Source organism: Mesorhizobium sp. P2_E7 (assembly GCF_056403855.1).
This window is the reverse complement of the sequence record NZ_JBFUER010000007.1, coordinates 1-55,000: the sequence shown is the minus strand read 5'-3', so window position 1 is coordinate 55,000 and position 55,000 is coordinate 1. Positions and strand designations below refer to the sequence as shown.

Annotated in this window: 58 protein-coding genes, 1 other RNA gene and 1 pseudogene (1 of these 60 cut by a window edge); 44 read left to right on the top strand and 16 right to left on the bottom strand. The window is 63.4% G+C overall.

The genetic code is table 11. The annotated features are described in order from the left end of the window. Positions 1 to 931, top strand: partial view of a GTPase ObgE gene (gene obgE, locus AC1DYC_RS26945; RefSeq protein ID WP_477410754.1) — the 3' portion only. 101 nt of this gene lie to the left of the window's left edge; 931 of the gene's 1,032 nt are visible here — the last part of the coding sequence; the start codon falls outside the window, past its left edge; it ends in the stop codon at positions 929 to 931. Positions 932 to 933: 2 nt separating this feature from the next. After that, the gene (proB, locus tag AC1DYC_RS26940) at positions 934 to 2,061 is read left to right on the top strand and encodes a glutamate 5-kinase (protein ID WP_477410753.1); all 1,128 of its coding nucleotides are present in this window, start codon (positions 934 to 936) and stop codon (positions 2,059 to 2,061) included. A gap of 12 nt (positions 2,062 to 2,073) precedes the next feature. On the opposite strand, the gene AC1DYC_RS26935 is transcribed toward proB, so the two are convergent. Continuing rightward, positions 2,074 to 2,562 (bottom strand): hypothetical protein, encoded by a 489-nt coding sequence (locus AC1DYC_RS26935; RefSeq protein WP_477410752.1) that lies wholly within the window; start codon positions 2,560 to 2,562, stop codon positions 2,074 to 2,076. A 76-nt stretch (positions 2,563 to 2,638) separates the two neighbouring features. Between AC1DYC_RS26935 and AC1DYC_RS26930 the strand changes: the two genes are divergently transcribed. The 3 genes from AC1DYC_RS26930 to AC1DYC_RS26920 all read left to right on the top strand — a co-directional run bounded on the left by AC1DYC_RS26930 (position 2,639) and on the right by AC1DYC_RS26920 (position 6,112). After that, on the top strand, positions 2,639 to 3,919 hold the full coding sequence (locus tag AC1DYC_RS26930) for a glutamate-5-semialdehyde dehydrogenase (protein WP_477410751.1): 1,281 nt from the start codon (positions 2,639 to 2,641) through the stop codon (positions 3,917 to 3,919). Positions 3,920 to 4,169: 250 nt separating this feature from the next. Next, positions 4,170 to 4,757 carry a nicotinate-nucleotide adenylyltransferase gene (locus AC1DYC_RS26925; protein WP_023684122.1) on the top strand — a complete coding sequence of 196 codons (588 nt, stop codon included), beginning with the start codon at positions 4,170 to 4,172 and terminating at the stop codon, positions 4,755 to 4,757. 74 nt (positions 4,758 to 4,831) lie between these two features. Beyond that, a complete protein-coding gene (locus tag AC1DYC_RS26920) occupies positions 4,832 to 6,112 on the top strand; it encodes an MFS transporter (RefSeq protein WP_477410750.1) in 1,281 nt (426 codons plus the stop codon). 12 nt (positions 6,113 to 6,124) lie between these two features. Here AC1DYC_RS26920 and AC1DYC_RS26915 read toward each other — a convergent pair whose 3' ends face one another. Continuing rightward, entirely contained in the window at positions 6,125 to 6,979 is an 855-nt protein-coding gene (locus AC1DYC_RS26915; protein WP_477410749.1) for a mechanosensitive ion channel family protein, read from the bottom strand. A 253-nt stretch (positions 6,980 to 7,232) separates the two neighbouring features. On the opposite strand from AC1DYC_RS26915, the gene rsfS reads away from it, so the two are divergent. From rsfS to AC1DYC_RS26875, 8 genes are all read left to right on the top strand, one after another. Then, positions 7,233 to 7,610 carry a ribosome silencing factor gene (gene rsfS, locus AC1DYC_RS26910; RefSeq protein ID WP_112559829.1) on the top strand — a complete coding sequence of 126 codons (378 nt, stop codon included), beginning with the start codon at positions 7,233 to 7,235 and terminating at the stop codon, positions 7,608 to 7,610. 62 nt (positions 7,611 to 7,672) lie between these two features. Continuing rightward, entirely contained in the window at positions 7,673 to 8,155 is a 483-nt protein-coding gene (rlmH, locus tag AC1DYC_RS26905; protein ID WP_477410748.1) for a 23S rRNA (pseudouridine(1915)-N(3))-methyltransferase RlmH, read from the top strand. Positions 8,156 to 8,277: 122 nt separating this feature from the next. After that, positions 8,278 to 9,621: a murein hydrolase activator EnvC family protein gene (locus AC1DYC_RS26900; RefSeq protein WP_477410747.1), complete on the top strand. Its 1,344-nt coding sequence runs from the start codon at positions 8,278 to 8,280 to the stop codon at positions 9,619 to 9,621. Position 9,622: 1 nt separating this feature from the next. Then, positions 9,623 to 10,948, top strand: a complete 1,326-nt coding sequence (locus AC1DYC_RS26895; protein WP_192252503.1) for a S41 family peptidase — start codon at positions 9,623 to 9,625, stop codon at positions 10,946 to 10,948. Between the two features lie 237 nt (positions 10,949 to 11,185). Continuing rightward, positions 11,186 to 12,364, top strand: coding sequence for a divergent polysaccharide deacetylase family protein (locus AC1DYC_RS26890; protein WP_477410746.1), 1,179 nt, complete (start codon positions 11,186 to 11,188; stop codon positions 12,362 to 12,364). Positions 12,365 to 12,414: 50 nt separating this feature from the next. Next, positions 12,415 to 12,927, top strand: a complete 513-nt coding sequence (locus AC1DYC_RS26885) for an RNA pyrophosphohydrolase (protein ID WP_477410745.1) — start codon at positions 12,415 to 12,417, stop codon at positions 12,925 to 12,927. An 83-nt stretch (positions 12,928 to 13,010) separates the two neighbouring features. Next, positions 13,011 to 14,156 carry an alanine racemase gene (gene alr / locus AC1DYC_RS26880; RefSeq protein ID WP_477410744.1) on the top strand — a complete coding sequence of 382 codons (1,146 nt, stop codon included), beginning with the start codon at positions 13,011 to 13,013 and terminating at the stop codon, positions 14,154 to 14,156. Positions 14,157 to 14,236: 80 nt separating this feature from the next. Continuing rightward, entirely contained in the window at positions 14,237 to 15,493 is a 1,257-nt protein-coding gene (locus AC1DYC_RS26875; RefSeq protein ID WP_477410743.1) for a D-amino acid dehydrogenase, read from the top strand. A 237-nt stretch (positions 15,494 to 15,730) separates the two neighbouring features. Here the strand turns inward: AC1DYC_RS26875 and AC1DYC_RS26870 are convergent, their stop codons facing one another. From AC1DYC_RS26870 to AC1DYC_RS26860, 3 genes are all read right to left on the bottom strand, one after another. Next, positions 15,731 to 17,890 carry a phospholipase D-like domain-containing protein gene (locus AC1DYC_RS26870; protein ID WP_477410742.1) on the bottom strand — a complete coding sequence of 720 codons (2,160 nt, stop codon included), beginning with the start codon at positions 17,888 to 17,890 and terminating at the stop codon, positions 15,731 to 15,733. Continuing rightward, a complete protein-coding gene (locus AC1DYC_RS26865; protein WP_477410741.1) occupies positions 17,887 to 18,327 on the bottom strand; it encodes a hypothetical protein in 441 nt (146 codons plus the stop codon). Before AC1DYC_RS26865 ends, AC1DYC_RS26870 begins: the two co-directional genes overlap by 4 nt. A gap of 137 nt (positions 18,328 to 18,464) precedes the next feature. After that, a complete protein-coding gene (locus AC1DYC_RS26860) occupies positions 18,465 to 19,346 on the bottom strand; it encodes a LysR family transcriptional regulator (RefSeq protein WP_477410740.1) in 882 nt (293 codons plus the stop codon). A gap of 374 nt (positions 19,347 to 19,720) precedes the next feature. On the opposite strand from AC1DYC_RS26860, the gene AC1DYC_RS26855 reads away from it, so the two are divergent. Continuing rightward, entirely contained in the window at positions 19,721 to 21,217 is a 1,497-nt protein-coding gene (locus AC1DYC_RS26855) for a CoA-acylating methylmalonate-semialdehyde dehydrogenase (RefSeq protein WP_477410739.1), read from the top strand. Positions 21,218 to 21,316: 99 nt separating this feature from the next. Here AC1DYC_RS26855 and AC1DYC_RS26850 read toward each other — a convergent pair whose 3' ends face one another. Continuing rightward, positions 21,317 to 21,646 carry a nuclear transport factor 2 family protein gene (locus AC1DYC_RS26850; RefSeq protein WP_477410738.1) on the bottom strand — a complete coding sequence of 110 codons (330 nt, stop codon included), beginning with the start codon at positions 21,644 to 21,646 and terminating at the stop codon, positions 21,317 to 21,319. Between the two features lie 157 nt (positions 21,647 to 21,803). Here AC1DYC_RS26850 and AC1DYC_RS26845 point away from each other — a divergent pair, with 157 nt between their 5' ends. Continuing rightward, positions 21,804 to 22,127 carry a winged helix-turn-helix transcriptional regulator gene (locus AC1DYC_RS26845; protein WP_477410865.1) on the top strand — a complete coding sequence of 108 codons (324 nt, stop codon included), beginning with the start codon at positions 21,804 to 21,806 and terminating at the stop codon, positions 22,125 to 22,127. A gap of 268 nt (positions 22,128 to 22,395) precedes the next feature. Continuing rightward, positions 22,396 to 22,668: a hypothetical protein gene (locus AC1DYC_RS26840; protein WP_477410737.1), complete on the top strand. Its 273-nt coding sequence runs from the start codon at positions 22,396 to 22,398 to the stop codon at positions 22,666 to 22,668. A gap of 8 nt (positions 22,669 to 22,676) precedes the next feature. On the opposite strand, the gene AC1DYC_RS26835 is transcribed toward AC1DYC_RS26840, so the two are convergent. Then, complete coding sequence (locus AC1DYC_RS26835; RefSeq protein WP_477410736.1) at positions 22,677 to 23,366, bottom strand: GntR family transcriptional regulator; 690 nt, start codon at positions 23,364 to 23,366, stop codon at positions 22,677 to 22,679. A gap of 69 nt (positions 23,367 to 23,435) precedes the next feature. Between AC1DYC_RS26835 and AC1DYC_RS26830 the strand changes: the two genes are divergently transcribed. The 4 genes from AC1DYC_RS26830 (at position 23,436) to AC1DYC_RS26815 (ending at position 27,054) form a co-directional block, all read left to right on the top strand. Beyond that, entirely contained in the window at positions 23,436 to 24,329 is an 894-nt protein-coding gene (locus tag AC1DYC_RS26830) for a dihydrodipicolinate synthase family protein (RefSeq protein ID WP_477410735.1), read from the top strand. Positions 24,330 to 24,339: 10 nt separating this feature from the next. Continuing rightward, the gene (locus AC1DYC_RS26825) at positions 24,340 to 24,789 is read left to right on the top strand and encodes a GNAT family N-acetyltransferase (RefSeq protein WP_477410734.1); all 450 of its coding nucleotides are present in this window, start codon (positions 24,340 to 24,342) and stop codon (positions 24,787 to 24,789) included. A gap of 68 nt (positions 24,790 to 24,857) precedes the next feature. Next, complete coding sequence (locus AC1DYC_RS26820; RefSeq protein WP_477410864.1) at positions 24,858 to 26,039, top strand: NAD(P)/FAD-dependent oxidoreductase; 1,182 nt, start codon at positions 24,858 to 24,860, stop codon at positions 26,037 to 26,039. A gap of 13 nt (positions 26,040 to 26,052) precedes the next feature. After that, positions 26,053 to 27,054: a 4-hydroxyproline epimerase gene (locus tag AC1DYC_RS26815; protein WP_477410733.1), complete on the top strand. Its 1,002-nt coding sequence runs from the start codon at positions 26,053 to 26,055 to the stop codon at positions 27,052 to 27,054. On the opposite strand, the gene AC1DYC_RS26810 is transcribed toward AC1DYC_RS26815, so the two are convergent. Next, positions 27,047 to 27,946 (bottom strand): LysR substrate-binding domain-containing protein, encoded by a 900-nt coding sequence (locus tag AC1DYC_RS26810; protein ID WP_477410732.1) that lies wholly within the window; start codon positions 27,944 to 27,946, stop codon positions 27,047 to 27,049. The genes AC1DYC_RS26815 and AC1DYC_RS26810 overlap by 8 nt on opposite strands. A 114-nt stretch (positions 27,947 to 28,060) precedes the next feature. Here AC1DYC_RS26810 and AC1DYC_RS26805 point away from each other — a divergent pair, with 114 nt between their 5' ends. The 10 genes and pseudogenes from AC1DYC_RS26805 to AC1DYC_RS26760 all read left to right on the top strand — a co-directional run bounded on the left by AC1DYC_RS26805 (position 28,061) and on the right by AC1DYC_RS26760 (position 39,582). Then, a complete protein-coding gene (locus AC1DYC_RS26805; protein WP_477286527.1) occupies positions 28,061 to 28,447 on the top strand; it encodes an ectoine synthase in 387 nt (128 codons plus the stop codon). Positions 28,448 to 28,893: 446 nt separating this feature from the next. Beyond that, complete coding sequence (locus tag AC1DYC_RS26800; RefSeq protein ID WP_477410731.1) at positions 28,894 to 29,796, top strand: branched-chain amino acid ABC transporter permease; 903 nt, start codon at positions 28,894 to 28,896, stop codon at positions 29,794 to 29,796. A 4-nt stretch (positions 29,797 to 29,800) separates the two neighbouring features. After that, positions 29,801 to 31,396 carry a high-affinity branched-chain amino acid ABC transporter permease LivM gene (gene livM / locus AC1DYC_RS26795; protein WP_477410730.1) on the top strand — a complete coding sequence of 532 codons (1,596 nt, stop codon included), beginning with the start codon at positions 29,801 to 29,803 and terminating at the stop codon, positions 31,394 to 31,396. Next, positions 31,396 to 32,502: pseudogene (locus AC1DYC_RS26790) on the top strand (ABC transporter ATP-binding protein); the annotation flags it as partial. The gene livM and the pseudogene AC1DYC_RS26790, both read left to right, overlap by 1 nt. 11 nt (positions 32,503 to 32,513) lie before the next feature. Further along, positions 32,514 to 33,242 carry an ABC transporter ATP-binding protein gene (locus tag AC1DYC_RS26785; protein ID WP_142869801.1) on the top strand — a complete coding sequence of 243 codons (729 nt, stop codon included), beginning with the start codon at positions 32,514 to 32,516 and terminating at the stop codon, positions 33,240 to 33,242. A gap of 17 nt (positions 33,243 to 33,259) precedes the next feature. Further along, positions 33,260 to 33,607 carry a DUF6867 family protein gene (locus tag AC1DYC_RS26780; RefSeq protein ID WP_023668719.1) on the top strand — a complete coding sequence of 116 codons (348 nt, stop codon included), beginning with the start codon at positions 33,260 to 33,262 and terminating at the stop codon, positions 33,605 to 33,607. A gap of 137 nt (positions 33,608 to 33,744) precedes the next feature. Beyond that, positions 33,745 to 34,866 carry a branched-chain amino acid ABC transporter substrate-binding protein gene (locus AC1DYC_RS26775; RefSeq protein WP_477410729.1) on the top strand — a complete coding sequence of 374 codons (1,122 nt, stop codon included), beginning with the start codon at positions 33,745 to 33,747 and terminating at the stop codon, positions 34,864 to 34,866. A gap of 297 nt (positions 34,867 to 35,163) precedes the next feature. Then, on the top strand, positions 35,164 to 38,622 hold the full coding sequence (gene pyc, locus AC1DYC_RS26770) for a pyruvate carboxylase (RefSeq protein WP_477410728.1): 3,459 nt from the start codon (positions 35,164 to 35,166) through the stop codon (positions 38,620 to 38,622). A 149-nt stretch (positions 38,623 to 38,771) separates the two neighbouring features. Continuing rightward, positions 38,772 to 39,032, top strand: a complete 261-nt coding sequence (locus tag AC1DYC_RS26765; protein ID WP_112393546.1) for a DUF2312 domain-containing protein — start codon at positions 38,772 to 38,774, stop codon at positions 39,030 to 39,032. A 94-nt stretch (positions 39,033 to 39,126) separates the two neighbouring features. After that, on the top strand, positions 39,127 to 39,582 hold the full coding sequence (locus AC1DYC_RS26760; RefSeq protein ID WP_477410727.1) for a hypothetical protein: 456 nt from the start codon (positions 39,127 to 39,129) through the stop codon (positions 39,580 to 39,582). Here the strand turns inward: AC1DYC_RS26760 and AC1DYC_RS26755 are convergent. Beyond that, a complete protein-coding gene (locus AC1DYC_RS26755) occupies positions 39,579 to 40,064 on the bottom strand; it encodes an arsenate reductase ArsC (RefSeq protein ID WP_477410726.1) in 486 nt (161 codons plus the stop codon). The genes AC1DYC_RS26760 and AC1DYC_RS26755 overlap by 4 nt on opposite strands. A gap of 219 nt (positions 40,065 to 40,283) precedes the next feature. Between AC1DYC_RS26755 and AC1DYC_RS26750 the strand changes: the two genes are divergently transcribed. Further along, positions 40,284 to 40,622, top strand: a complete 339-nt coding sequence (locus AC1DYC_RS26750; protein WP_477410725.1) for a hypothetical protein — start codon at positions 40,284 to 40,286, stop codon at positions 40,620 to 40,622. Between the two features lie 68 nt (positions 40,623 to 40,690). Here the strand turns inward: AC1DYC_RS26750 and msrB are convergent, their stop codons facing one another. The 4 genes from msrB to AC1DYC_RS26730 form a co-directional block, all read right to left on the bottom strand. Then, positions 40,691 to 41,095 carry a peptide-methionine (R)-S-oxide reductase MsrB gene (gene msrB / locus AC1DYC_RS26745; protein WP_477410724.1) on the bottom strand — a complete coding sequence of 135 codons (405 nt, stop codon included), beginning with the start codon at positions 41,093 to 41,095 and terminating at the stop codon, positions 40,691 to 40,693. A gap of 104 nt (positions 41,096 to 41,199) precedes the next feature. After that, positions 41,200 to 42,390, bottom strand: a complete 1,191-nt coding sequence (locus tag AC1DYC_RS26740; RefSeq protein ID WP_477410723.1) for a vWA domain-containing protein — start codon at positions 42,388 to 42,390, stop codon at positions 41,200 to 41,202. 7 nt (positions 42,391 to 42,397) lie between these two features. After that, positions 42,398 to 42,844, bottom strand: coding sequence for an N-acetyltransferase family protein (locus AC1DYC_RS26735; RefSeq protein ID WP_477410722.1), 447 nt, complete (start codon positions 42,842 to 42,844; stop codon positions 42,398 to 42,400). Positions 42,845 to 42,901: 57 nt separating this feature from the next. Next, positions 42,902 to 43,765, bottom strand: coding sequence for a LysR family transcriptional regulator (locus AC1DYC_RS26730; RefSeq protein WP_142869736.1), 864 nt, complete (start codon positions 43,763 to 43,765; stop codon positions 42,902 to 42,904). Between the two features lie 147 nt (positions 43,766 to 43,912). Between AC1DYC_RS26730 and AC1DYC_RS26725 the strand changes: the two genes are divergently transcribed. After that, positions 43,913 to 45,457: an MFS transporter gene (locus AC1DYC_RS26725; RefSeq protein WP_477410721.1), complete on the top strand. Its 1,545-nt coding sequence runs from the start codon at positions 43,913 to 43,915 to the stop codon at positions 45,455 to 45,457. Between the two features lie 39 nt (positions 45,458 to 45,496). On the opposite strand, the gene AC1DYC_RS26720 is transcribed toward AC1DYC_RS26725, so the two are convergent. Continuing rightward, positions 45,497 to 46,336: an AAA family ATPase gene (locus AC1DYC_RS26720; protein WP_477410720.1), complete on the bottom strand. Its 840-nt coding sequence runs from the start codon at positions 46,334 to 46,336 to the stop codon at positions 45,497 to 45,499. A gap of 147 nt (positions 46,337 to 46,483) precedes the next feature. Between AC1DYC_RS26720 and AC1DYC_RS26715 the strand changes: the two genes are divergently transcribed. The 10 genes from AC1DYC_RS26715 to AC1DYC_RS26670 all read left to right on the top strand — a co-directional run bounded on the left by AC1DYC_RS26715 (position 46,484) and on the right by AC1DYC_RS26670 (position 52,284). Then, positions 46,484 to 46,705: a hypothetical protein gene (locus tag AC1DYC_RS26715; RefSeq protein ID WP_477410719.1), complete on the top strand. Its 222-nt coding sequence runs from the start codon at positions 46,484 to 46,486 to the stop codon at positions 46,703 to 46,705. Further along, a complete protein-coding gene (locus tag AC1DYC_RS26710; RefSeq protein WP_477410863.1) occupies positions 46,642 to 46,908 on the top strand; it encodes a DUF4345 domain-containing protein in 267 nt (88 codons plus the stop codon). Before AC1DYC_RS26715 ends, AC1DYC_RS26710 begins: the two co-directional genes overlap by 64 nt. 25 nt (positions 46,909 to 46,933) lie before the next feature. After that, a non-coding RNA gene (ssrS, locus tag AC1DYC_RS26705) (6S RNA) lies at positions 46,934 to 47,089 on the top strand. Positions 47,090 to 47,184: 95 nt separating this feature from the next. Beyond that, complete coding sequence (locus tag AC1DYC_RS26700; RefSeq protein WP_477410718.1) at positions 47,185 to 47,763, top strand: 5-formyltetrahydrofolate cyclo-ligase; 579 nt, start codon at positions 47,185 to 47,187, stop codon at positions 47,761 to 47,763. A gap of 120 nt (positions 47,764 to 47,883) precedes the next feature. Continuing rightward, on the top strand, positions 47,884 to 48,423 hold the full coding sequence (locus tag AC1DYC_RS26695; protein ID WP_477410717.1) for a hypothetical protein: 540 nt from the start codon (positions 47,884 to 47,886) through the stop codon (positions 48,421 to 48,423). A 55-nt stretch (positions 48,424 to 48,478) separates the two neighbouring features. Further along, a complete protein-coding gene (locus AC1DYC_RS26690) occupies positions 48,479 to 49,303 on the top strand; it encodes a TIGR00282 family metallophosphoesterase (protein ID WP_477410716.1) in 825 nt (274 codons plus the stop codon). 70 nt (positions 49,304 to 49,373) lie between these two features. Next, a complete protein-coding gene (locus AC1DYC_RS26685; RefSeq protein WP_477410715.1) occupies positions 49,374 to 50,135 on the top strand; it encodes a TerC family protein in 762 nt (253 codons plus the stop codon). Between the two features lie 201 nt (positions 50,136 to 50,336). Beyond that, complete coding sequence (locus tag AC1DYC_RS26680; RefSeq protein ID WP_023668740.1) at positions 50,337 to 51,086, top strand: YebC/PmpR family DNA-binding transcriptional regulator; 750 nt, start codon at positions 50,337 to 50,339, stop codon at positions 51,084 to 51,086. A 464-nt stretch (positions 51,087 to 51,550) separates the two neighbouring features. Beyond that, entirely contained in the window at positions 51,551 to 51,961 is a 411-nt protein-coding gene (locus tag AC1DYC_RS26675; RefSeq protein WP_477410714.1) for a hypothetical protein, read from the top strand. Continuing rightward, positions 51,958 to 52,284 (top strand): Rdx family protein, encoded by a 327-nt coding sequence (locus tag AC1DYC_RS26670; protein WP_477410713.1) that lies wholly within the window; start codon positions 51,958 to 51,960, stop codon positions 52,282 to 52,284. Before AC1DYC_RS26675 ends, AC1DYC_RS26670 begins: the two co-directional genes overlap by 4 nt. A 32-nt stretch (positions 52,285 to 52,316) precedes the next feature. On the opposite strand, the gene AC1DYC_RS26665 is transcribed toward AC1DYC_RS26670, so the two are convergent. Both AC1DYC_RS26665 and AC1DYC_RS26660 read right to left on the bottom strand, forming a co-directional pair. After that, on the bottom strand, positions 52,317 to 52,793 hold the full coding sequence (locus AC1DYC_RS26665; protein WP_477410712.1) for an anthrone oxygenase family protein: 477 nt from the start codon (positions 52,791 to 52,793) through the stop codon (positions 52,317 to 52,319). A 1-nt stretch (position 52,794) separates the two neighbouring features. Next, positions 52,795 to 53,622, bottom strand: a complete 828-nt coding sequence (locus tag AC1DYC_RS26660) for an NAD(P)H-binding protein (RefSeq protein ID WP_477410711.1) — start codon at positions 53,620 to 53,622, stop codon at positions 52,795 to 52,797. Positions 53,623 to 53,740: 118 nt separating this feature from the next. On the opposite strand from AC1DYC_RS26660, the gene AC1DYC_RS26655 reads away from it, so the two are divergent. Both AC1DYC_RS26655 and AC1DYC_RS26650 read left to right on the top strand, forming a co-directional pair. Continuing rightward, complete coding sequence (locus AC1DYC_RS26655; protein WP_477410710.1) at positions 53,741 to 54,382, top strand: TetR/AcrR family transcriptional regulator; 642 nt, start codon at positions 53,741 to 53,743, stop codon at positions 54,380 to 54,382. Positions 54,383 to 54,679: 297 nt separating this feature from the next. After that, on the top strand, positions 54,680 to 55,000 hold a 321-nt coding region (locus tag AC1DYC_RS26650; protein ID WP_477410709.1), incomplete at its 3' end, for a helix-turn-helix domain-containing protein.

The window sequence follows — 55,000 nt, the reverse complement described above, 5'->3', positions numbered from 1 at the left end:
GGATGGCGGTGACGGCGGCCGCGGTGGCGATGTCTGGCTGGAGGCCGTCAACGGGCTGAACACGCTGATCGACTATCGCTACCAGCAGCATTTCAAGGCCAAGACCGGCGTCCACGGCATGGGCCGCAACATGACGGGCGCCAAGGGCGCCGACGTGACGCTGAAAGTGCCGGCCGGAACGCAGGTGTTTGCCGAGGACAATGAGACGCTGATCTGCGACCTGACCGTGGTTGGCCAGCGCTATCTCCTGGCCAAGGGCGGCAATGGCGGTTTCGGCAACCAGCATTTCAAGACCTCGACCAACCAGGCGCCGCGCCGCGCCAATCCCGGCCTGCCCGGCGAAGAGATGAATGTCTGGCTGCGGCTCAAGCTGATCGCCGACGCCGGACTGGTCGGCCTGCCCAATGCCGGCAAGTCGACTTTCCTCGCGGCGGTGACCGCCGCCAAGCCGAAGATCGCCGACTACCCCTTCACCACGCTGCATCCGGGCCTGGGCGTCGCCCGCATCGACGCGCGCGAATTCGTCATTGCCGACATTCCGGGGCTGATCGAAGGCGCGCATGAAGGCGTCGGCATCGGCGACCGGTTCCTCGGCCATGTCGAGCGCACGCGGGTGCTTTTGCATCTGGTGTCGGCGCAGGAGGAAAACCCGGGCAAGGCCTACAAGACCGTGCGCGCCGAGCTCGAGGCCTACGGCAATGGCCTGACCGACAAGGTCGAGATCGTTGCGCTCAGCCAGGTCGACATTCTCGATGCCGATGCACGCAAGAAGAAGGCGGCGTCGCTGAAGCGTGCCGCCGGCCGCGCGCCAATGCTGTTGTCCGCCGTCACCGGCGAAGGCGTCGAAGCAGTGCTGCGCGCGCTGATGGCGGTGGTGGGCGAAGCGCGCGACAGAGCCGCCGCTCCCGTCGAGACCCGCTGGAATTCATAACCATGACGGCGCATTCGCTTAAGAAATACCGGCGCATCACGGTCAAGATTGGTTCGGCCTTGCTGGTCGACCGCAGCAGCGGGCTGAAGCGCGACTGGCTGGCCTCGCTGGCCGACGACATTGCGGTGCTGGCCAATGGCGGCGCCGAGATCCTCGTCGTGTCGTCGGGCGCCATTGCCCTTGGCCGCACCATTCTCGGTCTCGGCAAGCGGGCATTGAAGCTTGAGGAGAGCCAGGCGGCGGCCGCCGTCGGGCAGATCGCGCTGGCCGGCGCATGGTCGGATGCGCTGGGCAAGGGCGCGCTGAAATCGGGCCAGATCCTGCTGACGCTGGGCGACACCGAAGAGCGCCGCCGCTACCTCAATGCCCGTGCGACGATCTCGACGCTGCTCAAGATGAAGGCGGTGCCGGTCATCAACGAGAACGACACGGTGGCGACCTCCGAAATCCGCTATGGCGACAATGACCGGCTGGCGGCGCGCGTCGCCACGATGATGGGCGCCGACCTTCTGGTGCTGCTCTCCGACATTGACGGGCTCTACACCGCACCGCCGGCGCGCGATCCCGACGCAAAATTCATTCCTGTGGTCGACCGCATCACGCCGGATATCGAGGCGATGGCGGGTGCTGCGGCGTCCGAGCTATCGCGCGGCGGCATGCGCACAAAGCTCGACGCCGGCAAGATCGCCACTGCCGCCGGCACCGCCATGATCATCACCTCCGGCACCAGGCTGTCGCCGCTGATGGCGATCGAGCGCGGCGAGCGCGCCACCTTCTTCAAGCCGAGCACCAATCCGGTGAAAGGCTACAAGACCTGGATCGCTGGCCAGCTCGAACCGGCCGGGCGGCTCACCGTCGACGCCGGCGCCATCGGCGCGCTGTTGTCGGGCAAGTCGTTGCTGCCGGCCGGTGTCCGGCTGGTCAGCGGCAATTTTTCGCGGGGTGACACGGTGGCGATCCTGTCGCCCGAGGGCCGGGAGATCGCGCGCGGGCTGGTTGCCTACGATGCCGCCGATGCCGTCAGAATCGCAGGCCTGAAGACCGCCGAGATCGAAACCGTGCTCGGCTACGAGGCGCGCTCGGCGATGATCCACCGGGACGACCTTGTGGTGAGCGGCGCGGCGGACTGAGGCTGAGGCGTGCTACTTGTCAGGTGCGGGCGGCCATTTGGGTGGGTTGCGGTACCTTTCCTGGACGTCGCGTTGAGTTTTCAGCAGTTCGCTGCAGCCTCCCATCTCTTCTTCGATGCCGGCTTTGGCTCGTCGATCGATCTCGATTTGAGAAATGCCCGTATCGTCTCCGGCGACGACATCGCGAATAAGTTCGTCGGTCGTCGTTATTTTCGCAGGGGTATCGTCCTTCGACCTCTTTTCCACTTCCGCTTCAAGTCGGGCGCGTGGCCCGCATCCATGAAACTCTTCGACAACCACGGCGATCCGAGAGAGCGGCGTCGCCGGCGCGCCGCAATAGCGTTCGGCAAGCGCTAGCTGCACCATCAAACTGTACATAATCATGGCCTTACCGTCCGGGCTCTCGCCGGGCTCGATCTTGTCGTCGCAGTAGTCGGCTGCGCGCAGGGCGGTAGGAGCCAGGATCGCGGCCAATGCAAAGAGGACCATGGCGCTCTTCATGCTGCCTCCAAATTCGCAGCCATTGCCGCGAAGGCCGGCCGCGTGTAAATCCACCAAGCTTCACCGGAGCGGTCAGATGTTGAACAAACACCAAGGCGAAGATGTAGCCAGTTTGATGGCACGGACAGGCCGTAAGGCCCGCGCTGCGGCCCGACCGCTGGCCATCGCCACTACTGCCGCCAAGAATGCCGCGCTTGTCGCCATGGCCGACGCGATCATCGCGCGCCAGCAGGAGATTCTCGACGCCAACGCCATCGATGTCTCGAATGGCCACGAATCGGGCTTGTCCGCCTCGTTCATGGACCGGTTGAAGCTCGATCCGGCGCGGATCCGCGCCATGGCCGACGGCATTCGTGAAATCGCCGAATTGAAGGACCCCGTCGGCGATGTCATCGCCGCCTGGGACCGGCCGAACGGCTTGCAGATCGAGCGCGTGCGCACCCCGCTCGGCGTCGTCGGCGTCATCTATGAGAGCCGGCCGAATGTGACGGCCGATGCCGGCGCGCTCTGCCTGAAGGCCGGCAATCCGGTGATCCTGCGCGGCGGCTCGGACTCGCTCAATTCGTCCGCCGCCATCCACGCCTGCCTGGTCGAGGGGCTGAAGGCGGCTGGCCTGCCGGAAGACGCCATCCAGCTGGTGCCGACCACCGACCGCGCCGCTGTCGGCGAGATGCTGAAGGGGCTTTCCGGCAATCTCGACGTCATCATTCCGCGCGGCGGCAAAAGCCTGGTCGGCCGCGTGCAGAGCGAGGCGCGGGTGCCGGTCTTTGCCCATCTCGAAGGCATCTGCCATCTCTATATCGACCGTTCGGCCGATCTCGACATGGCGGTGAAGATCGCGGTCAACGCCAAGATGCGGCGCACCGGTGTCTGTGGCGCCGCCGAGACGCTGCTGGTCGACCGCGCGGTTGCGTCCACGCATCTGGTGCCGATCCTCGACGCGCTCCGTGCGGCCGGCTGCGAGATCCATGCCGATGCTGAGGTGCTGAAAGTATTCTTCGACGCCAAGCCGGCGACCGACGCCGACTGGGTGACCGAATATCTCGACGCCATCATCGCTGTAAAACTGGTCGACGGGATTGCCGGGGCCATCGAGCATATCGAGACGTTTTCATCGCATCACACCGAGGCGATCATTGCCGAGGATCCACAAGCGGTCGAGCGCTTCTTCAACGAGATCGATTCGGCGATTCTCCTGCACAATGCCTCGACCCAATTCGCCGATGGCGGCGAATTCGGCATGGGCGCCGAAATCGGCATCGCCACCGGCAAGATGCACGCGCGCGGGCCGGTCGGCGTCGAACAGCTGACCTCGTTCAAATACCGCGTGCGCGGGTCGGGACAGGTGAGGCCTTGACGTTTTTCGGCCAAAGGGCCTGAAGCTTGCGCCCAGCCACCCCCCTCTGCCCTGCCGGGCATCTCCCCCTCAAGGGGGGAGATTGGCCGTCATTTCCGATTTCGCCAATCGCCGCCGCTGCAGAATTTCTGCCGTCATTGAAGCTGCCAATCTCCCCCCTTGAGGGGGAGATGTCCGGCAGGACAGAGGGGGGCGCTTGAGCACCATGCTGTCGCCCCTTCAGCCCGCCATCCCCTCCCACTACCTCCGTATGCCGCATGCAGAAAAAGGCCTTGCCGTCGGCCTGTTCGGCGGCTCTTTCAACCCGCCGCATGCCGGCCATGCGCTGGTGGCCGAAATCGCGCTGCGCCGCCTGGCGCTCGACCAGCTCTGGTGGATGGTCACCCCGGGCAATCCGTTGAAGAGCACGCGCGAGCTGGCGCCGCTCAGCGACCGGCTGCTGCAATCGGAACAGATCGCCAAGAACCCGAAGATCAAGGTCACCGCTTTCGAGGCGGCGCATCATATCCGCTTCACCGCCGACACGCTGGCGCTGGTCAAGGCGCGCAATCCCGGCGTCGATTTCGTCTGGATCATGGGGGCCGACTCACTTCGCGATTTCCACCGCTGGCAGCGCTGGCGCCAGATCGTCATGACCTTCCCAATCGCCGTCATCGACCGCCCGGGCGCCACGCTGTCCTTCCTGTCTTCGGTCGTCGCCAAGACCTTCGACTATGCCCGCGTCGATGAGGGTGACGCACCGAGGTTGGCGCGCATGAAGGCGCCGGCCTGGACGTTTATTCACGGCCCACGCTCGTCGCTGTCGTCGAGTGCTATCCGAAAGCAGGCCAAGGGATAACTCCGTAAGGCCAGATCGCCGATGTCGCTTTTACGGCGGTCTTTCGCCACTGGCTGGGCGATGCTGCGCCGGATATGGCCAATCCAGTGAACCAAACCGACATCGACCCGGACCACGGCGCCCCGCCGGCGCCGGTGATCGCGATTGCCAGCGTCGTCGTATCGATGGCGCTGATCGCAGTCGGCAATGGGTTGATGTTCGCCTATATCCCGGTCCGGCTCGGCGTCGAGCGCTTCGATCCGACCTGGGCCGGGCTGATCATCACCGGCCTGTCGGCCGGTGGCCTCGCCGGCTGTATCCTGACCGGGCCGCTGGTGCGGCGCGTCGGGCACGCCCGCGCCTTCATGGTGCTGTCGGCGCTGATTGCGCTCTCCAACGCCGCCATCGGCGCCGGCACCTATCCGCTGCTGTGGATCGCGGCGCGCTCGCTTTACGGCTTTGCCATATGCGGCCTGTTCATCGTCGCCCAAAGCTGGCTCAACGATGCCGTCGCCAACGCCATCAGAGGCCGGGTGATGGCGGTGTTCTACGTCGCCTATGTCGCCGGGCTCGGCGTTGGCTATGCCCTACTTGCGGCGGTCGACATCGCGTCGGCGCAGGCGCCGCTGATTGGCATTGCCTTCACCGCGGTGTCGATCCTGCCGGTCGGCATGACCCGTCTAGCTCAACCGCCACCACCTCGCGCGGCCTCGGTGGCGCTCGGGCGCGCCTGGCGGATCTCACCGGTCGGCGTGGCCGGCATGTTGGCCGTCGGCGGCCTGTCGATGGCGATCTCGGGCTTTGCGCCGATCCACGCCACGGCCAAGGGCTACAGCCAGGCCGATGTGGCGCTGCTGCTCTCGGCCATGCCGGTCGGCACGCTGATCCTGCAGATCCCGCTCGGCTGGATTTCGGACCGCACCGACCGCCGCTATGTGCTGGCCGGGGCCGCAGGGCTCGCCATCGTTGCCGGCCTGCTCGCCATCGGTTTCGACGGTGGCGCGCTGGCCATGCTGGTGGTGATCTATGTGATCTGGGACGGCGCTTCGGAATCGATCTATTCGCTGGCCAGCGCGCATGCCGCGGACCGCGCCGGCAAGGACGACATGGTGGCACTGTCGAGTTCGCTGCTGTTTGCCTGGTCGCTGGCGGGCTTCATCGTGCCGGGCATCGTGACGGCCCTGTCGGCCGTCTATGGCACGCAGGCCTTCATCTATGTGGCGATCGTCATCGCTACCGTCTTTTGCCTGTTCGTGCTGTGGCGGGTGGCGACGACGCGCGCCGTCCCCGCCACGGAGACCGGCAATTTCGCGCCGATGTCGGCGCAGGCGCCGCTGCCGGTGGAACTCGCCTACGCGCCGGAAGAGCAGCGCTAGAGCAATCGAGACCTACTGCCTCGTGGCGGCAGCCTCCTGCCGCGCTTCCGGTGGCGGCGCCGGGACCGAGATGGCCTCTGCGTCGAAGGCTTGCTTGACGCGCTTGGTGAGATCGATCTGGGTGGCGAAGAAATCCGCCGCCGACGTCCAGTAGCGCAAGGTGATGGCGACGCTGGCATCGCCGACGGTGGAGACAAAGGCAATCGGCACCGGCTCGCGCCTCACGCGACGCTCGCCACCGGCGACGCCGAGCATGGTTTTCTGGGCCAGGTCGATGTCGTTCCAGGAGCCGATGCTCAGCGTGATGTCGGTCCGGCGCACGCCGTTGCGGGTGAAATTGCGGACCGGCTGGTTCCACAGAGTCGAATTGGGCGCCAGCACATAGACGCCGTCGACCGTCCTCAGGCTGGTGGCGAACAGGCCGATTTCCTCGATCGTGCCGGAAATGGCGCCGACCTCGACATATTCGCCGATGCGGAATGGACGCAGCGCCAGAAGCATGATGCCGGCGGCAATGTTCTGCAGCGTGCCTTGCAGCGCCAGACCGATTGCCAGGCCGATGGCGCCGATGGCGGCGATGATCGAGGCCGTCTGCACGCCGAACTGGCCGAGCACCATGATGACGACCAGAATCAGGATGGCGTAGCGGACGATCTTCGAAAAGAAATGCCGCAGCGTCGCGTCGAAGCCATGGATATGGCCGAGCCCGCTAAAGATTGCGCGTTCGGCGAGGCCGGCCACGATGTAGCCGACGACCAGCAGGATGACGGCGCCGATGGCGGAAAAGGAATAGGAAACGATCAGCGTGCTGAGTTGCGCAAGCCCGGCCTGCACGGTGAGAAGCGTGTTCTGGGGGTCGATAGGCATCAGGAAAATCCGGTTTGGGGAATGGGGGGATAACGTGTCGATAACCGTGGCAGACGCCATCGGTTCCGATTTTTTTGAAGCCCGGCGGAACCGAAAGGTTGGCGCTACGTTCGCGCTCGCAGAGCCTACGTCTTGAAACTGCAACGGAACTCTGCCTATCTATGGGGTGTCACCTGATTTCATGGGTGATTTGGTTGTTCTTGCTGCGAAAGGAAATACACTGAGAACAGCACTGCGGAAGAAGGCCGACATCGTGCCTTCGCCGGCCAGGATCAGCGTAGACGACGCCGTATCCCGCGCCATCAAGACAGTCCTTGCCAGTCTGGAAGACTCCAAGGCCGAAAATATTGTCTCAATCGACATTCAGGGGAAATCGAGCCTCGGCGACTACATGGTTGTCGCATCGGGCCGATCGCACCGTCATGTCTCGGCTGTCGCCGACCATCTCCTCAAGGCGCTCAAGGATGCCGGTCTCGGCATGGCGCGCGTCGAGGGATTGTCCGGCGCCGACTGGGTCCTGATCGATTCGGGCGACATCATCGTCCATGTCTTCCGCCCCGAAGTCCGCGAATTCTACAATCTTGAAAAGATGTGGCAGGCGCCGGATCTCGAGGAAGAGACCTTGCACTGAGCTCCGTCTCATGTCGTAACCGTCGTGGGTGCGACATGGGCTGAAAGCTCGGCGAGGCACGGATGAAGATATCAGTTCATGCCGTGGGCCGGATGAAAACCGGCCCCGAGAGAGAGTTGGCCGACCGCTATTTCGATCGTTTCGGCAAAAGCGGCCCGGCGATCGGGCTCGAATTCTCCGGTATTTCTGAGATCGCCGAAGGCCGCTCCCAGAACGCCAATGAACGCCGCCGCGAGGAAGGCCAGAAGCTGCAGGCGCAGCTACAGCCGGGCACGGCGCTGTTCCTGCTCGACGAACGCGGCAAGAACCTGACCTCGGACGATCTAGCCAGCCGCATCGGCCAGCTGCGTGACAGCGGCCGCAAGGCGTTGGTGATCGCCATTGGCGGCGCCGACGGGCACGACCAATCGGTTCGCGACCAGGCCGATCTGGTGCTGTCGTTCGGCGCGGCGACCTGGCCGCACCAACTGGTGCGCGTCATGCTGGGCGAGCAGCTTTACCGGGCGGCGACGATTCTCTCGGGACATCCCTATCATCGTTCTTAAAGCAGTGGGTTGAGGTCAATCGTACGGATTTCCGCCTCAATACGCGGCTGTTTTGTGCTAGGCTTCGGTTTCGATCATGGTTGATGGTTCGTTAACGAAGCCACGCATAGAGTCGGGCTTCAATGGCTGACAGCAAGACATCAGGAACGGGCTTCGGGGGCGCGCGCTGCGGCATCGCTGCGGCAGTGATTTTGCTGTCGCTCGGGCTTGCGCGGGCCGAAAACACGCTCGACGTGGCACCCGACCCCGATCAGAGCCGGGCTGAATATGAAAAGGTTTCGGCCGAGATCACGCTGTCATCCGAACGGCTGGCCAAGCTCGCCGCAGACATTGCGGCGGTCAAGAAGGACCATGCCTCGATTACCGCGGCGCTGATCCAGTCGGCGATGACCGAGCAGAAGCTCGGCCAGGACATCGAGGATATCGGCGCCAGGCTCGAAGGGCTGAAGGGCGAGGAGGAGAAGATTCGCGTCTCGCTGGCTGCGCGGCGCGATGTGCTGGCCGAGGTGCTGGGCGCGTTGCAGCGCATGGGGCTCAATCCGCCGCCGGCGATCCTGGTCAAGCCGGAAGACGCGCTGTCGTCGGTGCGCAGCGCCATCCTGCTCGGCGCCGTGGTGCCGGAACTGCGCCAGCAGACCGACAAATTGCTGGCCGACCTCAAGGAACAGACGCGGGTGACCGCCTCGATCGAAGCCGAGCGGACGCGGCTGACGGCGGCGGTCGGCGAACAGACGGCGGAGAAGAAACGCCTCTCGATGCTGCTCGAGGCCAAGCAGAAGCTTGAGGCGGACACCTGGACCGCGATGGTGGCGGAAAAGCAGCGATCCCAGGCGCTTGCGGCCAAGGCCGGCAGCCTGAAGGAGCTGATCGCTTCGCTCGAGGCCGACAAAAGCCGCAAAGCGGCGGATGCGGCCAAGGCAGGCGAGCAGAAGGCGGCCGACGGCGACAAGCCGGACGCGGACACAACCGCGTCGACCGAGCTTGCCTCTTTGCCGGTGCCGGAAGGCAACCGCCTCACCGCCTCGGCGCCGTTTTCGGCGCTTCAGGGTCAGGTTTCGCTGCCGGTCACCGGCAAGATCAAGCGCCGTTTCGGGGCCGATGACGGTAACGGCGCGGTGATGCTTGGCGACATGGTTGCGACACAATCGGGAGCCATCGTCACGGCACCGGCGGATGGAAATGTGCTTTATGCGGGGCCTTTTCGCTCCTATGGTCAACTCTTGATCCTCAATGCGGGAGACGGCTATCATGTCGTCCTGGCGGGGATGAGCAGAATCAGCGTCGCGTCTGGCCAGTCGGTGCTCGCAGGAGAGCCGGTCGGCGCGATGGGAGAGGCCCGGGTGGCAAGCACCTCGGCCTCGAAGAATGAAAATGCCACGCCGGAACTCTATGTCGAGTTCCGCAAGGATGGAAAACCCGTCGATCCGACCCCATGGTGGGCGGACCGCTTCTCTGGAAGGACGTGAAATGATGCGGAAACTGTCGCTTCTTATTGCCGGTGCGCTGATGGGCGCGTCAGCGATGAGCCTGGTCTATGGCGCGCCCGGCTCAACGGCGAACGCTGCAGGCTCCGAAACCTACAAGCAACTGGCGATCTTCGGCGATATCTTCGAGCGCGTGCGGGCGCAGTATGTGACGCCGCCGGACGACAAGTCGCTGGTCGAAAACGCCATCAACGGCATGCTTGCCTCGCTCGATCCGCACTCCTCCTACATGAATGCCGAGCAGGCGCAGGACATGCGCGTGCAGACCAAGGGTGAGTTCGGCGGCCTCGGCATCGAGGTCACCATGGAGAACGACCTGGTCAAGGTGATCACGCCGATCGACGACACCCCGGCCGCCAAGGCAGGCGTGCTGGCCGGCGACTATATCGCCAAGATCGACGGCGAAGAGGTTCGCGGCCTGACGCTGAACGACGCGGTCGAGAAGATGCGCGGCCTGGTCAACACGCCGATCAAGCTCACCATCCTGCGCCAGGGCGCCGACAAGCCGATCGAACTGACCGTCGTGCGCGACATCATCAAGGTCAAGGCGGTCAAGTTCCGGGTCGAGAACGACATCGGCTACATGAAGATCACCTCCTTCACCGAAAAGACCTATGACGACCTTGAGAACGCCATCGACACCATCAAGAAGCAGGTGCCGAACGACAAGCTCAAAGGCTATGTGCTCGATCTGCGCCTCAACCCGGGCGGCCTGCTCGACCAGGCGGTGAGCGTGTCCGACGCCTTCCTCGACCGTGGCGAGATCGTCTCGACCCGCGGCCGCGACCCGAAGGATGTCACCCGCTTCGACGCCAAGGCGGGCGATGACATCGGCGCCAAGCCGCTGATCGTGCTGGTCAATGGCGGTTCGGCCAGTGCTTCGGAAATCGTTGCCGGCGCGCTGCAGGACCTGCGCCGCGCCACGGTGGTCGGCACGCAGTCCTTCGGCAAGGGCTCGGTGCAGACCATCATCCCGCTTGGCGAGAATGGCGCGCTGCGCCTGACGACGGCGCTCTATTACACGCCGTCCGGCAAGTCGATCCAGGGCAAGGGCATTACGCCCGATATCAAGGTCGACCAGCCGCTGCCGCCCGAACTGCAGGGCAGGGACCTGACCCGCGGCGAATCGGACCTCAAGGGCCACATCAAGGGCGCCGACGAGAGCGATACCGGTTCGGGCTCGGCAGCCTATGTGCCACCGGATCCGAAGGATGATCTGCAGCTCATCTATGCCGAACAGCTGTTGCGTGGCCAGAAGACCGATCCGGCGTTCCCGCCGAATCCGGAGAAGGCCGTGCTCAACCAGTAAAGTCGACAGGCGGGACTCTTTTGATGCATGTCGTTGTCCCAAACCGGGACCACTTTTGAGCGACATGCATCTGGCTGCCTGATCGAAGCAATGCAATGCTGCCGGGACCGCGAGGTTCCGGCAGTTTGATTCGGGGGAGCGGTTGACGTGCCGTGCCTCAACGGCGCCGGGGACGCGCCGAGAGTTTGGAATTTGCGCCTTCCGAAGCCTTTCGGAATCATGCGCCGGGGATGCGGCTTGGCTGACATCGGCAAAGACATAGAACGCCCGCTCGGACAGACCGTCCGGCCGCGCGCTGCGTCGCGCGGGTTGAGCGCCCGTGCTGTCGCGACGACACTGGTCGTGCTGGCCGCGCTCGGCATCTCCGGCGCGATCGCGCTGCGCGAAAAGCCGTTTCGCAAGCTCGAACAGGCGGTGGTCTCGACGCCGAAGGTGACGGCGGCAGCGGAGCCTGCCGCGGCGGCGCCAACTGCCGCGCCCGCGGCGCCGAAGCCGGAAACGCCGCCCAAGGCAGCCGGGCCGCAGATCATTCATGTGCAGACCCAGGAGGGCGACGGCCCACCAAATGCAGCCATCGTCATCCAGGACCCGTCGACGATCGGTCAGAATCTGAAGGTCGCGCATATTCCCGACAAGGCGCTGATCGAGGCCAGCGACACCGGCCCGCTGCCGGTCCGCGCCGCTGACGGCCGGCGGCCTTTCGATGTTTATGCCAGGCCGTGGTCAGGCTCACGCGGCGCCCGCGTGGCAATCGTCATCGGTGGGCTTGCAGTGTCGCAGACCGGCACGCAGGCGGCGATCGCCAAGCTGCCGGCGGAAGTTACCTTGGCCTTCGCCCCGCAAGGCAACAGCATCGGCCGCTGGATGCAGGCGGCAAGGCAGAGCGGGCATGAGGTTGTCATGCAGGTGCCGCTCGAACCGTTCGACTACCCCAACGTCAATCCCGGCCGCAACACGCTGACGGTGGCGGCAAGCCCTGACGAGAACCTGAAGAGCCTGCGCTGGGCGCTGTCGCGGACCACCAACTATACCGGCGTCATGAACTACATGGGAGCGCGCTTCTCCGCCGACGCCACCGCAATGGGACCGTTCATGGCTGAACTCGGCAAGCGCGGCCTTGCCTATATCGATGACGGCTCGTCGGCGCGCAGCCTGGCGCCGGACCTGGCCCTGAAGGACGGCGTGCCGTTTGTCGCCGGCGATATGGCGATCGATGCCGTGCAGGATCGCGGCGCCATCCTGAAAAAGCTCGATGCGCTGGAAGCCACCGCGCGCGCCAAAGGTTCCGCCGTCGGCATCGGCTCGGCCTTCGATCTCACCGTCGATACCCTCACCTCCTGGATCGCGGAGGCGAAGAAGCGCGGCATCGAAATCGTGCCGATCTCGGCCGTGGCCATCGACCCGCAAAAGAATTAGCGCTATCTGCCGCACCGGCGCGAACTCTGGAAAACGGCTGGACCTGACAGATGGCTAAAAAGATCGATCCCGAAACGCTGCCCTATCGCCCCTGCGTCGGACTGATGATCCTCAACGGCGACGGGCTGGTCTGGGTCGGCCATCGCATCGCCGAACCGGACAGCGAATTCGCCGGCACAAAGCAGCTCTGGCAGATGCCGCAAGGCGGCATCGACAAGGGCGAGGAGCCGCTGCAGGCGGCTGGGCGCGAGCTCTACGAAGAGACCGGCATGCGCTCGGTCACACTGCTGGCGGAAGCGCCGCACTGGATCAATTACGATCTGCCGCCCGATCTCGTCGGCATCGCCTTCAAGGGGCGTTATCGCGGTCAGACGCAGAAATGGTTCGCCTACCGCTTTCACGGCGAGACCAGCGAGATCCAGATCAATCCGCCACCTGGCGGCCATACCGCCGAATTCGATGAATGGGCCTGGCGGCCGATGCAGGACCTGCCCGACCTGATCGTGCCGTTCAAGCGAAAGGTCTATGAGGACGTGGTGGCGGCGTTCCGGCATCTGGCGTAGGCCGCCCAAGGGCTGGGCTGTTGCGGCGTCCATGATCTGTCCTTACTGATAGGGTTTGTTTGGTGCTCTGGTCAGGAGCCGGGATGAGCAGCGCCTCGGAGAAGTCACTGCATTCAGCACATGAGGCCGGCCCGCAGCCGATCAGCGAAGCCGCCGCCGGCGCCATCCTGACCATCGATCTCGGCGCTGTCAGAGAGAATTATCGGCGGCTGAAGGCGAAGCTCGGCGGCGTGCGCTGTGCCGGTGTCGTCAAAGCCGACGGTTACGGGCTCGGCGCGCGGCAGGTGGCGACGGCACTGGTTGCCGAAGGCTGCGATATCTTCTTTGTCGCACATCTCGCTGAGGGTGCAGCACTGCGCAAGGCACTCGGGCCGCGGCCGCAGATCCATGTGCTGAACGGCCTGCCGCCGGGATCGGAGCCGGAGGCGGTTGCAGCGGATCTTGTGCCCGTCATCAACAGTGCCGAACAGCTGAAGGCATGGAGCGAGGCCGGCCAAAAGGCCGGCCGCAAGTTCAAGGCGGCCGTTCAGGTCGATAGCGGCATGTCACGGCTGGGGATGGCGCCTGCGGAGGTCGAGGCGCTTGCGGCCGATGCCTTCGCCGGCGTCGACGTTGTCCTGGTCATGAGCCATCTGGCCCGGGCCGACGAACCTACCAATGCGGCCAATGATGCGCAGCTCAGGGAATTCGAACGGCTGCGCACAATGCTGCCCAGGGCGCCGGCGTCGCTCGACAATTCCTCGGGCATCTTTCTCGGCCTTCCCTATCGTTTCGATCTCGCCCGACCGGGGGCTGCGCTCTACGGCATCAACCCGACGCCGGACGAGGCGAACCCGATGCTGCCGGTGGTGCGGCTCGAGGCAAAGGTCATCCAGACGCGCAGCCTCGAAAGCGGGGCGGGCGTCGGCTACGGTCATGCGTTTCGCACCAGCGGTCCCTTGCGCGCGGCGACAATCTCGCTCGGCTATGCCGATGGCTGGCACCGGCGCGCCGCTTCGGCTGCCTGGTTCGAAGGTGTCAGGCTGCCCTTTGTCGGCCGCGTGTCGATGGATTCGATCATTCTCGACATTTCGGCGCTGCCGGCCGGCCGGCTGCGCGAAGGCGACCTTGTCGAACTGCTGGGTCCCTCACAAAGCGTCGATGACGCCGCCGGCCATGCCGGCACCATCGGCTATGAAATCCTGACCAGCCTCGGCCCCCGCTTCCACCGCCGCTATATCGGTGGATAGAAGCGGCCCCTTGGCGGACGCGGCAAAATCCGGCAGACATGACGTGGCGGCCTCTGGCAGACGTCTTGGAGAGTGATGCGATGAAGATCTTCGTGTTGGGCGGCGGCGTTATCGGGGTCACCACCGCCTACTATCTCGCCGAGGCCGGCCACGAGGTCACGGTGTTCGACCGCCAGAAGGGGCCGGCGCTGGAAACCAGCTTCGCCAATGCCGGCGAGGTGTCGCCCGGCTATGCCTCGCCCTGGGCCGGTCCCGGCATTCCGCTGAAGGCAATCAGATGGCTGTTGATGAAGCATGGCCCGCTGGTGGTGCGGCCGGCCTTCGATCCGCATATGTGGACGTGGCTACTCAAGATGCTGCGCAATTGCACGGCCGATCGCTACGCCATCAACAAGGCGCGCATGGTGCCGCTCGCCGAATACAGCCGCGACACGCTGAAGGCGCTGCGCGAGGCGACCGGCATCGCCTATGACGAGCGCACCAAAGGCACGCTGCAGCTGTTTCGCACGCAAAAGCAGCTCGACGGCACGGGCGGCGATGTCGAGGTGCTGAAGAAATATGGCGTGCCCTACGAGTTGCTCGATCCCGACGGCTGCATTGGAGCCGAGCCGGCGCTGGCCGGCGTCAGGGAAAAGTTTGTCGGCGGGCTCAGGCTGCCCGGCGACGAAACCGGCGACTGCAAGATGTTCACCGACAGATTGGCCGAGCTGTGCGTGGCGCGCGGCGTCACGTTCGAATACGGCACGCAGATCAGGCGCTTCACCAAGAACCGCAATCGCATCGTCAGCTTCGGCACAGACCAGCGCTCGCGCGCGGCCGACGCCTATGTGCTGGCGTTGGGCAGCTACTCGGCGCGGTTCATGCGACTGCTCAGGCGTCCGATCCCGGTCTATCCGGTCAAGGGCTATTCGATCACCGTGCCGATCAAGGATGCAGCGGCTGCACCGGAATCGACGGTGATGGACGAAACCTACAAGGTGGCGATCACCCGGCTCGGCGACCGCATCCGCGTCGGCGGCACGGCGGAGATTTCGGGCTTCGATCTCAGGCTGCACGAATCGCGCCGGCGCACGCTCGAACATTCGGTCGGCGATCTGTTCCCGGATGGCGGCGATCTCAAGGCGGCGTCTTTCTGGTGCGGGCTGCGGCCGATGACGCCGGACGGGCCACCGCTGATCGGCCGCACCGAGTTCTCCAACCTCTATCTCAACACCGGCCACGGCACGCTCGGCTGGACCATGGCCTGCGGCTCGGCCAAGGTGCTGTCCGACATCATCTCCAGCAAAGTGCCTGATATCGATGTGCGGGAGCTGGGGCCGGAACGGTATTTGCGGTAGGGCGAAAGGCAGCCCAAGTCATCCAACGCTGGAGGGACAGCACCCCCCTCTGGCCTGCCGGCCATCTCCCCCTCAAGGAGGGAGATTGGCAGCTTTGGCCACCGCGCCATCTTATCGACGCTGAAAATTGGCGAAAACCAAAACGACGTCCGATCTCCCCCCTTGCGGGGGAGATGTCCGGCAGGACAGAGGGGGGTGAAGGATCGCCACGTTCTCTGTTGCGCGCTGTGGGTTCCCTCAAAACGCCTCCTTCACCCAGCCCTTCGAGAACAGCCAGCGGTAGGCCCAGGGTATGGTCCCCTTGGTCGACACCGGGTTCGAATGGGCGACATAGTCGTCATAGACCGGCTGCATCCTGGCGTAGAAGGCGGGGTCGAGCACCGTCATGCCGTTCTCCAGGTCGTGGAAGAAGCTGCGGTTGTTGAGGTTGACCGACGAGATCGTCACCAGCCTTTCGTCGATCATCATGATCTTGGAATGCAGAACGACATCGGGCGCCTTGAATTCGCGGATGTTGATGCGGTCGCCATATTTCTCGACGAACAGCTTGTTGAGCGCGGTCAGCAACTTGCCGCCAATGTCGCCCTTGAGGTCGATGCGGCCGACAATGTCGATCCTGACACCGCGCCCCAGCGCTCTTTCTATGGCCAGGCTGAGCTTCGGGGTCAGATTGAGGTAGGGATTGACGATCTCGATATGGTGCTCTGCGGTGTCGATCAGCTCGACGAAATAGGTCTCCAGCGCGTGGTTGTCCTCATAGGGCACGGATATGAAATGGCGCACCGTGCCTGACGGGCGCCGGCCGTCGGTGCGCACCGGGATGGAGAAGGGCCTGATAATGTTGGTGTCGGCATCGCGCAGCCACAAGGTCGAGAGATGCGCGGCAAGCGTCTCGACCGTGGCCGGATCGGCGAACTCGATGTCGAAATCGCTCCAGTTCGAATAGTAGTTCAGCGAGAGGCCGTCAGTCTTGCCGTATTGCTCCAGGTTCGGATAGCGCGACAGGTCGATCGGCTTGTGGAACAGGAAACCGTCATGGATGTTGCGGCCGCCGATGATGACGCGCGAGCGGGCGGGATTTTCGGCCAGCGTCGCCAGCATCTTGACGTGGTGGGTCTTGTGTAGCTGCGACAGCTGCTCGTCGATCGGTGCGCCCTGGTCGGCCCGCCAGCGATATTCCTGCAGCTCGACATTGGGGTAGTCGGCCGCCAGCCGGTGCAGCAGCGTGTCGTCCTTGTCGCGCTCCAGCACGTCGGTCACCATGATGCGCACCTTGGCGCCGAGGGCGGCGTGGTGGCGGATCAGCCGTTCGAGGATGCGGCCGGAAAAGTCGGCCTTGAACTCCAGCGACGACAGAAAGATCAGCTTGAGTTTCGGCGCGCGCGAGAAGTCGAGCGGCAGTTCGGGGTCAGCCTTGTCGAAGGCGCTGTCGGGCAGCGGTGCACCGAGCAGCGCCTCGACCTTGGCGTTGAAGCCGTCGCGGGATTCGCGCAGCAGGCGCGGTGACCCCACCGGCAGCGAGCAGGTCTGCGACAGCCAGCGGCCGGCATAAAAGGCGCGGTCGAGTTCCTCCAGCCCGGACGGATCGGGCACCGGACAGCGCTCGTAGCGGCTGTCGAGCGCGGCAATCGCCGGATATGCGACCTCTTCGCGCAGGATGGTGAGCTGTGTTCCCGCCGGGGCCAGGCTGGAGCTGAGCTTGAGATTGCAGCGGTTCAGACTGTCACCGGGAAACAGGGAGACGGTGGCTGCTTCTTCTCCCGAAAGGTGGAAGCGAAACGGTGCGCCGGCGGTAAGAGAACGCGAGCCACCGTCGGCGCGGATTGCCAGCGCGCCGTCGCAGGCGCCCGCCAGGTCGACCGGCTGCCGGCCCGACTGGCGCAGCACGATCTCGACCGAGCGTGCCTGCAGGCCGGAAAAGCTGAATGTCTTGGGTGCGGTCGGTCGAGCGGCGGCGTCGATATAGAGCGTCTGCCGCGACACGCGCCAGCGGCCGTCGAAATGGCCTTCGCCGGCTGTGCTGTTCGTCGCCGGCATCTGCTCCGCGGTGACCGGTTTCGCCAGCTGCTCCAGTGTCCGGTAGGTGGCCTGGAAATCGCGGTTGGCGATGGCATGGCGGTCATGGCCGAACGGACCGGTGCCGTTCCCCCTGTCCATGGCGCCGATCTGGTTGTGCGCGAGCAGCGCCAGAAACTGCCTTTCGTAGTTGCCGGTGCCGGCATCGCCGAAAAACTGGGTGGCGGCGGTCTGAGGCCCCGGTGTGGCGGCCGATAGCGACGGCCGCTCGCAATCCGTCGCGCCGGGGAAAAAATCGCAGCTGTGTTTGAGCGGACCGGCGCAGGCGGCGAGGGCTGCGAGCGCCGGCCCGGCGATCGCCAGGCAAATGGCGCGATTCATCCGGTCGCCCTGTTCATTGTCTTCAGCTCGGCCGGGTCGCGCGGCGGCAGGAAGCCTTGCGGAAAGACCTTGCAGACGGGAAGCGCGAAGGTGGCGATCAAAAGCTCGGCCTCGCCGCGCATCTTTTTCGGCGCCGTCCTGTCGTCGCGGATCGCCTTTGCCGAGGCGACGAGAGCGCTGTCGCAGTCGCAATGATTGCGGCGCGCGATGTAGCAGGCGTCATGGGTCTGGCAGGCGCTGTCGAGACGATTGACAGGGCGGGCCGAGAGGTCGCCGGTGCGGGTGCCCGGGCCGCAATAATTGCCGAAGACGAAAGGCGAGGGGCGGGCCATCGCGGTGCGGACCGGCTTGGGCAACTCGGCTTCCGGAACCGTGGCCCATGGGTTGGCGCAGGCCGAAAGCCAAGCCAGCGGGAGGATGGCAAGAACGGCTCGCATTGTTATCCGCGCCAGCTTTCCGAAAAATGTGCCACCCGGCGCCCCACCGTATCGTCGGCAACATCCTGCCCCTGATGCCACACTCATTGTTTCCGTGGCAAGGGAAGGGGATTTTATGGCAAGGGAAAGGCGGCAGCCTACACGAACAGCCCGCGCTCGCGCTCCACCGCCTTGGTGATGAAGTTGGCGACGATCTGCACGCGGCGCAGCGGGCGGACCGATTCATGATAGACCAGCCAGTAGGCGCGGCGGATCGGCGCGACGATGTCGACGGGGATCAGCTCCGGCATCGAGCGGGCGACGAACGTGTGCAGGATGCCGATGCCGGCGCCCGAGCGCACCGCTTCGGCCTGGCCGAGCGCTGAGGAGATGGCAAAGCTGGTGCGCCAGTCCGGGCTGAATTCGGCGGCATAGTCGAGTGACGGGCTGACGATGAGGTCCGGCACATAGCCGATCAGCGTATGCTGGCTCAGTTCCGCCGATGTCCGCGGCAGGCCATGCGCCTCGACATAGCCACGCGAGGCAAACAGCCCCAGCGTGTAGTCGACCAGCTTTCCCGCCACCAGCCTGCCTTCACTCGGCCGCTCGACGGTGATGGCGATGTCGGCCTCGCGCCGCGACAGCGAGAAGGAACGCGGCACCGGCACCAGCTGGATGGTCAGTTCGCGGTGCAGCGCCGTCAGCGCACCGAGACGCGTGGCGAGGAAGGCGACGCCGAACCCGTCGGGCGCGCCGATGCGCACCGTGCCGGAGATATCGTCGCCTTCGCCCGACACGGTCGAGCGCGCGGCGATCATGTCGCCCTCCATGCGCTCGGCAATGTCGAGAAAGCGCTCGCCCGCCGGCGTCAGCTCGCTGCCGGTGGTGAGCCGGCGAAAGAGCTTTGTCCTGAGCGCCTCTTCAAGCGCCGCGATGCGGCGCGAGACGGTGGCGTGGTTGAGCTCGAGGCGCTTGGCGGCGCCGAGGATCTGGCCAGCGCGGGCCACGGCGAGGAAGATGCGGACGTCATCCCAGTTCATGGGTGGTCCTGCCGGTTAAGAAGCGTCGCGTTCCCGCCCACCCCCCTCTGGCCTGCCGGCCATCTCCCCCGCAAGGGGGGAGAGTGGCAGCTCCGCCTGCGGGATCTCTTTTGCTGCGTTGAAGATTTATGAAGGCGACAGCCACATCTGATCTCCCCCCTTGCGGGGGAGATGTCCGGCAGGACAGAGGGGGGTGTGAAGGAACTCAACCCGTAGTCCTTAGTGGATATTTTGTGACACGCTCCATTTGCGGCAATTAATGCACACCTGCCACTCGTTGTCTATTGCCTGCACAACGGTTGCGTTCTCCCTCGCGTTGCCTTCGCGCCTGCAAAGGCGTTGTATGCACCATCACAAACTCAGGGAGAGGAATCATGATCGAATACGGTCATTTCATCGGCGGCAAACATGTCGCCGGGACCAGCGGGCGCAAGCAGGACGTGATGCAGCCGATGGACGGCTCGGTGCGCGGCACCGTGGCGCTGGCTTCGCCGGCGGAACTGCGCGCGGCGGTCGAGAACGCCAAGGAAGCGCAGCCGAAATGGGCCGCCACCAACCCGCAGCGCCGCGTGCGCGTCTTGATGAAGTTTCTTGAACTGGTCGCCCGCGACTATGACGAACTGGCCGACATACTGGCGCGCGAGCATGGCAAGACCATCGCCGACGCCAAGGGCGACATCCAGCGCGGCCTCGAAGTGGTCGAAGTCTGCATCGGCGCGCCGCACATGATGAAGGGCGAATTCACCGATGGCGCCGGCCCCGGCATCGACGTCTATTCGATGCGCCAGCCGCTCGGCGTCGTCGCAGGCATCACCCCGTTCAATTTCCCGGCGATGATCCCGCTGTGGAAGATCGCGCCGGCAATCGCTTGCGGCAACGCCTTCATCCTGAAGCCTTCCGAGCGTGACCCGGGCGTGCCGATGCGCATCGCCGAACTGTTCATCGAGGCCGGTCTGCCGGCCGGCATCCTCAACGTCGTCAATGGCGACAAGGACGTCGTCGACGCCATCCTCGACGATGCCGACATCAAGGCCATTGGCTTCGTCGGCTCGACGCCGATCGCCCATTACATCTATTCGCGCGGCACGGCGGCGGGCAAGCGCGTGCAGTGCTTCGGCGGCGCCAAGAACCACATGATCATCATGCCCGACGCCGACATGGACCAGACGGTCGATGCGCTGATCGGCGCCGGCTACGGCTCAGCCGGCGAACGCTGCATGGCAATTTCGGTGGCTGTGCCCGTCGGCAACGACACCGCCAACCGGCTGATGGAAAAGCTGATCCCGCGTGTCGAGAGCCTCAAGGTCGGTCCGTCGACGGATTCGTCCGCCGATTTCGGCCCGCTGGTGACGCGCCAGGCGCTGGAGCGGGTCAAGGGCTATGTCGACATTGGCGTCAAGGAAGGCGCAAAGCTGGTCGTCGACGGCCGCGGCTTCTCCATGCAGGGCTACGAGGACGGCTACTATATGGGCGGCTGCCTGTTCGACAACGTCACCGCAGACATGCGCATCTACAAGGAAGAGATCTTCGGACCGGTGCTCTCGGTGGTGCGCGCGCCAACCTATGAGAACGCCATCAAGTTCGCCAACGACCACGAAATGGGCAATGGCGTCGCCATCTTCACCCGCGACGGCGATGCGGCGCGCGACTTCGCGTCCCGCGTCCAGGTCGGCATGGTCGGCGTCAACGTGCCGATCCCGGTTCCGATCGCCTACTACACGTTCGGCGGCTGGAAGGCGTCGTCCTTCGGCGACCTCAACCAGCACGGCCCGGACGCGTTCCGCTTCTACACCAAGACCAAGACGGTGACGTCGCGCTGGCCGTCCGGCATCAAGGATGGTGCCGAATTCGTCATCCCGACGATGAACTAACCGGACGGTTTTCTTGCTTGCGCGTCCTCGCCTTCGGCTGCGGGCGCGCGGTGAGAAACTTCCGAAAAGGGCGCGGCTTTTGTCGCGCCCCTTTTTGCGTCATGCGCCGATCTCCAATCGCTCGATCTGATCATCGGCCACGGTGAAGTTGTAGTGGAGTGTCGCCGGGCTGCCCGGAAAGTTCCCTGAGACGAGGCCGGCGATCCGCCACGCGTTGCCGTTGACCTTCGCGTCGGTGACGTCAACCGTGACCCGGTATTTGCGTGTCGTTGCGTCCATCCAGTCGCGGATGGCGGCTGACCCCCGATGGACTTCGCCTTCGTCGCGAACCGTCGCATCCGGTGCGAAGGGGATGAGCATTGCGTCGATGTCGTGCCGATTCTTGGCAGCAAAATAATTCGCCAGCGGCTGAGGAAGTTTCACGGTCATAATCTCGTCTCCGGTTCCGGTTGTCGCCCGCCGGCTTGACGTCGGCGGTGCTTGTTCGGTCCCTAAAGTGAGATATGCTGCGGAAATGACAAGAACCGACGAAAAGGTAAGGTACTTACCTGAAAGTAAGGCTGGGCCTGAAAGCAAGGTCGCGCCGCTGACGCCCTCATCCGCTGCGACCGGCGTCGAGAATGTGCTGCGCATCCTTGAAGGCCGCTGGAAACTGGTGATCCTGTTTCACCTGTTCGGCGGCAAGGTGCTGCGCTTCTCCGACCTCGAACGGGCGATCCCGGCGATCTCGCAGAAAATGCTGATCCAGCAGCTGCGGCAGATGGAGGCCGACGGCATTGTCCGCCGAATCGTGCATCACCAGGTGCCGCCGAAGGTCGAATACTGCCTGACCGACTGGGGCCAGGCCCTGTGCCCAGCGCTCGACGCCTTGCTGAAATGGGCGGCACTTCGCGAACCGGCGGAAGTCTGACGCCGATCGTTGTTCCGCAACGCGCAGCAAGCCCCGAAATGGTGCTTGTTTTCGGATGGTGGCCTCACCATATCGATTCAAGGGAATGATAAGATTCCCTGACGACAGACCGGAAAACCAGAAGGAGTGACGTGATGAAGACGTCGAACCCGGCCTGGAGCGTTTCGGTATATTGAGGCTGCCCCATGTGCCTCCCTTTGCCGGAACGCCAAGGCGAAGGAGGTGCCCTATGGCACACAAATTTTCGTTTCGATGGATCAGGATAGCCGTGATCGGCGCCGCGCTGGCGCTGTCGACGCTATCGGCGCAGGCGCAATTTATCTGCGGTGGCCACAGCGACCTCGTCGCGGGGCTGGCGCAGGCCTTTCAACAAAAGCAGATCGGCTACGGTGTGGTCGGCGAGGCCGCCATTGTCGAGATCTATGTTTCGGCAAATGGGACCTGGTCGATGCTGGTGACCGACGTTCAGGGCCGAAGCTGCATCTTCGCGACCGGTGACGGATGGGAGAATACCGCCATCGCCACCGCGCAAGGGATCTGATCCCCCGTTCAGCGCGTCGCGGCGACCTCGGCATGGCCGCGCAGCAGTGCCATCAGGCGCTTGGCGTCCTTCGCGGCGGCCTCCTCGTCGCCGTCCAGGATCGAGCGGATCAGCGCGACGTGGTGCTCGGCGGATTCGGCGAGGCCGGTGTCGGCCTTGTAGCGGAACCAGAAGCGGCGGCTGTGGGTCTGCAGGGGTGCTGCAAGGCGTGCCGCAAACGGGTTGTCGGCAGCGAGCGCCAGGGCTTCGTCGAGGGCCTTGTCGGCCTGGATGAAGGCCAGCACATTACCGGAGATGACCGCCTTCTGCATGGCAAGTGCTGCCTCGTGAAACAGGTCCGCAGCCTCGCGGGTGACGAAGCGGGCGGCCGAACGGGCCAGCACCACCTCGACGCCGCGCCTGGCGTCGAGCACGCGCAGCCAGTCGCCGGGATGCAGCGGCGCTATGGCGATGCCGGCGCGCGGCCTTATGTCGAGCAGGCCTTCCCAGGCCAGGCGCTGGATCGCCTCGCGCACGGGCGTGCGGCCAAGGCTGAGCCGTTCGATCAGCGCGCCCTCGGTGACAAAACTCGACGGCGCCAGTTCCAGCGTCACGATCATATGCTCGAGCGCGCGATAGGCCTTGGTGGCAGCCGGCTCCGGAGATGCTGTCTCGGTGGATATCAAAGGTTCGCTCCTGATATATTTTAGATATATCATAACAGATTCCGCATTGACAGCGGGATTCTTACCAGATATACGGCTGATATATCAGATGGAGAGATGACCATGTGGACCGGAGTTTTCCCCGCCGTCACGACCAAATTCACTGCCGACGACCGGCTCGACCATGCCGAGATGGAGCGCTGCTTTGCGCTGCAGATGGAGGCCGGTTGCGACGGCATTATCGTTTGCGGTTCGCTCGGCGAAGGCCCGATGCTGTCGCATGACGAAAAGATCGAGGTGCTGAAGACGGCGCAGAAGGTCGCCGGCAACAAGCCGGTGCTGCTGACGGTCAACGAGGCCGGCACCCGCGAGGCGGCGAGCATTGCCAAGCGCGCCGCCAAGGAAGGTGCCAACGGACTGATGGTGGTGCCGAGCCCGATCTACCACACCAATCCGGAAGAGACAGTCGCTGCCTTGCGCGCCGTCGCCCAGGCCGGCGACCTGCCGGTGATGATCTACTCCAACCGGCTCGCGTACCGTGTCGACGTCACCGTCGACCAGATGGAGGAGCTGGCCGCCGACAAGCGCTTCGTCGCCATCAAGGAATCGTCCGACGATATCAGGCGTTCGACCGAGATCATCAACCGCTTCGGCGACCGCTACGACCTCTTCACCGGCGTCGACAATCTCGCCTTCGAGGCGCTGTCGGTCGGCGCCATCGGCTGGGTGGCGGGTCTGGTTGTCGCCTTCCCGCGCGAGACCGTCGCCATCTACCAGCTGATGAAGCAGGGCCGTCGCGAAGAGGCGCTTTCGATCTACCGCTGGTTCCGGCCGCTGCTCGATCTCGATGTCTCGACCTATCTGGTACAAAACATCAAGCTTGCCGAAGTGCTCGCCATCAACACAAATGACCGCGTGCGCATGCCGCGCCAGCCTCTGTCGGGCGAGCGCCGCAAGGCGGTGGAGAAGATCGTCAGGGACGCGCTGGCGGTACGGCCGAACCTGCCGACGTTCTGAGGAAGGTTACATGCCGTCTGCGATCCATCTCAAGCGCGTCGAAAGTGATGGGGACTGGGCGGCATATCACAACATACGCAAGCGCCTCCTTTGGGATGGTAGGGGCTTGATCGGCTACGATGAACGGCATCCCGATGATCGGCTCGCAGGCAATCACCCGCTGCTTCTCATACGCGACGGCGCGCCGGTCGGGACTGCGAGGCTGGATGTTGTCGATCGGGGCCTCGGCATTGTCAGGCTCGTTGCGATCGAATCCGGGCTGCAACGGCGTGGCCTTGGTCCCACTCTCATGATGCAAGTCGAGGCGTATGCCCGTGACCTCGGTCTCGACCGGCTGGAGGTCAATGCCGCCCAGGACGCAGAAGGGTTCTATCAAAAGCTCGGCTGGACAACCGTGCGGTCTGACTGGAAGAACCCGCTGATGGCGAAAGCCCTTGACGCTGGAGGCATCGCATCGTGACTGCGCCAACCCAGGTGTTGGACATCGCCATTGTCGGTGGCGGCATTGTCGGCATCTGTGCCGCAGCCATGCTGGCCGAGGCCGGGCGCAGCGTCACGGTCTTCGACCGCACCGGCATCTGCGAGGAAACCAGTTCCGGCAATGCCGCCGCCTTCGCCTTCTCCGACGTGCTGCCGATGGCGCATAAGGGCATGATTCGGCAATTGCCGAAATGGCTTGCCGATCCGCTCGGACCGCTCAGCATCCCGCCAGCCTATCTTCCGAAGCTGTTGCCCTGGCTGTTCCGCTTCTGGCGCGCTGGCGCGCCGAGGCATTACGAGGCGAGCCTCACTGCGCAAGCCGGCATGATGAAGCTCGCCGAAGCCGAATGGATGGGGCTGCTCGATCGGTCCGGCGCGCGGCCGATGCTGCACGAGGACGGCTCGCTGGAACTGTACGAAAGCAAGGCAGAATTCCAGGCGGGGCTATCGGGCTGGGGGGCGCGCGCGCGGTTCGGCATCGGCTTTCGCCATGTCGAAGGCGACGAACTGGCGCGGCTGCAGCCCGGCCTGTCGCCGCGCTTCATCAAGGGCACGTTCGTGCCGGGATGGAAGACGGTTGCCGACCCGAAACTGCTGGGCAAGGCGGTGTGGGCCTATGCCGAAGGGCTGGGCGCGCGCTTCGAGAAAGCCCGCGTCGAGCGCCTCGCGAGCAATGATGACGGCACGACGCTGACACTGCCCGATGGCACGGTTCGGCAGGCGAGACAGCTCGTCGTCGCCGCCGGTGCGTGGTCGCATCTGCTGGCGGTGCAGTTGGGCGACCGCATCCCGCTGGAAACCGAACGCGGCTACAACACGACGCTGCCGACAGGCGCGTTCGACGTGAAGCGGCAACTGATCTTTTCCGGACACGGCTTCGTCATCACGCCGCTCGAAACCGGGTTGCGTGTCGGCGGCGCTGTCGAACTTGGTGGTCTCAACAGGCCGCCGAATTTTGCGCGCTCGAAGGCGATGCTGGAAAAAGCCAAGCAATTCCTGCCGGGACTGGACACGTCAGGTGGCCGCGAGTGGATGGGCTATCGCCCGTCGCTGCCGGACTCGCTGCCGGTGATCGGCACGGCGCGCACCGCGCCCAACGTCTTCTACGCCTTCGGCCATGGCCATCTCGGCCTGACCCAGGCGGCGGCCAGCGGCCGCTTGATCCGCGATCTCGTTCTCGGGCAGAGTTCGCCGATCGATCTTGCCCCATTCAGCCCGCAACGGTTTTGAGTTCGAGGAAATCATGGCCAAAAAATCCTTCTTCTGCATCGACGGCCATACCTGCGGCAATCCGGTGCGGCTGGTCGCCGGCGGCGGACCGCTGCTCGAGGGGGCGACGATGATGGAACGGCGGGCGCATTTCCTGGCGGAGTATGACTGGATCCGCACCGGGCTGATGTTCGAGCCGCGCGGCCATGACGTGATGTCGGGCTCGATCCTCTATCCGCCGACGCGCGACGACTGCGACATCGCCATCCTGTTCATCGAGACGTCGGGCTGCCTGCCAATGTGCGGCCACGGCACCATCGGCACGGTGACGATGGCCATCGAGCATGGACTGATCAAGCCGAAGACGCCGGGCGTGCTCAGGCTCGACACGCCTGCAGGGCTGGTCATCGCCGAATACAAACAGGTTGGCGACTATGTCGAGGAGGTGCGCATCACCAATGTGCCGTCCTTCCTTTATGCCGAAGGACTGACGGTCGAGTGCCCGCAGCTTGGCGAAATCACGGTCGATGTCGCTTATGGCGGCAATTTCTACGCCATCGTCGAGCCGCAGGCGAACTATCGCGACATGGCCGACTACTCCGCCGGCGATTTCATCGCCTGGAGCCCGGTGGTGCGGCAGCGGCTCAACGAAAAGTATTCGTTCGTGCATCCGGAAAACCCTGGCATCAACCGGCTGTCGCACATGTTGTGGACCGGCAAGCCGACGGTGGCGGGCGCGGATGCGCGCAACGCCGTCTTCTACGGCGACAAGGCGATCGACCGCTCACCGTGCGGCACCGGCACCTCGGCGCGCATGGCGCAGCTTCATGCCAAGGGCAAGCTCAAGGCGGGCGACAGCTTTGTCCATGAATCGATCATCGGTTCGCTGTTCAAGGGCAAGGTCGAAAAGGACGTCTCTGTCGCCGGCAAGCCGGCCATCATCCCTTCGATCGGCGGCTGGGCGCGGATGACAGGCCTGAACACGATCTTCATCGACGACCGCGATCCGTTCGCGCATGGTTTCGTGGTCAAGTGACGGCTTGATCGCCCTCGGCCTGGACCGAGACTTCCCGGCGAAACCAGTCGGCAAAGGTGCGTGCGGAGGGTGAGGCGTTCGCCGCCATGGTCAGGAAGTATGCCTTGTCGCGGTTTGTCGAGATATCGGACAGGACCACGAGGTCGCCCCGCTTCAACTCGTCGCGGAAAACATCGACGGGACACAGCGCCACGCCGTGGCCGGCAATGACAGCTGTCGCCAGAATGTTGAAGTCGGCAAAGACGGGTCCGTTGCCGACATCGACCTTGGCCAGTCCGGCCTCGGCAAACCACTCGCCCCAGCCCTGACGGTTCTCGTCATGCAGCAGGTCGGCGCCGGCGATCCCGGCAGGCGTCCTGAGATGCTCCCTGCCGGCCAGGTAATAGGGGCTGCACACCGGCCGGTTGAGGCGCGAAAACAGTTTAAGGCTGGTGACGCCGGGCGTCGGATCGGCGCCGAGCGTGATCAGCACGTCATTGTCGCCATCGCCAAGCCTGTCCTCGGCCTTGGCATAAGCGACGCGCATGCCGATGTCGGGATGGCTGGCGGTGAAGGCGGGCAGGCGGGGCACCAGCCAGCGGCTGGCGATGGACGGGATGCAGCCGACGGAAATGGTCGCCGCCGCGGCGTTGCGGCGGATGCGCCGGCAGGTGGCGCCGAGTTCGGCAAGCGCAGCATTTGCCGACGCCTGCAGGATCACGCCGGCATCGGTCAGCCTCACCCTGCGGGCGTCGCGGTGGAAGAGAGGCACGCCCAGCCACTCCTCCAGGCGCCTGATCTGGTGGCTGATCGCGGGATGGGTCACATGCAGCTCTTCGGCGGCAGCTGAAAAGCTCAGGCGGCGGGAGGCTGCCTCGAAGGCACGGATGGCATTCAGCGGAATGTAGTCCATCTGTAAGATTTACTAAACATGATCGGTGAGAAGCAATCATTTGAAGGTCGATGCGTTCTGCGGCAATTTTGAGCCAGATAACTGACTTCCGTCCACAACACAGAGAAAGCAATCATGTTCACCAGACAATTGGCTGATGTAGAAAAATCTGACTTCTTCGTGAATTGGGGCAATGGAACCAGCCACCGGCTGCTGACCCAACAGGACGGCATGGGCTTTACCGTCTGCCACACTGTGGTGCGCGCAGGCAGCGAATCGCGCCTTCACTATCGGCGACATTTCGAGGCCTGCTATTGCATCGCCGGCGCCGGCGAGGTCGAGGACATGTCCGGTGCTGTGCATCGCATCGAGCCGGGCACGATCTATGTGCTCAATGAGCATGACGAGCACTATCTGCGGGCCGACGCCGCGGGCGACATGATCCTGGTCAGCGTCTTCAATCCGCCCTTGAAAGGCACGGAGCGGCATGCGCTGAGCGAGGATGGTGGGTCCGCCTACTGATCAAAGACCGGCAGCCGCGTCCAGGCCCGGCGGTCGGGCCGGGAAGCTCGGCTTCAACACAGCCTCCACTGGCCATTGCGGTCCGCCCGGCGCGACTTTGTGGCCAAGTAGCAAGAATCTTGCCTCTGCGGAAAGGAATGTGGCTAAAAAACGAAGCCTCTCGGAAACGCAACGAATCGTCTCATCACCTACTTTTGACGGTGATTTCTTCGAAATGAGGTGCACTGTCCGGCTGAATCGTCAAAGACATTGCGTTATGCCAATGATAGGGTCCGCGATAGTCCAGGGGTCGGGAGCAAAAAAACGGGCAATCGGAAGGCGTGCCGGCAAAACACGCACGACGTTTGAAAAATCACGTTGCAATCCGGGCTCGAAACTTTACGACTAGGGGAAATACGAAAAGGAATGCGTCTGCATGGGCGACATTCCAGGGGAGCCATGTACACATGCAGTACTTTGTCCAGCAGCTTATCAATGGGCTGACGCTGGGATCGATCTATGGGCTGATCGCAATCGGCTACACGATGGTCTACGGCATCATCGGCATGATCAACTTCGCCCACGGCGACATTTTCATGGTCGGGGCCTTCGCCGCCCTCGTCGTCTTCCTCATCCTCGGCTCCTTGGTCTATTCGGTGCCGGTCGTCCTGGCGCTGCTGATCATGATGATCGTGGCGATGCTGCTCACCAGCCTCTACAACTGGACGATCGAGAAGGTGGCCTACCGGCCGCTGCGCGGTTCGTTCCGGTTGGCGCCGCTGATCACCGCCATCGGCATGTCGATCGCGCTGTCGAACTTCATCCAGGTGACGCAGGGTCCGCGCAACAAGCCGATCCCGCCGATGGTCAGCCAGGTCTACAACATCAACGGCATCAGCATATCGCTGAAGCAGATCATCATCGTCATCGTCACCGCGCTGCTGCTGGCGCTGTTCTGGTACCTGGTCAACAGGACTTCGCTAGGACGGGCGCAAAGGGCGTGCGAGCAGGACCGCAAGATGGCCGCACTTCTCGGCGTCGACGTCGACCGTACGATCTCGATCACCTTCATCATGGGCGCAGCCCTGGCGGCGGTCGCCGGTACGCTGTTCCTGATGTATTACGGCGTCATCGCCTTCTCCGACGGCTTCGTGCCGGGGGTCAAGGCCTTCACCGCGGCCGTTCTCGGCGGCATCGGGTCTCTGCCGGGCGCCGTGCTTGGCGGGCTGCTGATCGGCTTCATCGAGAGCATGTGGTCGGCCTATTTCTCGATCGACTACAAGGACGTCGCGGCGTTCTCCATCCTGGCGATCGTGCTGATCTTCCTGCCTTCCGGCATTTTGGGCCGGCCAGAAGTCGAAAAGGTCTGAGACAATGGCGGTTACCGTATCCTCGGAGCGCGACACCGTCGCCTCCCCCGTGCAGCGCGCATTGCGTGAGGCGCTCTATGCCGGCGCCATCTCGCTGGGCCTGTTCGTCCTGTTCATCGGCCTGAAGACCGACCAGAACATCAGCAACCAGCTGATCCTGGTGACGCGCTGGTGGCTGCTCATCACCGTGGTCGTGCTGACCATGCTCGGCCGCTTCTTCTACATCGCCTATGGCCAGCCCTTCATGGCCAATCAGAAGATCGCCAATGTCGCCACCGGCCTATTGCCGGCCAGCGTGGCGTCGCGCTTCTTCATGCTTCCGGCCTTCATCGTCGCCATCGTGCTGGCGGGGGTGCTGTTCGTGTTCGGCGGCGCCTTGCCGGGGCTGCTGGGCGATGGTCTGGCCGGCTATCTGCAGTTCCTGCGCGCGCTGGCCGTCATCTATGTACTGGCCTGTGTGATCTTTTACTTCCGCGCCTACATCCATGACAATTTCACCAAGCTCGGGATCACCGCATTGGTGCTCTATCCGATCCTCGTCGTCGGCGTGTTGACGCTGATGTCGTGGTCATTTGTCGGCGGGCTGCAGGGCTCGCTGAAGTGGATCGACAATTTCGGCATCCAGATCCTGATCTATGTGATGCTGGCCTGGGGGCTGAACATCGTCGTCGGCCTCGCCGGCCTGCTCGATCTCGGCTACGTCGCCTTCTATGCGGTCGGCGCCTATGCCTATGCGCTGCTCGGCTCGCACTACGGCCTGTCCTTCTGGATCCTGCTGCCGGCCGCCGGCGCCATGGCCGCCTTCTGGGGCGTGATGCTCGGCTTTCCGGTGCTCAGGCTGCGCGGCGATTATCTGGCGATCGTCACGCTGGCCTTCGGCGAGATCATCCGCCTGGTGCTGATCAACTGGCGTGAAGTCACCAACGGCTCCGCCGGCATCTCCGGTATCCCGAAAGTCACCTTCTTCGGCCTGATGACGTTCAATTCGGCGGACCCGAACTATATCGGCAAGGTGCTGCACATCGCCCAGTCGAGCGCCTACTACAAGATTTTCCTCTACTATCTGATCCTGGCGTTGGCGCTGCTCACCGCCTTCGTCACGATCCGGCTCAGGCGCATGCCGGTTGGCCGCGCCTGGGAGGCGCTGCGTGAGGACGAGATCGCCTGCCGCTCGCTCGGCATCAACACGACCACCACCAAGCTCACCGCCTTTGCCACCGGCGCCATGTTCGGCGGTTTTGCCGGCGCCTTCTTCGCCGCACGGCAAGGGTTCGTCAGCCCTGAATCCTTCGTCTTCCTGGAATCGGCGATCATCCTGGCCATCGTCGTGCTCGGTGGCATGGGCTCGCTGGTTGGCATTGCGGTCGCCGCAATGGTGATGATCGGCGGCACCGAGGCGTTGCGCGAGCTCGACTTCCTCAAGCAGGTCTTCGGCAAGGACTTCACGCCGGAGCTTTACCGCATGCTTCTGTTCGGCATGGCCATGGTCATCGTCATGCTTTGGAAGCCGCGCGGCTTCGTCGGCAGTCGTGAACCGACAGCCTTCCTCAAGGAGCGAAGAGCGGTCTCCAGTTCCTTCACCAAGGAAGGACACGGCTGATGAATGCAAGTTCGATTCAAAAGGCCAATCCGGGCATGAAAGACGCCATCCTCCAGGTCGAGCATCTGTCGATGAAGTTCGGCGGCCTGGTCGCCATCGGCGACCTGTCCTTCCAGGCCAAGCGTGGCGAGATCACCGCGCTGATCGGGCCCAACGGCGCCGGCAAGACCACCGTGTTCAACTGCATCACTGGCTTCTACAAGCCGTCGGAAGGCATGATCACGCTCAACGGTGCCGACGGCTCGACCTTCCTGCTCGAACGCTTGCCTAACCACGAGATCCCGGCGCGCGCCAAGGTGGCACGCACCTTCCAGAACATTCGCCTGTTCTCGGGTATGACGCTGCTGGAGAACCTCCTGGTTGCCCAGCACAACAAGCTGATGAAGGCATCGGGCTATACGATCCTGGGCCTGTTCGGGATCGGCGGCTACCGCAGGGCCTCGGCCGAATCAGTGGAGCTTGCCAAGCACTGGCTGGAGAAGGCCGATCTTGTCGATCGCGCCGACGATCCGGCCGGCGATTTGCCCTATGGCGCGCAGCGGCGCCTCGAGATCGCGCGCGCCATGTGCACGGGCCCCGAGCTTCTGTGCCTCGACGAGCCGGCGGCCGGTCTCAATCCGAAGGAATCGGCAGCGCTCAATTCGCTGCTGATGGACATCAAGAGTAGCACCTCGATCCTGCTGATCGAGCACGACATGTCGGTGGTCATGCAGATCTCCGACCATGTCGTTGTGCTCGAATATGGCCGCAAGATTTCCGACGGCAGCCCGCAATCGGTGCGCACCGACCCACGCGTCATCGCCGCCTATCTCGGCGTCGACGACGAGGAGGTCGAGACGGTGCTGACCGAGGTCGGCGATGAAGACGTCATCGAGCAGTTGGACATAGGGCCTGATACGGCGCACGGACCAGGCTCGTCTTCGTCCTATCTCGCCGGCCCGGTGAGCGACACGATCGGCCACAGCGAGGGCGAGCGGGTCACGGTGTCGAAGGGCGCCTCGAAGGCCGCTCAGTTCGATGCAAGGGCCAACACCGCCCCGAGAAAACCGACCGAGCGGGCCACGGCCAAGCCCGCCGGGAAATCCCCGACATCCAAGCCGCGCGGAGGGCGTAAGTGATGGCCGAGACAACGTTGCTCGACATCAAGGGCGTCGAGACCTACTACGGCAACATCAAGGCGCTGAACGGCGTCGATGTTCACGTCAACCAGGGCGAGATCGTCGCGTTGATCGGCGCCAACGGCGCCGGCAAGTCGACGCTGATGATGACCATCTTCGGGGCGCCGCGGGCCCGTTCCGGCACCATCACTTTCGCCGGCACCGACATAACCCAGATGCCGACGCACGAGATCGCGCGCATGCGCATCGCGCAGTCGCCGGAAGGCAGGCGCATTTTCCCGCGCATGACGGTGATGGAAAACCTGCAGATGGGCGCCGGCCTCGACAACCTCAAGCACTATGACGAGGATGCCGAGAAGGTGTTCACGCTGTTCCCGCGTCTCAAGGAGCGCATCGCCCAGCGCGGCGGCACGCTGTCGGGCGGCGAGCAGCAGATGCTGTCGATCGGACGCGCGCTGATGGCGCGGCCGAAGCTGCTCCTGCTCGATGAGCCGTCGCTGGGTCTGGCGCCGCTGATCGTCAAGCAGATCTTCGACGCCATCCGCGAGTTGAACCGCACGCAAGGGCTGACCGTGTTCCTGGTCGAGCAGAACGCGTTCGGCGCGCTCAAGCTCGCCACGCGCGGCTATGTCATGGTCAACGGCAACGTGACCATGAGCGGCACAGGCAAGGAATTGCTCGCCAATCCGGAAGTGCGCGCGGCCTATCTCGAAGGCGGCCATCACTGATTTCAGGAGTCTTCACCATGCAAGGCATTCTTCACGAGGAACCTTCCATCTGGCAGTTCTTCTTCGTCACCTGTCTGCTCGGCGGCTGGGCGGCATGGATGACCGGCAAGGCCAGCGCCCAGACATGGCGCAGCCTGCCGGCGCTGTTCGCCTACCTGCTGGGACTCGGCATCGGCATAAGGTTCATTCATCATGCCCTGTTCGGCGGCACGATGTTTTCGCTGCAATACTATGTCGTGGACACAATCGTGCTCATGATATTGGGGTTTGTCGGCTATCAATACACACGCACCAACCAGATGGTGACGCAGTATAATTGGCTTTACGAACGTGCTTCGATCTTAAGCTGGAAGCCGAAAGGTTGACGTTCACCATTAACGCCGTCTCGGGGATGAATCGGCGTGACAAGGGCCCGAAAATCGGCAAAGTACGCTTTCTGCGATAAGGGTGGGCATCGCATGAAAGTATCATCCACGCCCACCTCGTAAATGGGAGCGTTTAAATGAAGAAATCACTTTTGTCCGCCGTTGCCCTGACCGCGCTTGTCGCGTTCGGCGGTAACGCATGGGCTGATGTCCTCGTCGGCGTCGCCGGTCCGATCACCGGCCCGAATGCAGCCTTCGGTGCGCAGCTGCAGAAGGGTGCGGAAGCGGCTGTCGCCGACATCAACGCAGCAGGCGGCATGAATGGCGAGCAGATCAAGCTCGAAGTCGGCGACGACGTCTCCGATCCGAAGCAGGGCATCTCGGTCGCCAACAAGTTCGTTGGCGACGGCGTCAAGTTCGTGGTCGGCCACTTCAACTCGGGCGTCTCGATCCCGGTGTCGCAGGAAGTCTATGTCGACAACAACATCGTCGAAGTGACCCCGGCTGCGACCAATCCGAAATTCACCGAGCGCGGCCTGTGGAACGTGTTCCGCACCTGCGGACGCGATGACCAGCAGGGCGGCATTGCCGGCGCCTATATTGCGGCCAACTTCAAGGACGCCAAGGTTGCCGTCATCCACGACAAGACCCCCTACGGTCAGGGCCTTGCCGACGAGACCAAGAAGACAATGAACGCAGCCGGCCTGACAGAAGTCATGTACGAAGGCGTCAATGTCGGCGACAAGGACTTCTCGGCGCTGATCGCCAAGATGAAGGACGCCGGCGTCACCCTGATCTACTGGGGCGGCCTGCACACCGAAGCCGGCCTGATCATCCGCCAGTCGGCTGACCAGGGCCTCAAGGCAACCCTGATGTCGGGCGACGGCATCGTTACCGACGAGCTGGCTGCGATCGCGGGCGACGCGGTTATCGGCACGCTCAACACCTTCGGTCCGGATCCGCGTCTGATCCCCGAGAACAAGGCACTGGTCGAGAAGTTCCGCGCCCAGGGCTTTGAACCGGAAGCCTACACGCTCTACGCCTACGCTGCCATGCAGGTGATCGCGGAGGCCGCTGCCGTGGCCAAGACGAACGACCCGGTGGAAGTGGCCAAGGCGCTGCATGAGAAGGGTCCGTTCAAGACCGTTCTGGGCGACCTCGCCTATGACGCGAAGGGCGATCCGAAGCTCCCGGGCTACATCATGTACGAGTGGAAGAAGGGTCCGGACGGCAAGATCACCTGGCTGCCGAAGGGCTGATCGGATAACGCAATCCCTACGAAATGCCCGGCGCTTGCGCCGGGCATTTTTCTTTTGACCAGCCGGAGCAGGGACGGAGCGATTGCGTTGGCTAAAAAACAACCGTTAGCCGGAAGCGGATTGTGCGTGGGATGACAATTCGCGTCACTTGGCGACGCCATTCGCACGCAGTCTTTCGCTTTGCGGTGCTAGAATACATTTAAATCGGTTTAATTGTCTCCCGATTTTGGTTGCACTGCAGCATTTTCGCGTTAATCATTGCTGAGCCCCCATCCCTCCCGTCCGGAGCCTTCTTCCTTGGCCATCACGAAGATCCTCGTCGCCAACCGGTCCGAAATTGCCATCCGCGTCTTTCGCGCGGCCAACGAGCTCGGCCTCAAAACCGTGGCGATCTGGGCCGAGGAGGACAAATATTCGCTGCATCGGTTCAAGGCCGATGAGAGCTACCAGGTCGGGCGCGGGCCGCATCTCAACAAGGACATGGGGCCGATCGAAAGCTATCTGTCGATCGAGGAAGTGATCCGTGTCGCCAGGCTGTCCGGCGCCGACGCAATCCATCCGGGCTACGGCCTTCTATCGGAAAGCCCCGAATTCGCCGAAGCCTGCGGCGAGGCCGGCATTACCTTCATCGGGCCGAAGCCCGACACGATGCGCCGGCTCGGCAACAAGGTTGCCGCGCGCAATCTCGCCATTGAGGTCGGCGTGCCGGTGATTCCGGCGACCGACCCGCTGCCGGACGACGGCGAGGCGATCAAGAAGCTTGCTGCCGAGGTTGGCTATCCCATCATGCTCAAGGCGTCGTGGGGTGGTGGCGGGCGCGGAATGCGCGCGATCCGCTCGGAAGCCGACCTGCTGCGCGAGGTGACCGAAGGCAAACGCGAGGCCAGGGCCGCCTTTGGCAAGGACGAGGTCTATCTCGAGAAGCTGATCGAGCGCGCCCGCCATGTCGAGGTCCAGGTGCTCGGCGACACCCACGGCAACGCGGTGCATCTGTTCGAGCGCGATTGCTCGATCCAGCGCCGCAACCAGAAAGTCGTCGAACGGGCGCCAGCGCCTTACCTCAGTGAGGCGTTGCGCCAGGAGCTTTGCGGCTATGCGCTCAAGATCGCGCGCGAGACCAGCTATATCGGCGCCGGCACCGTGGAATTCCTGCAGGACGCCGACACCGGCAAATTCTACTTCATCGAGGTCAATCCACGCATCCAGGTCGAGCACACCGTCACCGAGCAGGTAACCGGCATCGACATCGTCAAGGCGCAGATCCACATCCTGGACGGCTTTGCCATCGGCACGCCGGAATCGGGCGTACCGGCGCAGAAGGACATCAGGCTGAACGGCCACGCGCTGCAGTGCCGCATCACCACCGAGGATCCAGAGCACAATTTCATTCCGGATTACGGCCGCATCACCGCCTATCGCGGCGCCACCGGCTTCGGCATCCGGCTCGACGGCGGCACCGCCTATTCGGGCGCAGTCATCACCCGCTTCTACGATCCGCTGCTGGAGAAGGTGACGGCGTGGGCGCCGACACCGGCCGAGACAATCGCCCGCATGAACCGGGCGCTGCGCGAGTTCCGCATCCGCGGCGTCGCCACCAACCTCACCTTCCTCGAAGCGATCATCAACCACCCGAGCTTCGCCGACAATTCCTATACGACCAAGTTTATCGACACGACGCCGGAGCTGTTCCAGCAGGTCAAGCGCCAGGACCGCGCCACCAAGCTGCTCAACTACCTGGCCGACGTGTCGGTCAACGGTCATCCGGAAACCCGCGGACGCCCCATGCCGAAGGCCGATGCGGCAGCACCCGTCGTGCCCTATCTCAACGGCAATGTGCCTGATGGCAGCAAGCAGAAACTGGAGGTGCTCGGCCCAGAGAAATTCGCTGCTTGGATGCGCGAGCGAAAAGAGGTGCTGGTCACCGACACGACGATGCGCGACGGCCATCAGTCGCTGCTCGCCACCCGCATGCGCACGCATGACATCGCCAATATCGCCGGCACATACGCTCGGGCCTTGCCGCAGCTCCTGTCGCTTGAATGCTGGGGCGGCGCCACTTTCGACGTCGCCATGCGCTTCCTTACCGAGGATCCGTGGGAGCGGCTGTCGCTGGTGCGCGAAGCAGCACCCAACCTTTTGCTGCAGATGCTTCTGCGCGGCGCCAATGGCGTCGGCTACACCAACTACCCCGACAATGTCGTGCAGCATTTCGTCAAACAGGCAGCGGCCGGTGGCGTCGATCTGTTCCGTGTCTTCGACTGCCTGAACTGGGTCGATAACATGCGAGTCGCCATGGACGCGGTCGGCGCCGAAGGCAAGCTGGTCGAAGCGGCGATCTGCTACACCGGCGACATCCTCGATCCGGCGCGCGCCAAATACGACCTCAAATACTATGTCGGGCTGGCGAAGGAATTGCAGACCGCTGGCGCTCACATCATCGCCGTCAAGGACATGGCCGGCCTGCTGAAGCCGGCCGCCGCACGCGTGCTGTTCAAGGCGTTGCGCGAGGCAACCGACCTGCCGATCCATTTCCACACCCACGACACGTCGGGTCTATCGGCGGCGACGGTGCTGGCGGCGGTGGAGAGCGGCGTCGACGCCATCGACGCGGCGATGGACTCTCTCTCCGGCAACACTTCGCAGCCGTGCCTGGGCTCGATCGTCGAGGCGCTGAAGGGCACCGAGCGCGATCCCGGCCTCGACCCGCAATGGATCCGCAACATCTCGTTCTATTGGGAGGCGGTGCGCAACCAGTACGCCGCTTTCGAAAGCGACCTCAAGGGACCGGCCTCGGAGGTCTACCTGCACGAGATGCCGGGCGGCCAGTTCACCAACCTCAAGGAGCAGGCGCGCTCGCTCGGGCTGGAAACGCGCTGGCACGAGGTGGCGCAGACCTATCACGACGTCAACCTGATGTTCGGCGACATCGTCAAGGTGACGCCGTCGTCCAAGGTCGTCGGCGACATGGCGCTGATGATGGTCAGCCAGGACCTAACCGTCGCCGATGTCGAGAACCCCAGTAAGGACATCGCCTTCCCGGACTCGGTCGTCTCGATGCTGCGCGGCGATCTCGGCCAGTCGCCGGGCGGTTGGCCGGAAGCTCTGCAAAAAAAGGTGCTGAAGGGCGACAAGCCGATCACGGTGCGGCCGGGCTCGCTGTTGAAGCCGGCCGATCTCAAGGCCAGCCGCAAGGAGATCGAGGAGAAGCTGGAGCGCAAGCTTAGCGAGAACGAATTCGCCTCGTGGCTGATGTATCCAAAGGTGTTTTCCGACTTCGCCGCGGCGCAGGAGACCTATGGCCCGGTCAGCGTGCTGCCGACGCCGACTTATTTCTACGGCATGAAGTCGGAAGACGAGATCTTCGTCGACATCGAAAAAGGCAAGACGCTGGTGGTGCGGTGCCTTGCGATCGGCGATGTCGACGAGAAGGGCATGGTCACGGTGTTCTTCGAACTCAACGGCCAGCCGCGAAGGGTGAAGGTTCCGGACCGGGCGCATGGTGCGTCCGCCGCAAAGGCGAGACGCAAGGCCGAGCCCGGCAACGAGGCGCATGTCGGCGCGCCGATGCCGGGCGTGGTCTCTGCGCTTGCGGTTGCCGCCGGCCAGGCGGTCAAGGCCGGCGATGTGCTGTTGTCGATCGAAGCAATGAAGATGGAGACGGCGCTGCATGCCGAACGCGACGGCACGGTGGCCGAAGTGTTGGTCAAGGCCGGCGACCAGATCGACGCGAAGGATCTGCTGATAGCGTTTAACTGACGCCCGCACCGATCACGCTGGGGACGGTTGGCAGCAGCCGTCCACGAAGCATCGATAATGGCTTGACCCGCCGCGCCCGCTCGGGCATCGAACCCGCTCCAATTTTGCCGCGTCAGAATCGCGGCGCTTAAAAAGAAGCGGAGAAAAACATGGCCGACGACATCACCGATACCAGCCAGACTGTTGCCGCCGGCCAGTTGCGCGCTTTCATCGAGCGCATCGAGCGGCTCGAGGAAGAAAAGAAGACTATCGCCGACGACATCAAGGAAGTGTTCGCCGAGGCCAAAGGCACCGGCTTCGACACCAAGGCGATGCGGTCGATCATCCGGCTGCGCAAGAAAGATCAGGCCGAGCGGCAGGAAGAGGACGCGATCCTCGATCTGTATATGGCCGCCCTCGGCATGGTGTAAGAGACTGTATGGAAATTCGGCTCCGGCGGTCATCGCCGGAGCGAATTTCGAAACAGTCTCAGGCCGGGCATGATGCTGGAACGGGCATCGCACCATGAGCGAATTCGACTTCGGCGCCCGCCGCGCCTCTGAATTCCGCCAACGCAGCTTCTGGACGCTGTTCGCCGAACGGCATCCGGAGGAACGCGCATCCATGGCGCGGCGCGGCCCCTGGTTCTGGCAGCGCGGGCTGCCGGACTTCGCCTTGGTCCTGTCCATGTATGTCGCGCCGGCGCAGAACCATGTCGGCGTCTTCTTCGGCCGCAACGAGAAGTTCGGGGCGACGCAGGCATGGTCGCGGCTGAAGCCTTTCCAGCCGGCAATCGAAGACAGGCTGAAACTCAGGCCTGAGCAGAGCTGCGAAGGCCTCGGCATCAACTCGATATGGCGGGTGAACTGTTTTGCCGAGGACAACTGGCCGGCCATGGCCGACTGGCTGGCGACGGAATGCTCGCGCTTCGAGCGCGCCGTCACCGAGGTGCTGGGACAGGCTGAGGGCGCCTGGCGCTAATTCGGTTTCGGCGCGTCGTGGCCGATCTCGTCCAGATGCTGCTGCAACGCCATGTGATCGAGCGCGTCCATCGGCAGGTTGGTGAACAGCGAGATGCGGTTGTTGAGCATGCGATAGGCGTCGGCGAAGGCCAGATGCATTTCGGCGTCGGTGCCTTGTGCCTTGGCCGGATCCGGTATCGCCCACAACGCGGTCATCGGGTGACCGGGCCAGACCGGACAGGATTCGTTGGCGGTGCTGTCGCAGAGGGTGAAGACGAAATCCATCTCCGGCGCGTCGGGCTTTGCGAACTCGTCCCAGCCTTTCGAGCGGGCGAAGCCGGTGTCGTAGTTGAGGCTCTCAAGCAGCTGCAGCGCGTAGGGATTGACGGTGCCCTTCGGCTGGGACCCGGCGGAGAAGGCCTTGAACTTCTCGGCGCCAATGCGGTTTAGAATGGCTTCGCCCATAATCGAGCGCGCTGAATTGGCGTTGCATAAGAACAAGACATTGTAGCTTTGTCGCTCATCAAAGACCTCCCTTGCAGGCGACCTCGGGACGAAGGAACGGCACGTTCAGCAAATTAGCTTTGCGGCAGATGCCGGCAAGGGGCCATCCGGAAAGATTTCGCGATTGTCTGGCGGCGATCGCTAAGCCATATGCTTCTACGATCATCGTGCGCGCCTGCCGCGCTCGGGATCGCTCAGAACGAAAGAGTTGAGCTGATGCAAGGACCAGCGGGGGGCGAAGACGGCAAGATGGGCGGAACGGCCGGCTTCTTCCGCGCCCGCTGGCATGGTGTCGTGCCGCTCGACCGCCTGTTCTGGCACGACATGGTCGTGGTTGGCACGGCGATCAACATCGCGTCGTCGGTGGTTGCGCTCATCCTGCTCGGGCTGAAGCTGCCGCTGGCAGCGGTGCTGGCCGTGCATTTCGCGCCGGTGCCCTACAACATCTTCCTGACGCTGGCCGTCTGGCGAATTGCGGAAAGGGCCGGCGGCGCCAAGGCCTCGCTGATGATGCTCGGTTCCGCGCTATGGCTGATCCTGGTGGTCGTTGTCTGAAACGCCGGCCGGGCACGAAAAAGGGCGGCCGGAGCCGCCCTTTGCAAGAGATGATGACCGGGTTGCGGTTAGGCTGTCGGCTCGAATTTTAGCGCCACGCCATTGATGCAGTAGCGCAGGCCGGTCGGCGGCGGGCCGTCGTCGAAGACGTGGCCGAGATGGCTGCCGCAGCGCGCGCAATGGCATTCGGTGCGGACCATGCCGTAGCTGCGGTCGACGGTGTTTTCGACCGAGCCGGGCACCGGGTCGTTGAAGCTCGGCCAGCCGGTGCCGCTCTCGAACTTCAACTTGGATTCGAACAGCGGCTGGTCGCAGCCGACGCAGGAAAAGGTGCCGGCACGCTTTTCATAGAGCAAGGCGCAGCTTCCGGGCCGTTCGGTGCCGTGGCCGCGCATGACGGCATATTGCTCCGGCGTCAGCCGGGCACGCCATTCGGCGTCGGTGCGGGTAACGGGGTAGGTGTGGGTATCCATCTAATCTCCTCAGCCTTGGCGGCTTGTTGTTGGTTGCAAGCTGTCTTCGTCCCAACATAGGCATTTGTTACATGTCTGCCCAGCACCGAGATGTGCTCGAATCCTCAATGCTTGCGTGAAAGCTGCTTGGTCGCGGCTTCGAGCCCGGCCAGCGTCAGCGGGAACATGCGGCCGCCGAACAGGTCGCGGATCATCGCGATCGAGTGGGTAAAACCCCAGTTCTTCTGGTTTTCCGGATTAAGCCATATTGCATTCGGCCATTGCTGCAGCAGGCGGCCGAGCCAGACGGCGCCGGCTTCCGGGTTCCAGTGTTCGACCGAACCGCCGGGGTGTGCAATCTCGTAAGGGCTCATCGAGGCGTCGCCGACGACGATGGCCTTGTAGTCCGGCCCGTATTTGTGGAGCAGGTCGAAGGTCGGGATCGTCTCGGCATGCCTGCGGCGATTGTCCTTCCACACGCCCTCATAGAGGCAGTTGTGAAAGTAAAAATATTCGAGCTGGCGGAATTCGGCGCGGGCGGCCGAAAACAGCTCCTCGACGCTTTTGATATGGTCGTCCATCGAGCCGCCGACATCGAAGAACATCAACAGCTTCACGGCGTTGCGCCGTTCGGGGCGCGTCTGCACATCGAGATAGCCGTGCTCGGCGGTGGCATGGATGGTGCCGGGCAGGTCGAACTCTTCCTCCGCGCCCTCGCGCACCCAGCGGCGCAAGCGCTTCAGCGCCACCTTGATGTTGCGGGTGCCGAGCTCGACCGCATCGTCGAAATTCCTGAACTCGCGCTTGTCCCAGACTTTTACCGCACGGCGGTTGCGGCTTTCGTGCTGGCCGATGCGCACGCCTTCGGGATTGTAGCCATAGGCGCCGAACGGTGAGGTGCCGCCGGTGCCGATCCATTTCGAGCCGCCCTGGTGGCGGCCCTTCTGTTCCTCCAGCCGTTGCTTCAAGGTCTCCATCAGCTTGTCGAAACCGCCGAGCGCCTCAACCAGTCTTTTCTCTTCCTCGGTCAGATGCTTTTCGGCGAGACGGCGCAGCCATTCTTCCGGAATGTTGGCGACATCGATGGCGTCCGGCCCGGCGAGCGCTTCAATGCCCTTGAAGACATGCGCAAACACCTGATCGAAGCGGTCGATATGGCGCTCGTCCTTCACCAAAGCGGCGCGGGCGAGGTAATAAAAACCCTCGACGTCATAGTCGACCAACCCGGCCTCCAGCCCCTCCAGCAGCGACAGATATTCCCGGAGCGAAACGGGAACCCGCGCGGCCTTCAGTTCGAGGAAGAAAGGGAGGAACATGGCCTGTCTAAAGCAGATCGTACTCGATGAAGCCCGTCCGGCGCGCCACGTGATCGTAGAGTTTGCGCGCCGTGGTGTTGGTTTCGTGGGTCATCCAGTAGACGTTCTTGACGCCGATCTTGCCGGCTTCCTGCTTGACCGCTTCGATGAGGGCAGCACCCACGCCTTTGCCGCGCACATCCGGGTCGGCGAACAGGTCCTGCAGGTAGCAGTTGTTTTTCTCCGACCAGCCGGAGCGATGATAGAGATAATGGGTCAGGCCGACGGCCTTGCCGTCGAGGGTGGCGATAAATCCCTTCGGCTCGAATTCGCCTGCCGTGAACAGCCGCTTCCAGGTGATGTCGTAGACCTCGTCCGGCAGCTTGGTTTCATAGAAGGTGAGGTAGGCAGTCCACAGCCGCCGCCAGTCGGCGTGGTCGGCCTGCGCCAGCGGACGGACGGTGATCTCGGTCATTTCGCTTCCTCCAAAGCCTGATCCGTCGCGACGGAATCAGATCGAATACAGCTTCGCCTAGGCAGCCGCAGAATTGTACTCGCGAAATGCGGTCGCAAGCACATGCAGTGCCTCGCGCGCCCGCGGCGCCAGCGTGTGTGAATGCAGGACCACTTCGGACGGGTCAAGCGGCGGCAGGCCGAGCTTGCGGCCAACCTCGACCAAGCCAGGAGGAACGACGCGGTGGGCCAGCGCCGAAATGGCAAAGCCCGCCGACACCGCAATGTTGACGGCCGCGCCGCCGCCGCCGACGAAGGCCTCCTCCCAGGCTATGCCTGCCTTGTCCAGCGTCTCGACTGCCCGCACGCGATCCGGGCAGCTGCATATTGTGCTTAGAAGCGCCAGGCGCAGCGGCGTTCCACGCTGCCATTCGAAGGAAGGGGTCGCGAACCAGCCATAGTGGTTGCGCGACAAGGTCCGGCCCGGGCGGCTGTCGCCTTCGCGGTGTACGATGATCGCATCGAGTTCACCGCGATCGAACGCTTCCTTCAGAATGGTGCTGGTGTCGATCCTCAAACTGAGCGTGAGCGAGGGATCGTGCGCGTGGAGCTGGGCGATCAGGACGGAAAGCTCGGGGCCGGCGACATGATCGACAAAGCCGAGCGCAAGCCGGCAAGGTGCCTCGGCAAACTCGGCCATGGCGCGCTCATGCGCGGCCAGGAAATCGCGCGCGGAGGGCAGGAACACCGCGCCCTTTGCCGACAGGCTGACGCGGCGTGGCGTGCGTTCGATCAGACGCGCCCCGAGCTTTTCCTCGAGCCGGCGCAGCTTGACGCTGATCGTGGCCTGGGTGCTGCCGAGCGCTGCGGCGGCACGGGTGAAGCTCTGCAGGTCGGCCACCATCACGAAGGTGCGGACGGCATCGACATCAAGGCTGGTCATTTAGAAGCCTTCCATTGAGAAGCATGCCAATTTGTCATTTCTGATATAGCCGACCATAGCCTTTTTTCATGATCAAGTCTCCTCTATTTCAGGCTGATCGCGGTTTGAAGAGCATCGCCGCCCATGTTCCGATGGAGAGAGATCGATATGCCGTTGCCAATCCAACGAAACACCCTTGCGCTGACCGGCGTGTGCCTGGCGTCGCTGCTGTTCGGGCTCGAAATCTCCAGCGTGCCGGTGATCCTGCCGAAACTGGAAAGCGTGCTCGCCGCCGATTTCAAAGACCTGCAATGGATCATGAATGCCTACACCATTGCCTGCACCACGGTGCTGATGGCGACCGGGACATTGGCCGACCGGTTCGGCCGCAAGAGCGTGATGGTGATCACCACCGTCGCCTTCGGCCTCGCCTCGCTGCTGTGCGGTCTCGCCCCGAGTGCTGCGCTGCTGATCGCCGCCCGCTTTCTGCAAGGCCTTGCCGGCGGCGCGATGCTGACCTGCAGCGTGGCGGTGCTGTCGCACCAGTTCCAGGATGGAAAGGCGCGCGGCAGGGCCTTTGTCGCCTGGAGCGTCGTCGCGGGCATCGGGCTCGGTTTCGGGCCGGCCATCGGCGGCTTGATCGTGGCGCTGTCGAACTGGCAGTGGGTGTTCCTCATCCACGTGCCGCTGGCGATCCTGGCGCTCGCCTTCATCGGCGCCGGTGTCACGCAATCGCGCGATCACAACGCCCAGAAGCTCGACTGGGCCGGCATGCTGACGCTCTCGGCCGCAGTGTTCGGCTTCTCCTATCTGATCACGCAAGGTGCAGACCTCGGGGCGAGCGCCCGCATCGGTGTGATTGCCGCTTCGGTGGCGGCCTTCATCACTTTCCTGATCGCAGAGAGGGTCAATGCCTATCCGATGTTCGACTTTTCCGTGTTCCGCATCCGCCAGTTTTCGGGTGCGATCATGGGCGCCATTGGCATGAATTTCAGCTACTGGCCGTTCATCATCTATCTGCCGATCTATTATTCCGGCGTGCTCGGCTACGACAGCACGACGACGGGCCTGCTGCTGCTCGTCTACACGCTGCCCTTCATGGTGATGCCGCCAATCGCAGAGCGCATTCGCGCCCGCTATCAGGCGCGGATCGCCATCCCGCTCGGCCTTTTGACATTGGGTGTCGGCTTCATCGCCATGTGGATCGGCTCCGGGCTCGAAGGGGCGACCTGGCTGACCATGCTGCCCGGCACGCTGATCGCCGGCATCGGCATTGGCCTCACCAATTCGCCGACCACCAACACCACCACCGGCGCGGTGTCGCCCGATCGCGCCGGCATGGCGTCCGGCATCGATATCAGCGCACGGCTGATCACGCTCGCCATCAACATCGCGGTGCTCGGCCTGCTGCTGACGCAGGGGATCGTCTCTTACCTCAGCAACGCATTTGGCACGGCTTTGAGCCCAGGCGCGGTGCGTGCGCTGGCAGAAAGGATCGCCACCGGCAATCTCCACGACCTTGCGCAAGGGACGCCCGAGCTTGCAACGCTCGACCCCTCCGGCACCATTGTGCACGCCGCATTGGTCAACGGCTTCAGCTGGGTCATGCTCTATTGCGGGATCGGCGTTCTCGCTTTGTCGGTCATCGGCTTCGTCATCTTCGGACCGAAGCGTGTCGCGCCGCAGGAGAGAGGTTTTGCTGCCGCCGAGTGAGCGGCGCAAGCCAGCTCATGGTTGTCAGCCCGCCGCCCCTCAGCCCTGCCGTCTGGCCATGAAGGCCAGGCGCTCGAACAGGTGCACATCCTGCTCGTTCTTCAGCAATGCGCCATGCAGTTTGGGCAGCGCGTTCTTCGGATCGGCGCGCAGATCCTCGGGTGCGATGTCGTCGGCGACCAGCAGGCGGATCCAGTCGAGCGCCTCGGAGGTCGACGGCTTCTTCTTCAGCCCCGGCACATCGCGGATCTCGTAGAACTGGGTGAGGGCTGCCCGCACCAGATTCTGCTTGATGCCGGGATAGTGGACGTCGACGATTTTGTGCAGCGTCTCGACATCGGGAAAGCGGATGTAGTGGAAGAAGCAGCGGCGCAGGAAGGCGTCGGGCAGTTCCTTCTCATTGTTGGAGGTGATGATGACGATCGGCCTGACCGCGGCGCGGATCGTTTCGCCGGTCTCGTAGACGAAGAACTCCATCCGATCGAGTTCCTGCAACAAATCGTTGGGAAACTCGATGTCGGCCTTGTCGATCTCGTCGATCAAAAGCACGACCTTCTTGCCGGCCGCAAAGGCCTCCCAGAGCTTGCCGCGCTTGATGTAGTTCCTGATGTCGTTGAAGCGCTCGTCGCCGAGCTGGCTGTCGCGCAGCCGCGAGACGGCGTCATACTCATAGAGCCCCTGCTGCGCCCGTGTCGTCGACTTGACGTGCCATTCGATCAGGTCGAGGCCAAGCGCCGATGCCACCTGGCGGGCAAGTTCGGTCTTGCCGGTGCCAGGCTCGCCCTTGACCAGCAAAGGCCGCTCCAGCGCGATCGCCGCATTGACCGCCACCATCAGGTCCTTGTCGGCGACATAGGCCGCCGTGCCTTCAAAACGCATGCTTGCTCCTCGGTTGGTCATCGCGACCGTAAGGACGCCGCCCGGCCTGTGCAAGGGCGAGCCGAATGCGACGAATGGGCTTGAAACCCCTGAGGAAAACATCCGTTGCTATCGCAAGGCCGCACGGTGGGCTGGAGGGATGGCAGCGTGACCGAAACGATATCGGGCAGGACGGCACTGCAGATCGTCGTTGCCGTGCTGGCGGCAACGCCGGTGCTGGTCGGCCTCGAAGGCGTGTTGTCGGGGCCGGAATTCCTTGATGTCGCAGCCCCTGGCCCGTCGATCTCGACAGCCATTTCCGCTTCCTGTCCGGCTTCTTCCTTGCCGTCGGCATCGCCTGGTACAGCTGCATTCCCGACATCGAGATGAGGACGGAGCGATTTCGGCTGCTTGCCGCCTGCACTTTTGCCGGCGGACTGGCGCGGCTTATCTCGCTGCTCACCGTGGGCGCACCATCGTTCGGGCACATCGCCGGCCTCTGCGTCGAGTTGCTGGTGGTGCCGGCGCTGGTCTGGTGGCAGGGGCGTATCGCGAATAAAGCCGCTGAGAATGCCCACCTCACTGGCGCTTAGCCGACCAGCAGCCTATATTGGAGCGGACGGTCTGCGCTTCCCGGCAGGAGAACATTTTCCCCGGGGCCTTAACGATCCTTAGGGAGCTGTCCCTGGGAAGACCCGTGGGTTTTCTCATACGGCGCCCACCTACTTTGTAGGTTCCCGGGATCGCTCTCTCCACCGGTTGTGTGGATCGTCACTTCTTGCCTCAATCCACGCATTTGGTGGATGGTGCGGTAGAAAACGTCGCTCCTAAAACGCCGCCAGAAACCGACCTTTTCTATCGTTCAGCGCATGACATCCTCAAAAGACCTGAAGAAACAACTGCGCCGCGAAGCTCTCGGTCGCCGCGATGCGCTCGATCCTATGTGGCGGGTGGAAATCGCGCTTGAGATGGCCGAGACGGCGCGCGACCACCTCACTATCGAGCCGGGCCAGATCGTTTCAGCCTTTTGGCCGATGCGATCGGAAGTCGACGTCAGGCCGCTGATGTTTGCCTTGCGCGAGAAGGGAGCCAGGCTTTGCCTGCCGGCCATTCTCGACAAGACCACAATCGTCTTTCGCGAGCTGGTGCGCGGCGCGCCGATGGTCGAGATGGGTTTTGGCACGGTCGGTCCGCATGAGGAAGCCGAGGTTCTCGATCCCGCGGTGATGTTGGTGCCGCTCGCTGCTTTCGATGCCCGCGGCCATCGCCTTGGCTACGGCGCCGGCCACTATGACCGGGCGATCGCGCGCCTGCACGCCATGGGGCGCCAACCCCGACTGATCGGCATCGCCTTCGACTGCCAGGAGGTAGCGCGGGTTCCCGACGAGCCACATGACGTCGTCATTCCGGAAATACTCACCGAGAGCGGCTTGCGCCGCTTCGCTTAAACGTTCGCGATCTTAGTTTGATGCATGTCGTTGTCTCAAAACCGGGCCGCTTTTGAGCGACATGCATTAACGCGTTTCCAAGACATGCCGGATAGTATTTTCGCACTACAATCCGAGCCGATGGCGGTCGTCATGTTTGTCTTAGCACGCTACCTGCTGATGCCGTTCGCGCTTATCGCGGTGGCGCTGTTCGCGATGGCATTGCACATTGCCGGAACGGCCCTGCATCACCAGTTCGCCTGGCATCAGGCAGTTGCCACCGTGACGGATGTCAGTCCCTATTCCGAAACGCAGAAAAACGGCCTGACCACGAAAGGCATCAACGTCGCCGTCACCTATGTGGCGAACGATGCGCCGATGAGCTGGTCCGGCAAGGGAAAGGACATCGGTCTCTATACTGCGTCCAAAGGCGACCAGGTGGAACTGTACTACGACCCCGCCGATCCATCGGCCCTCGATACCGCCGCGATGAAGGGCTGGCGCGGCGGGCTGTTGCTTCTTGCCGTTGCCGGCGGTTTCACCGTTTTCTACGTCTGGCTCTTCTGGCTGCGCCGACGTACCGCCCCACCGGCGTCGCCGATGATGTCTTCGGCCGGCCACGTCGCAGGCGCGGGCGCAAAATCGTCCCAACAGCGGCGTGGTACTTTCGGCCGGGGCTAGAACCAATCGCTCCGTAGCGCTTGCCTAGCGTCCGTGCCTCTGGATAGAAGTGGGCATGAGACTTCTCTTCCTCGGCGACATGGTGGGCAAATCGGGACGTACGGCAGTGTGGGAACAACTGCCCGGCCTGATCTCCGATTTCAAACTCGACTTCGTCATCGTCAATGGCGAGAACGCCGCCGGCGGCTTCGGCATCACCGAAGACATTTTTCGCGACACGATCGCGGCGGGCGCCGATGTCGTCACCACCGGCAACCATGTCTGGGACCAGCGCGACGCGCTGATCTTTGCGCCGCGCGAGGAGCGCTTTTTGCGTCCCTCCAATTTTCCCAAGGGCACGCCGGGGCGCGGCTCCGGCGTCTACATTGCCAAAAACGGCGCGCGCGTGCTGGTCGCTAACATTATGGGCCGGGTGTTCATGCATCCCGAGCTCGACGATCCGTTCCAGGCCGGCGAGCGCGAACTGGCCGCGTGTCCGCTGGGCGAGCAGGCCGATGCCGTGGTCATCGACTTCCACGCCGAAGCGACCTCGGAGAAAATGTGCTTCGCGCATTTTGTCGACGGGCGCGTCAGCCTTGTCATCGGTACCCACACACACCAGCCGACCGCCGATCATCAGATCCTCAATGGCGGTACCGGCTACATGTCCGACGCCGGCATGTGCGGCGACTATGATTCCTCGCTTGGCATGGACAAGGAAGAACCACTCAACCGGTTCCTGTCGAAAGTGCCGAAAGGCCGCTTCGAGGCGGCGACGGGACCGGCGACATTGTGTGGCATCGGCGTCGATATTTCCGACCGCACCGGCCTGACCGAGAAGATCGCGCCGTTTCGTCGCGGGCCGCGACTTGAAGAAACCGCGCCATCCTTCTGGTCATGACATTGATATGCTGGACTATAGTACCTAACTGGCGACGAAACTGCTCTAGATCGTAGAGGGGACGACCTCCATGCAGCTCGTTGAATTCCTGGCGCCACATTTTCAATTTGTCTCTGATCCAACCGCCTGGGTCGCGTTGCTGACGCTGATTGTGCTCGAGGTCGTGCTCGGCATAGACAATCTGATCTTCATCTCGATCCTGACCAACAAATTGCCGGAAGCGCAGCGTGCCCGCGCCCGCCGTCTCGGCATCTCGGCGGCGCTGGTCATGCGGCTGGTGCTGCTTGCCACCATTTCCATCATCGTCCAGCTGACGACACCGGTGTTCACCGCCTTCGGCCACGGCTTTTCCTGGCGCGACCTGATCCTGATCGCCGGCGGCCTGTTTCTGGTGTGGAAGGCGACCAAGGAAATCCATCACACCGTCGATCCCGAAGACCACAAAGATACGATGCTGGGCGAGACGCTGCAGATCTCGCTGGCCGGCGCCATCTTCCAGATCCTGCTGCTCGACCTCGTCTTCTCGATCGATTCCATCATCACCGCCGTCGGCATGACCGACGAGATCGCCATCATGTATATCGCTGTCATCGTGGCGGTGAGCGTGATGATGCTGGCGGCCGGGCCGCTGGCCAATTTCATCGCCAAGAACCCGAGCATCGTCATGCTGGCGCTGGGCTTCCTGCTGATGATCGGCATGACGCTGATCGCCGATGGCATGGGCTACCATGTGCCCAAGGGCTACATCTATGCCGCCATGGGTTTCTCGGCCCTGGTCGAGGGGCTCAACATGCTGACGCGGCGGCGCAGGAAATCCGGCGGCGGCCATTGAAGCTGCTCGCCGGGGCGCTGTGAACGCCGTGTCTGGACGAATTGAGCCGATTTATCTATAAGCCGGCCATTCCGACAGAGAACGCCGTAAGCCTTCGCAGGCATGCGAGAGACGTTCTGAATTTAAATTCGAGCATTTGCGGGAAGGCCGGGTATCGTCGCCTCGCCTCGGAATGCTCTAGCCGAAGACGACAGGGGTGCCATGGCTGGCCATTCACAGTTCAAGAACATCATGCACCGCAAGGGTCGCCAGGACGCGGTGCGGTCGAAAATGTTTTCCAAGCTGGCGCGCGAAATCACCGTCGCCGCCAAGAGCGGGACGCCGGATCCGTCGATGAACCCGCGCCTGCGCCTGGCGATCCAGAACGCCAAGGCCGTGTCGATGCCGAAAGACAACATCCAGCGCGCCATCAACAAGGCGTCGATGGGCGATGCCGAGAATTACGAAGCGGTGCGCTATGAGGGTTACGGACCAGGCGGCGTGGCGCTGATCGTCGAGGCGCTGACCGACAACCGCAACCGTTCGGCCTCGAATGTGCGCGCCGCCTTCACCAAGGCCGGCGGGGCGCTCGGCGAAACCGGCTCGGTGTCGTTCATGTGGAACCGCGCCGGCGAGATCTACTATCCAGCCTCCGCCGGCAGCGCCGACAAGGTCATGGACGCGGCGATCGAGGCCGGCGCCGATGATGTCGAGTCCGACGAGGAAGGCCACACCATCTACTGTGCCTTCGAGAGCATGGGCGAAGTGTCGAAGGCGCTGGAAGCCTCGCTCGGCGAGGCCGAATCGGTGAAGCCGATCTGGCAGCCGCAGAACAATGTCCCGGTCGACGAGGAGCGCGCCCAGTCGCTGATGAAGCTGGTCGCCACGCTCGAGGACGATGACGACGTGCAGAGTGTCTACGCCAATTTCGAAGTCGATGACGAGACCATGGCCAAACTCAGCGCGGCATAGGCCCGTGCAATACAGGCGCATGCGAATATTGCTGTCGGAAGGTGACCTGCCTACGCTATAGATTAGTCAGTTATCACGGGGCGCCGATGACCGACTATGAGCAGGCACGTTTTGCCGAAGCGATGGCCTGGCCTCGCCGGCCTGGCACATGGCGCCGGCTTCTCGCTGCACTCATCGACTAGCTTGTCGTCCTGATCACTCTGTATTTGCTCGTAGGGGCTCTGTTTCTGCTGACCAACGGTGGCGTAAAAGGCAGCTTTTGGCTGAACTGGAAACTATGCCAAGAGGGTACGATTCATGGTGCCCCGACACTTGCCCGTTATGACTGGCAGGTGTGTAGAACATCAGTACTCGGTTTGCCGGTCGCCATATGGAGCGTGGGTACGGCACCGGGCTCAAAGCCTGGAGAAACCTCCTCCATCTCGATCGATCTGGATTCGCAAGGGAATTTTAGGCCTGCAGCGTTGGACCTGGGTTTCCTCGAGCTGATCGCTCTCGCATCGTACCTTCTGATTATGGAGTTTAAGTCCGGCCGACCAATCGGCAAGCGGCTGACGGAGCTCATTGTGCATGATGAGGCCGACAAACACAGGATCGGCTTGCCGGTGAGAAAGGCCGTTCGGCGGCAATTTATGAAGTTTCTCGGTGCATTGCCGATCGTCCTGACGGGAGCTTGGTACTCCTTTCAGACTTGGGGCACCGCTCCCGGTGGCGTGCAAGACTACTCCAGCCTGGAAATAGTGGTTGCATCCGCCGCCCTCGTTTTGGTGTTGATCTGGCCGATCTGGATCGCGATATCCATGGCTCTGGGCGACGACCCGATACACGATCGATTTGCAATGACCACAGTACGCGTAGAGGAGACCCAGACATGAGCGTGCCGGAGAGGCCTCGCGTGGTCATCACCTATTGCACGCAGTGCCAGTGGCTGTTGCGGGCCGGCTGGATGGCGCAGGAGCTGCTCTCGACCTTCGGCACGGATCTGGGCGAAGTGACGCTGGTGCCGGGCACCGGCGGAATCTTCACCATTTCCTGCAACGACGTGCTGGTCTGGGATCGCAAGCGCGACGGAGGTTTCCCGGAGGCAGCAAAACTCAAGCAGCTGGTTCGAGATGTGATCGATCCGGACCGCGATCTCGGCCACTCCGATCGCAAGGGTCACACCTCAAAGGACCACACGCAAAAAGACCCCGCCTGAGCGAGGTCCTTTGCATTTGCGAAGTGCCATCTTCAGAGCAACGCGAAGATGAAGCAGGCCATGGACACGATGGCGGTGATGGTGCGGACGTGGTTCCACATCACCCATTGGTTCAGATGGTTCGCCCACACGGCGGCGCCGTTGGCGCTGGCCGGGTCGACGGCGGCGAGCGCATCGTTGAGCGGCACATTGAAGACCATGGTCACGATCGGGTTGCCGATCACGTAGATCACCGCACCGGCAAGCAACCAGTACGAGCCGGACTGGCTCCAACCCATGATGGCGGCGGCGATAAGCACCAGACAGAGCAGGCCGGTGCCGAACAGCGCCGTCATGAAGGTCGGGGTGATCACCGTGATGTTGATCGAATTCATCGCCGCAATGCCTTGCGGGACGGGCAGTCGGGCAAGCGCCGCCATGACGAAGTTGGAAAAGGCGAAGAACACGCCGCCGACGACGCCCGAGCCGATTGCGGCAATGATGGTGAGGGTGGGAACAAGCTTGGTCATCTCAGTTGCTCCAGATGCCGGTTGCGGCGGTTTCATTTGCGTAGGCGGAAAAGTCTTTCGGCGCGCGGCCGAGCACACGCTGGACGCCATCGGTCAGCGTCTCGTTGCGGCCGTCAAGCACTTCGGTGAACAGCTCGTTGAGCAGCCAGGTGATTTCAGGCGGCAGTTCATATGCGGCCATCGCGGTGGTGAATTCGTCATGCGAGACCTTGACGTAACGGATGTCGCGCCCGGCTGCCCTGGCGATCTCGGCGACCGCGTCGGCGAAGGTCAGCAGCCGCGGCCCGGTCAGTTCGTAGAGCTGGCCGACATGGCCTTGTTCGGTCAGCGCGACGAAGGCGGCGTCGGCAATGTCGTCGGCATCGATGAAGGGCTCACCGACAGGGCCGACCGGCAGGGCTACTTCGCCCCCGAGCAAGGACTCGATGAGAAAGCCTTCGCTGAAGTTTTGGGAAAACCAGGCACAGCGCAGGATCGTCCAGTCGGCGCCCGAGGCTTTGACCATCTCTTCGGCGCGCTGGGCCTCCGTCTCGCCGCGTCCGGAGAGCAGCACCAGGCGGGTGATGCCGCTGGCTACGGCAAGCCTGGCGAAGGCGCCGACGGTATCGGCGGCACCCGGCACGGCGATGTCGGGATAGTAGCTGATGTAGATGGCGCTTACGCCCTGCATGGCGGGGCCCCAGGTCGCCGGAACGTCCCAGTCGAAGCGCGGGCTGCCCGAGCGCGAGCCGATCCGCACGGGAACGCCCTGTGTGGTCAGGCGCTCGGCGAGGCGACGGCCGGTCTTGCCGGTGCCGCCGAGGATCAGGATTGGTTTGGTGTCAGTCATTGTGGTTATTCCTCTGTTTGAAAATATGAGCAATCCTCACATTTGCAAAACGTGATAAACCCTCGTATTTTGCGAGTCAAGACGTTTGTCGGCAATTTTCTCGAGACCGGAGACAGTCATGGAAGACACGGCAGCGCCCGCATCCGCCCAGGAACAGGTCGCATCGCCGCGGCGGGCGCCGACGCAGCAACGCAGCCGCGAGCGGGTCGAGCGGATGCTGGCCGCTGCCTCGGCGCTGATTGCCGAGCAGGGCAGCGACGCCATGCGCATGGGCGAGGTGGCGGAACGGGCCGAGGTGTCGATCGGCTCGCTCTACCAGTTCTTTCCCGACAAGCGGGCGATCGTCTGGGCATTGGCCGAGCGCTATACCGCCGAAAGCCAGGCCTGCATCTCCTCGGCACTCAAGGATGTCGGCGACGCTGAAGGCCTGCGGCAGGCGTTTTCGGAGCTGGTCGATATTTACTACCAGCTGTTCCTGGCCGAGCCGGTGATGCGCGACATCTGGTCGGGCACACAGGCCGACAAGGCGCTGCGCCAGCTCGAACTCGCCGACAGCCGCGCCAATGCCGAATTCCTGACTGCCGTGCTGAAGCGGCTGCAACCAAGTGCCGATCCGGTGGCGCTGGAGACGACGGCGTTTCTGGTCTGGCAGATGGGCGAGGCCGCGGTGCGGCTGGCGATCTCGGTCGACCGGCAGGAGGGCGACAGGCTGGTGGCCGCCTACAAGCGCATGGCGCTGCGTGAGTTGCTGGAAGGGTAGGAGCAGCGCTCCTCTCCCCGTCTCTATACGGGAGAGGATGCCGGCAGGCAGGTGAGGGGCAAAGCAAGCTTAGAAAAGTTAACTTCGCTTTGCCGGGGCAAGCCGCCGAATATCCCAAGCTGGCTATTTTGCTGATGGCCAATCTGCCGACGCTGGCGCTGCCCCTCATCCGCCTGCCGGCACCTTCTCCCCGTATAGTGACGGGGAGAAGGGAGCTGTGTCCGAACCGGATAGATGGGTAACAGAATGGACCGATTAGATGGGTGACAGTTTTCTCCCTCGCCGGGAGGACCGGCGATGGTTTGGCGAGAGACTGGCATCATGGATGAGCGGCTTCGGTTTGTGGTGGGRTGCCTGACCGGCGAGGAKACGATGACGCAGCTGTGTGCGACGTTCGGTATCTCTCGCAAGACTGGCTACAAATGGCTTGAACGCTACCGGAAGTTTGGGCCGGCAGGTCTGCATGATCTTCCGCGTGCGCCGCTCAATCACGGCCGGGCTACGCCTTGGGATGTGGTGGAGCGGATCGTTGCTATGAAAGAGGCGCACCCGCTGTGGGGTCCCAAGAAGATCATGGCCAGGCTCAAGCATGCGGAGCCTTGCTGCGGCTGGCCCGCG

Bases quoted from the DNA above. Each gene is read 5' to 3' on its own strand.
- proB (WP_477410753.1), top strand. From the start codon at position 934: ATGACGGCGCATTCGCTTAAGAAATACCGGCGCATCACGGTCAAGATT.
- AC1DYC_RS26700 (WP_477410718.1), top strand. From the start codon at position 47,185: ATGACATCCTCAAAAGACCTGAAGAAACAACTGCGCCGCGAAGCTCTC.
- AC1DYC_RS26685 (WP_477410715.1), top strand. From the start codon at position 49,374: ATGCAGCTCGTTGAATTCCTGGCGCCACATTTTCAATTTGTCTCTGAT.
- AC1DYC_RS26825 (WP_477410734.1), top strand. From the start codon at position 24,340: ATGCCGTCTGCGATCCATCTCAAGCGCGTCGAAAGTGATGGGGACTGG.
- AC1DYC_RS26765 (WP_112393546.1), top strand. From the start codon at position 38,772: ATGGCCGACGACATCACCGATACCAGCCAGACTGTTGCCGCCGGCCAG.
- AC1DYC_RS26785 (WP_142869801.1), top strand. From the start codon at position 32,514: ATGGCCGAGACAACGTTGCTCGACATCAAGGGCGTCGAGACCTACTAC.
- AC1DYC_RS26760 (WP_477410727.1), top strand. From the start codon at position 39,127: ATGAGCGAATTCGACTTCGGCGCCCGCCGCGCCTCTGAATTCCGCCAA.
- AC1DYC_RS26800 (WP_477410731.1), top strand. From the start codon at position 28,894: ATGCAGTACTTTGTCCAGCAGCTTATCAATGGGCTGACGCTGGGATCG.
- AC1DYC_RS26850 (WP_477410738.1), bottom strand. From the start codon at position 21,646: ATGACCGTGAAACTTCCTCAGCCGCTGGCGAATTATTTTGCTGCCAAG.
- AC1DYC_RS26725 (WP_477410721.1), top strand. From the start codon at position 43,913: ATGCCGTTGCCAATCCAACGAAACACCCTTGCGCTGACCGGCGTGTGC.
- AC1DYC_RS26805 (WP_477286527.1), top strand. From the start codon at position 28,061: ATGTTCACCAGACAATTGGCTGATGTAGAAAAATCTGACTTCTTCGTG.
- AC1DYC_RS26655 (WP_477410710.1), top strand. From the start codon at position 53,741: ATGGAAGACACGGCAGCGCCCGCATCCGCCCAGGAACAGGTCGCATCG.
- AC1DYC_RS26930 (WP_477410751.1), top strand. From the start codon at position 2,639: ATGTTGAACAAACACCAAGGCGAAGATGTAGCCAGTTTGATGGCACGG.
- AC1DYC_RS26690 (WP_477410716.1), top strand. From the start codon at position 48,479: ATGAGACTTCTCTTCCTCGGCGACATGGTGGGCAAATCGGGACGTACG.
- AC1DYC_RS26920 (WP_477410750.1), top strand. From the start codon at position 4,832: ATGGCCAATCCAGTGAACCAAACCGACATCGACCCGGACCACGGCGCC.
- AC1DYC_RS26750 (WP_477410725.1), top strand. From the start codon at position 40,284: ATGCAAGGACCAGCGGGGGGCGAAGACGGCAAGATGGGCGGAACGGCC.
- AC1DYC_RS26730 (WP_142869736.1), bottom strand. From the start codon at position 43,765: ATGACCAGCCTTGATGTCGATGCCGTCCGCACCTTCGTGATGGTGGCC.
- AC1DYC_RS26900 (WP_477410747.1), top strand. From the start codon at position 8,278: ATGGCTGACAGCAAGACATCAGGAACGGGCTTCGGGGGCGCGCGCTGC.
- AC1DYC_RS26870 (WP_477410742.1), bottom strand. From the start codon at position 17,890: ATGAATCGCGCCATTTGCCTGGCGATCGCCGGGCCGGCGCTCGCAGCC.
- AC1DYC_RS26895 (WP_192252503.1), top strand. From the start codon at position 9,623: ATGATGCGGAAACTGTCGCTTCTTATTGCCGGTGCGCTGATGGGCGCG.
- AC1DYC_RS26660 (WP_477410711.1), bottom strand. From the start codon at position 53,622: ATGACTGACACCAAACCAATCCTGATCCTCGGCGGCACCGGCAAGACC.
- AC1DYC_RS26865 (WP_477410741.1), bottom strand. From the start codon at position 18,327: ATGCGAGCCGTTCTTGCCATCCTCCCGCTGGCTTGGCTTTCGGCCTGC.
- AC1DYC_RS26935 (WP_477410752.1), bottom strand. From the start codon at position 2,562: ATGAAGAGCGCCATGGTCCTCTTTGCATTGGCCGCGATCCTGGCTCCT.
- AC1DYC_RS26670 (WP_477410713.1), top strand. From the start codon at position 51,958: ATGAGCGTGCCGGAGAGGCCTCGCGTGGTCATCACCTATTGCACGCAG.
- AC1DYC_RS26925 (WP_023684122.1), top strand. From the start codon at position 4,170: ATGCCGCATGCAGAAAAAGGCCTTGCCGTCGGCCTGTTCGGCGGCTCT.
- AC1DYC_RS26775 (WP_477410729.1), top strand. From the start codon at position 33,745: ATGAAGAAATCACTTTTGTCCGCCGTTGCCCTGACCGCGCTTGTCGCG.
- msrB (WP_477410724.1), bottom strand. From the start codon at position 41,095: ATGGATACCCACACCTACCCCGTTACCCGCACCGACGCCGAATGGCGT.
- AC1DYC_RS26835 (WP_477410736.1), bottom strand. From the start codon at position 23,366: ATGATATATCTAAAATATATCAGGAGCGAACCTTTGATATCCACCGAG.
- AC1DYC_RS26735 (WP_477410722.1), bottom strand. From the start codon at position 42,844: ATGACCGAGATCACCGTCCGTCCGCTGGCGCAGGCCGACCACGCCGAC.
- AC1DYC_RS26815 (WP_477410733.1), top strand. From the start codon at position 26,053: ATGGCCAAAAAATCCTTCTTCTGCATCGACGGCCATACCTGCGGCAAT.
- AC1DYC_RS26830 (WP_477410735.1), top strand. From the start codon at position 23,436: ATGTGGACCGGAGTTTTCCCCGCCGTCACGACCAAATTCACTGCCGAC.
- AC1DYC_RS26720 (WP_477410720.1), bottom strand. From the start codon at position 46,336: ATGCGTTTTGAAGGCACGGCGGCCTATGTCGCCGACAAGGACCTGATG.
- alr (WP_477410744.1), top strand. From the start codon at position 13,011: ATGAGCAGCGCCTCGGAGAAGTCACTGCATTCAGCACATGAGGCCGGC.
- AC1DYC_RS26885 (WP_477410745.1), top strand. From the start codon at position 12,415: ATGGCTAAAAAGATCGATCCCGAAACGCTGCCCTATCGCCCCTGCGTC.
- AC1DYC_RS26680 (WP_023668740.1), top strand. From the start codon at position 50,337: ATGGCTGGCCATTCACAGTTCAAGAACATCATGCACCGCAAGGGTCGC.
- AC1DYC_RS26820 (WP_477410864.1), top strand. From the start codon at position 24,858: ATGCTGGCCGAGGCCGGGCGCAGCGTCACGGTCTTCGACCGCACCGGC.
- AC1DYC_RS26855 (WP_477410739.1), top strand. From the start codon at position 19,721: ATGATCGAATACGGTCATTTCATCGGCGGCAAACATGTCGCCGGGACC.
- AC1DYC_RS26875 (WP_477410743.1), top strand. From the start codon at position 14,237: ATGAAGATCTTCGTGTTGGGCGGCGGCGTTATCGGGGTCACCACCGCC.
- livM (WP_477410730.1), top strand. From the start codon at position 29,801: ATGGCGGTTACCGTATCCTCGGAGCGCGACACCGTCGCCTCCCCCGTG.
- AC1DYC_RS26665 (WP_477410712.1), bottom strand. From the start codon at position 52,793: ATGACCAAGCTTGTTCCCACCCTCACCATCATTGCCGCAATCGGCTCG.
- AC1DYC_RS26860 (WP_477410740.1), bottom strand. From the start codon at position 19,346: ATGAACTGGGATGACGTCCGCATCTTCCTCGCCGTGGCCCGCGCTGGC.
- AC1DYC_RS26810 (WP_477410732.1), bottom strand. From the start codon at position 27,946: ATGGACTACATTCCGCTGAATGCCATCCGTGCCTTCGAGGCAGCCTCC.
- AC1DYC_RS26915 (WP_477410749.1), bottom strand. From the start codon at position 6,979: ATGCCTATCGACCCCCAGAACACGCTTCTCACCGTGCAGGCCGGGCTT.
- rlmH (WP_477410748.1), top strand. From the start codon at position 7,673: ATGAAGATATCAGTTCATGCCGTGGGCCGGATGAAAACCGGCCCCGAG.
- AC1DYC_RS26740 (WP_477410723.1), bottom strand. From the start codon at position 42,390: ATGTTCCTCCCTTTCTTCCTCGAACTGAAGGCCGCGCGGGTTCCCGTT.
- AC1DYC_RS26695 (WP_477410717.1), top strand. From the start codon at position 47,884: ATGGCGGTCGTCATGTTTGTCTTAGCACGCTACCTGCTGATGCCGTTC.
- AC1DYC_RS26780 (WP_023668719.1), top strand. From the start codon at position 33,260: ATGCAAGGCATTCTTCACGAGGAACCTTCCATCTGGCAGTTCTTCTTC.